61 protein-coding genes and 4 pseudogenes (1 of these 65 running past the window's edge) are annotated in these 55,337 nt (G+C 56.0%); 12 read left to right on the forward strand and 53 right to left on the reverse strand.

Annotated elements, in window-relative coordinates; translation table 11 throughout:
• Positions 1 to 127 precede the first annotated feature (127 nt).
• Positions 128 to 253 (forward strand): annotated as a pseudogene (locus ACK3CV_RS24785) (IS91 family transposase); the annotation flags it as partial.
• A gap of 905 nt (positions 254 to 1,158) precedes the next feature.
• On the opposite strand, the gene ACK3CV_RS24790 reads toward ACK3CV_RS24785, so the two are convergent.
• Complete coding sequence (locus ACK3CV_RS24790) at positions 1,159 to 1,662, reverse strand: reverse transcriptase domain-containing protein (RefSeq protein ID WP_489009912.1); 504 nt, start codon at positions 1,660 to 1,662, stop codon at positions 1,159 to 1,161.
• 868 nt (positions 1,663 to 2,530) lie between these two features.
• Here ACK3CV_RS24790 and ACK3CV_RS24795 point away from each other — a divergent pair.
• From ACK3CV_RS24795 to ACK3CV_RS24820, 6 genes and pseudogenes are all read left to right on the forward strand, one after another.
• On the forward strand, positions 2,531 to 3,754 hold the full coding sequence (locus ACK3CV_RS24795; RefSeq protein ID WP_489009913.1) for an IS91 family transposase: 1,224 nt from the start codon (positions 2,531 to 2,533) through the stop codon (positions 3,752 to 3,754).
• A 159-nt stretch (positions 3,755 to 3,913) separates the two neighbouring features.
• Positions 3,914 to 4,177, forward strand: a complete 264-nt coding sequence (locus ACK3CV_RS24800; protein ID WP_275430308.1) for a helix-turn-helix domain-containing protein — start codon at positions 3,914 to 3,916, stop codon at positions 4,175 to 4,177.
• Positions 4,174 to 5,157 (forward strand): Rpn family recombination-promoting nuclease/putative transposase, encoded by a 984-nt coding sequence (locus tag ACK3CV_RS24805; RefSeq protein WP_164142097.1) that lies wholly within the window; start codon positions 4,174 to 4,176, stop codon positions 5,155 to 5,157. The genes ACK3CV_RS24800 and ACK3CV_RS24805 overlap by 4 nt, the downstream gene beginning before the upstream one ends.
• 28 nt (positions 5,158 to 5,185) lie before the next feature.
• Positions 5,186 to 5,800, forward strand: a complete 615-nt coding sequence (locus tag ACK3CV_RS24810; protein ID WP_164142095.1) for a DUF2913 family protein — start codon at positions 5,186 to 5,188, stop codon at positions 5,798 to 5,800.
• A 258-nt stretch (positions 5,801 to 6,058) separates the two neighbouring features.
• Positions 6,059 to 6,430, forward strand: a pseudogene (locus tag ACK3CV_RS24815) (ATPase domain-containing protein); the annotation flags it as partial.
• A gap of 104 nt (positions 6,431 to 6,534) precedes the next feature.
• On the forward strand, positions 6,535 to 7,095 hold the full coding sequence (locus ACK3CV_RS24820; RefSeq protein WP_164142093.1) for a recombinase family protein: 561 nt from the start codon (positions 6,535 to 6,537) through the stop codon (positions 7,093 to 7,095).
• Positions 7,096 to 7,879: 784 nt separating this feature from the next.
• Here ACK3CV_RS24820 and ACK3CV_RS24825 read toward each other — a convergent pair.
• The 12 genes and pseudogenes from ACK3CV_RS24825 to traI form a co-directional block, all read right to left on the reverse strand.
• A pseudogene (locus ACK3CV_RS24825) lies at positions 7,880 to 8,002 on the reverse strand (helix-turn-helix domain-containing protein); the annotation flags it as partial.
• 964 nt (positions 8,003 to 8,966) lie between these two features.
• Positions 8,967 to 9,470 carry a reverse transcriptase domain-containing protein gene (locus tag ACK3CV_RS24830; RefSeq protein ID WP_489009914.1) on the reverse strand — a complete coding sequence of 168 codons (504 nt, stop codon included), beginning with the start codon at positions 9,468 to 9,470 and terminating at the stop codon, positions 8,967 to 8,969.
• Between the two features lie 576 nt (positions 9,471 to 10,046).
• Positions 10,047 to 10,346 carry a type II toxin-antitoxin system RelE/ParE family toxin gene (locus tag ACK3CV_RS24835; RefSeq protein WP_489009915.1) on the reverse strand — a complete coding sequence of 100 codons (300 nt, stop codon included), beginning with the start codon at positions 10,344 to 10,346 and terminating at the stop codon, positions 10,047 to 10,049.
• Positions 10,339 to 10,626, reverse strand: coding sequence for a damage-inducible protein J (locus ACK3CV_RS24840; RefSeq protein ID WP_164141866.1), 288 nt, complete (start codon positions 10,624 to 10,626; stop codon positions 10,339 to 10,341). The genes ACK3CV_RS24835 and ACK3CV_RS24840 overlap by 8 nt, the downstream gene beginning before the upstream one ends.
• 255 nt (positions 10,627 to 10,881) lie before the next feature.
• Positions 10,882 to 11,016, reverse strand: a complete 135-nt coding sequence (locus tag ACK3CV_RS24845; RefSeq protein WP_489009916.1) for a hypothetical protein — start codon at positions 11,014 to 11,016, stop codon at positions 10,882 to 10,884.
• Positions 10,997 to 11,131: pseudogene (locus ACK3CV_RS24850) on the reverse strand (hypothetical protein); the annotation flags it as partial. The pseudogene ACK3CV_RS24850 and the gene ACK3CV_RS24845, both read right to left, overlap by 20 nt.
• A 450-nt stretch (positions 11,132 to 11,581) precedes the next feature.
• Complete coding sequence (locus tag ACK3CV_RS24855; protein WP_341533679.1) at positions 11,582 to 12,505, reverse strand: Replication protein; 924 nt, start codon at positions 12,503 to 12,505, stop codon at positions 11,582 to 11,584.
• Positions 12,506 to 12,962: 457 nt separating this feature from the next.
• Positions 12,963 to 13,214 carry a replication regulatory protein RepA gene (repA, locus tag ACK3CV_RS24860; protein ID WP_071532852.1) on the reverse strand — a complete coding sequence of 84 codons (252 nt, stop codon included), beginning with the start codon at positions 13,212 to 13,214 and terminating at the stop codon, positions 12,963 to 12,965.
• Between the two features lie 156 nt (positions 13,215 to 13,370).
• A complete protein-coding gene (locus ACK3CV_RS24865) occupies positions 13,371 to 14,162 on the reverse strand; it encodes a TraX family protein (protein WP_164141861.1) in 792 nt (263 codons plus the stop codon).
• A gap of 12 nt (positions 14,163 to 14,174) precedes the next feature.
• Positions 14,175 to 14,729, reverse strand: coding sequence for a phospholipase D family nuclease (locus ACK3CV_RS24870; protein ID WP_204280384.1), 555 nt, complete (start codon positions 14,727 to 14,729; stop codon positions 14,175 to 14,177).
• Positions 14,722 to 14,940, reverse strand: coding sequence for a hypothetical protein (locus tag ACK3CV_RS24875; protein ID WP_164141859.1), 219 nt, complete (start codon positions 14,938 to 14,940; stop codon positions 14,722 to 14,724). The genes ACK3CV_RS24870 and ACK3CV_RS24875 overlap by 8 nt, the downstream gene beginning before the upstream one ends.
• An 80-nt stretch (positions 14,941 to 15,020) precedes the next feature.
• A complete protein-coding gene (traI, locus tag ACK3CV_RS24880) occupies positions 15,021 to 20,297 on the reverse strand; it encodes a conjugative transfer relaxase/helicase TraI (RefSeq protein WP_164141857.1) in 5,277 nt (1,758 codons plus the stop codon).
• 117 nt (positions 20,298 to 20,414) lie between these two features.
• Here traI and vapB point away from each other — a divergent pair, with 117 nt between their 5' ends.
• Both vapB and vapC read left to right on the forward strand, forming a co-directional pair.
• On the forward strand, positions 20,415 to 20,642 hold the full coding sequence (vapB, locus tag ACK3CV_RS24885; protein ID WP_164141855.1) for a toxin-antitoxin system antitoxin VapB: 228 nt from the start codon (positions 20,415 to 20,417) through the stop codon (positions 20,640 to 20,642).
• Positions 20,642 to 21,040 (forward strand): type II toxin-antitoxin system tRNA(fMet)-specific endonuclease VapC, encoded by a 399-nt coding sequence (vapC, locus tag ACK3CV_RS24890; RefSeq protein ID WP_079450609.1) that lies wholly within the window; start codon positions 20,642 to 20,644, stop codon positions 21,038 to 21,040. Before vapB ends, vapC begins: the two co-directional genes overlap by 1 nt.
• Before the next feature lie 58 nt (positions 21,041 to 21,098).
• Here the strand turns inward: vapC and mobF are convergent, their stop codons facing one another.
• From mobF to traA, 27 genes are all read right to left on the reverse strand, one after another.
• Positions 21,099 to 21,779, reverse strand: a complete 681-nt coding sequence (gene mobF, locus ACK3CV_RS24895; RefSeq protein ID WP_147882557.1) for a MobF family relaxase — start codon at positions 21,777 to 21,779, stop codon at positions 21,099 to 21,101.
• Between the two features lie 88 nt (positions 21,780 to 21,867).
• The gene (traD, locus tag ACK3CV_RS24900; RefSeq protein ID WP_164141853.1) at positions 21,868 to 24,066 is read right to left on the reverse strand and encodes a type IV conjugative transfer system coupling protein TraD; all 2,199 of its coding nucleotides are present in this window, start codon (positions 24,064 to 24,066) and stop codon (positions 21,868 to 21,870) included.
• Positions 24,056 to 24,265 (reverse strand): hypothetical protein, encoded by a 210-nt coding sequence (locus ACK3CV_RS24905; RefSeq protein ID WP_033641525.1) that lies wholly within the window; start codon positions 24,263 to 24,265, stop codon positions 24,056 to 24,058. The genes traD and ACK3CV_RS24905 overlap by 11 nt, the downstream gene beginning before the upstream one ends.
• Before the next feature lie 2 nt (positions 24,266 to 24,267).
• Complete coding sequence (locus ACK3CV_RS24910) at positions 24,268 to 24,801, reverse strand: hypothetical protein (RefSeq protein WP_164141851.1); 534 nt, start codon at positions 24,799 to 24,801, stop codon at positions 24,268 to 24,270.
• Positions 24,798 to 27,629 (reverse strand): conjugal transfer mating-pair stabilization protein TraG, encoded by a 2,832-nt coding sequence (gene traG, locus ACK3CV_RS24915; protein WP_164141849.1) that lies wholly within the window; start codon positions 27,627 to 27,629, stop codon positions 24,798 to 24,800. The genes ACK3CV_RS24910 and traG overlap by 4 nt, the downstream gene beginning before the upstream one ends.
• A gap of 1 nt (position 27,630) precedes the next feature.
• Complete coding sequence (traH, locus tag ACK3CV_RS24920) at positions 27,631 to 28,998, reverse strand: conjugal transfer pilus assembly protein TraH (RefSeq protein WP_164141847.1); 1,368 nt, start codon at positions 28,996 to 28,998, stop codon at positions 27,631 to 27,633.
• On the reverse strand, positions 28,995 to 29,531 hold the full coding sequence (trbB, locus tag ACK3CV_RS24925) for a type-F conjugative transfer system pilin assembly thiol-disulfide isomerase TrbB (RefSeq protein WP_164141845.1): 537 nt from the start codon (positions 29,529 to 29,531) through the stop codon (positions 28,995 to 28,997). Before trbB ends, traH begins: the two co-directional genes overlap by 4 nt.
• Positions 29,518 to 29,832, reverse strand: a complete 315-nt coding sequence (locus ACK3CV_RS24930; RefSeq protein ID WP_094141459.1) for a hypothetical protein — start codon at positions 29,830 to 29,832, stop codon at positions 29,518 to 29,520. The genes trbB and ACK3CV_RS24930 overlap by 14 nt, the downstream gene beginning before the upstream one ends.
• Before the next feature lie 11 nt (positions 29,833 to 29,843).
• Positions 29,844 to 30,560, reverse strand: coding sequence for a type-F conjugative transfer system pilin assembly protein TraF (traF, locus tag ACK3CV_RS24935; RefSeq protein ID WP_164141881.1), 717 nt, complete (start codon positions 30,558 to 30,560; stop codon positions 29,844 to 29,846).
• Between the two features lie 74 nt (positions 30,561 to 30,634).
• Positions 30,635 to 32,539: a type-F conjugative transfer system mating-pair stabilization protein TraN gene (gene traN / locus ACK3CV_RS24940; RefSeq protein WP_164141843.1), complete on the reverse strand. Its 1,905-nt coding sequence runs from the start codon at positions 32,537 to 32,539 to the stop codon at positions 30,635 to 30,637.
• Entirely contained in the window at positions 32,536 to 33,210 is a 675-nt protein-coding gene (trbC, locus tag ACK3CV_RS24945; protein WP_239504669.1) for a type-F conjugative transfer system pilin assembly protein TrbC, read from the reverse strand. Before trbC ends, traN begins: the two co-directional genes overlap by 4 nt.
• A 10-nt stretch (positions 33,211 to 33,220) precedes the next feature.
• A complete protein-coding gene (gene traU, locus ACK3CV_RS24950; RefSeq protein ID WP_149571951.1) occupies positions 33,221 to 34,219 on the reverse strand; it encodes a conjugal transfer pilus assembly protein TraU in 999 nt (332 codons plus the stop codon).
• Entirely contained in the window at positions 34,216 to 34,593 is a 378-nt protein-coding gene (locus ACK3CV_RS24955) for a hypothetical protein (protein WP_164141841.1), read from the reverse strand. The genes traU and ACK3CV_RS24955 overlap by 4 nt, the downstream gene beginning before the upstream one ends.
• 11 nt (positions 34,594 to 34,604) lie before the next feature.
• Positions 34,605 to 35,258: a type-F conjugative transfer system protein TraW gene (traW, locus tag ACK3CV_RS24960; protein ID WP_275430304.1), complete on the reverse strand. Its 654-nt coding sequence runs from the start codon at positions 35,256 to 35,258 to the stop codon at positions 34,605 to 34,607.
• A complete protein-coding gene (locus ACK3CV_RS24965; RefSeq protein WP_164141839.1) occupies positions 35,251 to 35,676 on the reverse strand; it encodes an HNH endonuclease in 426 nt (141 codons plus the stop codon). The genes traW and ACK3CV_RS24965 overlap by 8 nt, the downstream gene beginning before the upstream one ends.
• On the reverse strand, positions 35,669 to 36,529 hold the full coding sequence (locus ACK3CV_RS24970) for a DsbA family protein (RefSeq protein ID WP_164141837.1): 861 nt from the start codon (positions 36,527 to 36,529) through the stop codon (positions 35,669 to 35,671). The genes ACK3CV_RS24965 and ACK3CV_RS24970 overlap by 8 nt, the downstream gene beginning before the upstream one ends.
• A complete protein-coding gene (gene trbI, locus ACK3CV_RS24975) occupies positions 36,526 to 36,945 on the reverse strand; it encodes a type-F conjugative transfer system protein TrbI (RefSeq protein ID WP_164141835.1) in 420 nt (139 codons plus the stop codon). The genes ACK3CV_RS24970 and trbI overlap by 4 nt, the downstream gene beginning before the upstream one ends.
• Entirely contained in the window at positions 36,942 to 39,572 is a 2,631-nt protein-coding gene (traC, locus tag ACK3CV_RS24980) for a type IV secretion system protein TraC (protein WP_164141832.1), read from the reverse strand. The genes trbI and traC overlap by 4 nt, the downstream gene beginning before the upstream one ends.
• The gene (locus ACK3CV_RS24985) at positions 39,569 to 39,892 is read right to left on the reverse strand and encodes a hypothetical protein (RefSeq protein ID WP_239504668.1); all 324 of its coding nucleotides are present in this window, start codon (positions 39,890 to 39,892) and stop codon (positions 39,569 to 39,571) included. Before ACK3CV_RS24985 ends, traC begins: the two co-directional genes overlap by 4 nt.
• 9 nt (positions 39,893 to 39,901) lie before the next feature.
• Complete coding sequence (gene traV, locus ACK3CV_RS24990; protein ID WP_164141874.1) at positions 39,902 to 40,438, reverse strand: type IV conjugative transfer system lipoprotein TraV; 537 nt, start codon at positions 40,436 to 40,438, stop codon at positions 39,902 to 39,904.
• A 24-nt stretch (positions 40,439 to 40,462) separates the two neighbouring features.
• The gene (locus ACK3CV_RS24995; protein WP_164141830.1) at positions 40,463 to 40,849 is read right to left on the reverse strand and encodes a hypothetical protein; all 387 of its coding nucleotides are present in this window, start codon (positions 40,847 to 40,849) and stop codon (positions 40,463 to 40,465) included.
• Complete coding sequence (locus tag ACK3CV_RS25000) at positions 40,846 to 41,064, reverse strand: hypothetical protein (protein WP_164141828.1); 219 nt, start codon at positions 41,062 to 41,064, stop codon at positions 40,846 to 40,848. The genes ACK3CV_RS24995 and ACK3CV_RS25000 overlap by 4 nt, the downstream gene beginning before the upstream one ends.
• Before the next feature lie 4 nt (positions 41,065 to 41,068).
• Positions 41,069 to 42,466, reverse strand: a complete 1,398-nt coding sequence (gene traB / locus ACK3CV_RS25005; protein ID WP_164141826.1) for an F-type conjugal transfer pilus assembly protein TraB — start codon at positions 42,464 to 42,466, stop codon at positions 41,069 to 41,071.
• Positions 42,466 to 43,194 carry a type-F conjugative transfer system secretin TraK gene (traK, locus tag ACK3CV_RS25010; protein ID WP_164141824.1) on the reverse strand — a complete coding sequence of 243 codons (729 nt, stop codon included), beginning with the start codon at positions 43,192 to 43,194 and terminating at the stop codon, positions 42,466 to 42,468. The genes traB and traK overlap by 1 nt, the downstream gene beginning before the upstream one ends.
• Complete coding sequence (gene traE / locus ACK3CV_RS25015; RefSeq protein WP_147882578.1) at positions 43,184 to 43,747, reverse strand: type IV conjugative transfer system protein TraE; 564 nt, start codon at positions 43,745 to 43,747, stop codon at positions 43,184 to 43,186. Before traE ends, traK begins: the two co-directional genes overlap by 11 nt.
• A gap of 10 nt (positions 43,748 to 43,757) precedes the next feature.
• Positions 43,758 to 44,063, reverse strand: a complete 306-nt coding sequence (gene traL / locus ACK3CV_RS25020) for a type IV conjugative transfer system protein TraL (protein WP_042785939.1) — start codon at positions 44,061 to 44,063, stop codon at positions 43,758 to 43,760.
• 11 nt (positions 44,064 to 44,074) lie between these two features.
• Entirely contained in the window at positions 44,075 to 44,437 is a 363-nt protein-coding gene (gene traA, locus ACK3CV_RS25025; protein WP_164141822.1) for a type IV conjugative transfer system pilin TraA, read from the reverse strand.
• Between the two features lie 383 nt (positions 44,438 to 44,820).
• Between traA and queC the strand changes: the two genes are divergently transcribed.
• On the forward strand, positions 44,821 to 45,522 hold the full coding sequence (gene queC, locus ACK3CV_RS25030) for a 7-cyano-7-deazaguanine synthase QueC (protein WP_164141820.1): 702 nt from the start codon (positions 44,821 to 44,823) through the stop codon (positions 45,520 to 45,522).
• Between the two features lie 11 nt (positions 45,523 to 45,533).
• Here queC and ACK3CV_RS25035 read toward each other — a convergent pair whose 3' ends face one another.
• Both ACK3CV_RS25035 and ACK3CV_RS25040 read right to left on the reverse strand, forming a co-directional pair.
• Positions 45,534 to 46,391, reverse strand: coding sequence for a queuosine precursor transporter (locus ACK3CV_RS25035; protein WP_489009917.1), 858 nt, complete (start codon positions 46,389 to 46,391; stop codon positions 45,534 to 45,536).
• Positions 46,369 to 46,965, reverse strand: coding sequence for a helix-turn-helix domain-containing protein (locus ACK3CV_RS25040; protein WP_042785942.1), 597 nt, complete (start codon positions 46,963 to 46,965; stop codon positions 46,369 to 46,371). Before ACK3CV_RS25040 ends, ACK3CV_RS25035 begins: the two co-directional genes overlap by 23 nt.
• Positions 46,966 to 47,136: 171 nt before the next feature.
• On the opposite strand from ACK3CV_RS25040, the gene ACK3CV_RS25045 reads away from it, so the two are divergent.
• On the forward strand, positions 47,137 to 47,499 hold the full coding sequence (locus tag ACK3CV_RS25045; RefSeq protein ID WP_051623995.1) for a helix-turn-helix domain-containing protein: 363 nt from the start codon (positions 47,137 to 47,139) through the stop codon (positions 47,497 to 47,499).
• Between the two features lie 66 nt (positions 47,500 to 47,565).
• Here ACK3CV_RS25045 and traM read toward each other — a convergent pair whose 3' ends face one another.
• On the reverse strand, positions 47,566 to 47,964 hold the full coding sequence (traM, locus tag ACK3CV_RS25050; RefSeq protein ID WP_042785944.1) for a conjugal transfer relaxosome DNA-binding protein TraM: 399 nt from the start codon (positions 47,962 to 47,964) through the stop codon (positions 47,566 to 47,568).
• 419 nt (positions 47,965 to 48,383) lie between these two features.
• Between traM and ACK3CV_RS25055 the strand changes: the two genes are divergently transcribed.
• The gene (locus ACK3CV_RS25055) at positions 48,384 to 48,854 is read left to right on the forward strand and encodes a transglycosylase SLT domain-containing protein (protein WP_164141816.1); all 471 of its coding nucleotides are present in this window, start codon (positions 48,384 to 48,386) and stop codon (positions 48,852 to 48,854) included.
• Between the two features lie 285 nt (positions 48,855 to 49,139).
• On the opposite strand, the gene ACK3CV_RS25060 is transcribed toward ACK3CV_RS25055, so the two are convergent.
• The 10 genes from ACK3CV_RS25060 to ACK3CV_RS25105 form a co-directional block, all read right to left on the reverse strand.
• Entirely contained in the window at positions 49,140 to 49,436 is a 297-nt protein-coding gene (locus ACK3CV_RS25060) for a DUF5983 family protein (protein ID WP_164141814.1), read from the reverse strand.
• 101 nt (positions 49,437 to 49,537) lie between these two features.
• Positions 49,538 to 50,365: a DUF932 domain-containing protein gene (locus ACK3CV_RS25065; protein WP_110147657.1), complete on the reverse strand. Its 828-nt coding sequence runs from the start codon at positions 50,363 to 50,365 to the stop codon at positions 49,538 to 49,540.
• A gap of 56 nt (positions 50,366 to 50,421) precedes the next feature.
• The gene (locus ACK3CV_RS25070; protein ID WP_164141812.1) at positions 50,422 to 50,793 is read right to left on the reverse strand and encodes a dehydrogenase; all 372 of its coding nucleotides are present in this window, start codon (positions 50,791 to 50,793) and stop codon (positions 50,422 to 50,424) included.
• A gap of 769 nt (positions 50,794 to 51,562) precedes the next feature.
• A complete protein-coding gene (locus ACK3CV_RS25075) occupies positions 51,563 to 52,198 on the reverse strand; it encodes an N-6 DNA methylase (RefSeq protein ID WP_164141811.1) in 636 nt (211 codons plus the stop codon).
• Positions 52,199 to 52,416: 218 nt separating this feature from the next.
• Complete coding sequence (locus ACK3CV_RS25080; protein ID WP_094887931.1) at positions 52,417 to 52,677, reverse strand: hypothetical protein; 261 nt, start codon at positions 52,675 to 52,677, stop codon at positions 52,417 to 52,419.
• Positions 52,678 to 52,763: 86 nt separating this feature from the next.
• The gene (locus tag ACK3CV_RS25085) at positions 52,764 to 53,111 is read right to left on the reverse strand and encodes a hypothetical protein (RefSeq protein WP_164141809.1); all 348 of its coding nucleotides are present in this window, start codon (positions 53,109 to 53,111) and stop codon (positions 52,764 to 52,766) included.
• Positions 53,112 to 53,163: 52 nt separating this feature from the next.
• Positions 53,164 to 53,541 carry a hypothetical protein gene (locus ACK3CV_RS25090; protein ID WP_164141807.1) on the reverse strand — a complete coding sequence of 126 codons (378 nt, stop codon included), beginning with the start codon at positions 53,539 to 53,541 and terminating at the stop codon, positions 53,164 to 53,166.
• Between the two features lie 561 nt (positions 53,542 to 54,102).
• On the reverse strand, positions 54,103 to 54,828 hold the full coding sequence (locus ACK3CV_RS25095) for a plasmid SOS inhibition protein A (RefSeq protein WP_164141805.1): 726 nt from the start codon (positions 54,826 to 54,828) through the stop codon (positions 54,103 to 54,105).
• Positions 54,825 to 55,265: a conjugation system SOS inhibitor PsiB gene (gene psiB, locus ACK3CV_RS25100; protein ID WP_164141803.1), complete on the reverse strand. Its 441-nt coding sequence runs from the start codon at positions 55,263 to 55,265 to the stop codon at positions 54,825 to 54,827. The genes ACK3CV_RS25095 and psiB overlap by 4 nt, the downstream gene beginning before the upstream one ends.
• A 42-nt stretch (positions 55,266 to 55,307) precedes the next feature.
• Positions 55,308 to 55,337, reverse strand: partial view of a ParB/RepB/Spo0J family partition protein gene (locus tag ACK3CV_RS25105; RefSeq protein WP_239504667.1) — the 3' portion only. It continues 2,025 nt past the right edge of the window; the window shows 30 of its 2,055 coding nt (coding positions 2,026-2,055); its start codon lies beyond the right edge, outside the window; it ends in the stop codon at positions 55,308 to 55,310.

Genomic DNA, 55,337 nt, shown 5'->3' on the forward strand with positions numbered 1-55,337 from the left:
ATTACTTTTCAGTCAATTGACAATCATGCTGTATTTTTATGGTTTACTTACGAAAGAGGGAAATAATAAGCAACCATATAATCAATATTAGAAATTTAATAATGACCGATTGAGATTCCTAACCATCAAGGGCCGGCTGCGTTTTGCCGGCGCGGCGGCAGGCGTGCACGCCACCAAACTGCTCTCTGACCGGCTGCATCGGATGGCGAAAAAACGACGGCTTCAGACCCCGGTGCTGGATAAGTGCGCCTGAAAATCAGGTTTTGGCATAAATACGCAGCAAAGCTGGCGTTTTTACGTATTGTCCCGAATCGGCCCTGCTCTCAGCCCACTTCATCGCCATTGATCATGGTTAGGAGATTTAAAAAAGGTCGATTGATTCTCCTAACCATCAAGGGACTACGATGAGTGCGGTAAATGTTGCACTATAACGCCCTGGCGGCGGGGCCCCCTTGATACCGGCTTGCGAATCTACGGATAGGCGGTAAGTCCCGGTACTTGTGACCACCCCATTGGTTAGGAAGAGCCTTCCCCCACCAGGCAGTCTTTTTATAATGCAGCCGTCAGCGTCGGTAACAATGCATGTCTCTTTCGTCTCTATTGCCGCACCGGTAGAAGTTTTCACGAACAAGTTGTAAAGTCCCTTTTCGCCAGGACGGACATGAAGGAAAGCTTTGTCGACTATAGAGGCCGTAACCCCTGTCCTAGATACTTCGGAGAAGCCTAGCGTCCCGGTGTATGCCCCCTGGCCAAAATCCCAGACGGACTTATCAGGAACGCTAGAGGTACGGCAAGTAACCCTCACATGTATCTCGAATCCGTCGTAGGTGGTCTCGGTATCGGGCCAGGCCTTAACCCACGTTTTGTTATCTATTTCCGGGGCGCTGATTACAGCCCAACCCCAACGCCAATGGTGTCCCTTTGCGTAATGGATGTTCAACACTTCACAGCCCTTCCCCCCTGCTGAGATTTGACCGTAATACGGACGGTCTCGTGAGATGTTGGTAGATGGGCTCCAAAGAGTTGCCGTTACGTCGTACGTGGCCCATGACGACGAGAGTACGGTCATGGTCCAACCGGCCTTAGATTCAAGACATAAAATCAAAATTACAAACACGAAGGGGATACGGTTCATGTGACGCCTATTATGTAATTTGTTTATCGGGCCGCGCGTAACATGCTGTCAGCCCATTGTCGCCATCGTTGCTCGTACGCCTGCACCCGCTGCCGGATATCCCCTGGGGACATCCCACGGCGTCGGGACTGCTCAAAAAGCCGCACGCGTCGTTCATGATGGTTTGCTACTGCCCGCGGGGACAGGGTGGTCCCGTCAGCCCCGAACCATATCCCCAGCCAGTCAAACCCTTTTTCCAGGCGGCCAGTTTGTGTTTTGTCCGGATGACGCTCAAAACCACTGAGGTCAAAAAAATCGGCCAGGCGGGCGATGCCACGCCGCAACTGCCAGCGCGTTCGGGTGAGCAGCAAAAAATCATCCATATATCGGGCATAAAACACCTCGTCCGGGTTCAGAGAGCCGTAGTGGCTGTCTATATGGCGCAGCAGACTGCCGCCGTCACAGGCGCTTTCCGCCTGGCCATGGGGTGTCGGTAGCCCGGTGCTTCCCTGTCCCGATAAATGTTGACATCTTCTCTCCGGCCGCAATTTCCGGGGAATAGCCGGAAGGGATATCCATACAAAGATAGGGTTATATATATCAGACAGACGCTTTATGAATTACCGTGCGTAAATCAGTACAGAGTAGTTTATTATTTTTATATTATTCATCTGCAGTGACATACCCTTTTTGAATAATACGCCGGAGACGAAAGTCGTGAACCCGATGGCCGGAAATTATCCACATGTGCCGCCGGGCGTCAACACCGCCCCGGAGCCGGACGGCCGCAAACAGTGTAAAAAGGCGATGTCAGCGGAGAGTGTTTCCCCTCAGAGAAAAGCACCAGCCTCCGATAAATCAGATAATTAACGATACTCTCAGTCAGTATCATCACAGAACACTCTGACTAGTCAGAAAATAATCTCACAGTCCCGACTGAACAGGCTGTTTAATGAATATTTAAACTCCGGTGCGGTTATTTGACCTCCCGGGGATGAAATACCTGTCACGAGGATGTTATCGGTCTGATGTCATGAATGACGACAATGCCGCCTACTTGATGGTTAGGAGATTCAATCGACCTTTTTTGAATCTCCTAACCATCAAGCAACTACACCTAACTATCAAAACAGTGAAGTTACTCGTCTGGAGGTATGCAATACCCTTAAAATATGAATTTCTTTGTCATCAGAACGTAGCGCCCCTATGGGGCGAGCACGGCTGCTTTGCAGCCTCAACCGTCTTTAAGACCCAGCCTCACATCAACGCCGGTGCTGCCTGACCGCCCGGCGGCTCACACGGTGGCGCATCCCCACCGTCGCGCTGACACCGACATAAAATGAGCACGCCTGCGTCGTGAGCCGGCTGGCGCCGACGCCCTTTTCCTGTTCCCTGCCTCCCTGTAGACTCTGCACCATGTATATTCCCCGACCGGCAAAACTGCTGTTCCAGCATGACGATGGCTGGAGCCAGTACCTGGATAAACACGGCGACACCCTCAGCGACTGGACCAAACTCGCCGTCGAGCGCATGCTCGCCTGCGGCACCTGCGCCATGGGCGTACGCCGCTACTGCTACGCCTCACCGGATTGCACCCATGCCCGCTTCTTCTGCCAGAGCTGCAAGTCCAAGGCCTGCAGCAGTTGTGGCCTCAAGGCCACCGAGCAGTGGATTGCCGAACAGCAGCACATCCTGCCCGACTGCGACTGGCAACACATCACGTTTACCATGCCTCACCTGCTGTGGCCGTTCTTCAACAACAACTGGCCCCTGCTCAACGACCTGTTTCGCTGCGCCACCCGCGCCATGCTCCGCTGGGCGCGCCGGCAGGGTATTGAAGTCGGCATCTTTTGCGCGCTGCACACCTACGGACGCCAGCTCAATCAGCACCCGCATATCCACGTCTCCGTCACCCGCGGCGGCCTCAATATCAAACACGGCACCTGGCGGCAGCTGTTCTTTAAAAAGAAAGAGGTCGAGCAAATCTGGCGCAGCGCCGTGGTTTACCTGCTGCGTGACAACTACGCGCAAATCAACCCCAGTGGCCTTCCGGGCCTCGGTCATATCCGTAATGAAGAGCGGTGGCACCGGTATCTGCATGCCCAATACCGGCGGTGCTGGAAAGTGCATTTTGCCAAAAAGACCCGCGGCGCCTGGCGCAGCGTGAAATATCTGGGCCGTTATCTGAAGCGCCCCCCGGTAGCCGCTTCTCAGCTGCGCCACTACCGCGGCGGTGCCGTGGTGCATCAGTATTACGACCACCGCACACAGCAACACAAACGCCAGAAAATCAGCCAGGAGGAGATGCTGCAGCGCTACGTCAGCCATATTCCGGCGCACCATTTTAAAATGGTGCGCTACTATGGTTTTTTGGCCAACCGCAAGCGGGGTTCGCTGCTGCCGAAGGTCTACGACGCGCTGGAGATGACGGTACGGGAAAAACCGAAGCGGCCCGGCTTTGCGGTGCTGATGAAAGGCTTCCTGGGCACCGATCCGTACCAGTGTATCCTCTGCAAAGGTCGGCTGCGTTTTGCCGGCGCGGTGGCAGGCGAGCACGCCACCAAACTGCTCTCTGACAGACTGCATCGGATGGCGAAAAAACGATGGCTTCAGACCCCGTTGCTGGACAAGTGCGCCTGAAAAATAGGTTTTAGCTTAAAAACGCAGCAAAAATAGCCTTTTTACGCATTATCTCGTAACGGTCCTGACCTCATGCAGCTCTTCCTCGCCACTGTTCATGGTTAGGAGATTCAAAAAAGGTCGATTGAATCTCCTAACCATGAACGGCAACGGGAAGGCATTGCCCGCGCGAAAGCCAGAGGGGCATATAAAGGAAGAAAACCCACCGCTCAGGCGAAAGCGCAGCAGGTGATTGAATTGACGCTGGCCGGACTCACCCGCGAAGCGGTTGCAGACCAACTGGGCATTGGCAGGGCCAGCGTCTACCGAATATTAAAAACCTGGCGGCAGCAACATCCCGACGCTATTCTGCCCGGAGAACGGGTGAAGCCTTCGCTCAGCGATAGTGAGCCGTCGACCGAACATGTTACGATAGCGCCATGAAAAAAAATCCAACGCCCCATGATGCCACTTTCCGGCAATTTCTGACGCAACCCGAAATAGCCCGCGACTTCATGGAGATACATTTGCCGGCCGAACTGCGGGCCATCTGTGACCTCAGCACGCTGAAACTGGAGTCCGGCTCCTTTGTCGAAGATGACCTGCGCCAGTATTTCAGCGACGTGCTCTACAGCCTGAAAACCAACGACGGCGCTGACGGTTACGTGCACGTGCTTATCGAGCACCAGTCCAGCCCGGATAAGCACATGGCGTTTCGCCTCATTCGCTATGCCGTCGCCGCCATGCAGCGTCACCTCGACGCCGGCCACAAAACGCTGCCGCTGGTCATTCCGGTACTGTTCTATACCGGCAAACGGAGCCCATATCCTTACTCGACCAACTGGTTGCAGGAGTTTGATGATCCAACGCTGGCCGGGAAACTGTACACCGGCGATTTTCCGCTGGTTGATGTGACCGTCATTCCCGACGAAGAGATTATGGGTCACCGCAGCATGGCCGCTCTGACCCTACTGCAGAAACATATTCGCCAGCGCGACCTGGCCGAACTGACCGACAGACTGTCCGCCATTCTGCTGGCCGGCTATCTCTCTTCGCCACAGGTGATTTCGCTGATACACTATATTATCCAGGCCGGTGAATCGGCGAATGCAGAGGCATTTGTTCGCGAACTGGCCCAGCGAGTACCGCAACATGAGGACGAACTGATGACCATCGCACAACAGCTTGAACAAAAAGGTATCGAGAAGGGTATCGAGAAGGGTATCGAGCAAGGTATCCAGAAGGGTATCGAACAGGGTATCCAGAAAGGTATCCAGTTGGGTGAACAGCGCGGTATTGAAAAAGGTGAGCGTGAAGCCTCACTGAAAATCGCCCGCACCATGCTGGCCAATGGCCTCGATCGCGACGCGGTGATGAAGATGACCGGGCTGACCGCTGACGACCTGGCCCAAATTCGCCACTAATCTTTCGCGTCGACGGGCAGGGCAGCCATTGTCAGATAAAACCGCATCCGTTTCCCCGGAAAACGCCACCTCCGCGCTCAGCCATCTGGCGTTCTGCGCCCTGGCGGCGCTGGGGCTGGCGCGCCAGGACGGTATCGCCGGCACGCCCTATGCCGAAAACCTGTTCCTGATCCGCTGGCTGGCCACCGCCCAAAAGCAAAAACGCTTCCCCAGGAGCGTCGCGATTGACATCCAGTGGTTACTCGACCGCGGCCGCAAGCACGGCCCGGCCGGCAAACTGCGCCAGCATCTGGAATACCTCTGGCGTTCCTGCAGCGGCAACCTGGCCGCTCAATCCGACCTGTTCCGACTCACCTACGCCTCCGAAACCCTGAAAGACCAGGGCTGGGACAATTATGTGCTGGACGCGAAAGAGTGGAAGTCCGGCGTCGTGCCGACACCGTCACAGCATAACGGGTTCTACGTCGAAAAAACGGCGCTGAATGCCGCTTTTGCCCAGGACGGTCGCCATCTGCACTCCGTCACGTTTCGGGTGGTCGGTGACGCCGACCGGTTTATGCATGTGATGGCCGAGTACGGACTGTGTACGCGCCGGCAGGGCAGCACGTCAGCCTGCCACACCATCGCGCTTGAACCGGCGTAACACCACGACCGACACGGTTCACATATTCCGCCAACGGCGCCGCGCCACTCACAACCAGGACGTTATCCACAAATTTGGGGGATAACCTGTGCGCATCGCCGGTAAAAATATTCACATCAAAATGAGGGGCTTGTGCCCGTCGCGCGGTTGACCTCGCCATCATCCCTTGTCTTTCCTCGTCGGTTTTATATTATACTGGTTATACATACAGTATAATTATAATAACACGTTTCGTTTCCGACCAGAGGAGAACATAAAATGAGCAACGCATCACGCACTCGCACACCGCAGGACACGGCCGGCACGCAGGAAAGTCGCGCCAAAGCGCTGCAAAGTGCCATCACCGCCATCGAGAAAGCGTTCGGCAAGGGCGCCATCATGCGCCTGGGCGACAACCATGGCATGGCTGTCGAGCGTATCCCGACCGGCTCGCTCGGCCTCGACATCGCACTCGGCGGCGGCCTGCCGGTCGGCCGCATCACCGAAATCTACGGCCCCGAGTCGTCCGGCAAGACCACCGTCGCCCTGTCGGTGATTGCCTGCGCCCAGCGCGCCGGGCTGCAGTGCGCCTTTATCGATGCCGAGCACGCGCTCGATCCGCGTTACGCGCAGCAGCTGGGCGTCGATATCGGTGACCCGGTGAGACAGTTTTTCTGTCTCATTAGGGTTGTTTTTCACTCATCCTGGTGTTACGTTTTCATCATCTAGAGTTAAACGAGACAGTTTTCATCATTATGGCACTTTACGGCTACGCCCGTGTTTCAACCAGCGACCAGGATCTGACCCTGCAGACACAAATTCTCCGCGCTGCCGGTTGTGAAATCATTCGTGCAGAAAAAGCCAGCGGAAACAGCCGGTCCGGAAGAAGCGAGTTGCAGCTATTACTGGAGTTCTTGCGCCCCGGAGATACGTTGATGGTGACCCGCGTGGATCGCCTGGCCCGCAGCATTAAGGACCTGCAGGATATCGTGTATGCCCTGAATCAGCAGGGCGTAACGCTCAGGGCAACGGAACAGCCCGTGGACACGCGCTCGGCAGCAGGTAAAGCCTTCCTCGATATGCTGGGTGTTTTCGCTGAGTTTGAAACCAACCTGCGACGTGAACGCCAGATGGAAGGGATTGCCGCGGCAAAAGCGCGGGGCGTATACCGCGGAAGAAAGCCCTCAATAGATCCTGCGGAGGTCTGGCGCCTGTACACCACGGAGAAAATGGGAGCCACGGCCATCGCCCGTCAGCTCGGGATCGGGAGAGCGTCAGTGTACCGGGCGCTGGAAAATTATGAGCAGCCGGCGTAGCACCATCCCGGCTGATTCCCTGTTGCAACTGCGGCAACGGCTCGATCGCCTGCCGCCAAAAAGCCCTGAACGTGCCACCCAGATTGCCACTGCCGCTCAGTTGTATGGTATTTCAGTCACGACGGTCTATCGCGCTCTTCGTCTGGTCCTCAGACCACGCACAGCTCACCGCCGCGATCATGGCCAGCCACGGATACTTCCCCCATCTGAACTGGAACATTACTGTGAACTGATTGCCGCGCTAAAACTGCGAACGACGAATAAATCCGGTCGCCATCTGTCAACCGGGCGGGCAATACAGTTGCTGGAAGAGCACGGTGTGGAGACCGTTCAGGGATTGATTAAAAGTCCTAAAGGCTTGCTTAGTAAGCAGACCGTCAATCGCTGGCTTTCCCGCTGGCGTCTCGACCAGCCCCGCCTGTTACGGGAGCCTCCGGCGGTAAGATTTCAGGCAGAAAGCAGCAATGACTGCTGGCAGTTTGATATGTCACCATCCGATCTCAAACATATTGAACGGCCTGACAGGGTTGACCCTGCCCGGGGCGAACCCACGCTGATGCTGTTCAGCGTGGTGGATGACCGGAGCGGTGTTGCTTACCAGGAATACCGGTGTGTGTACGGTGAGGATGCGGAATCAGCGCTGCGTTTTCTCTTTAACGCCATGGCACCAAAAACCAGGTCTGATTTTCCTTTCCAGGGCCGCCCGAAAATGCTGTACCTCGATAACGGGCCAGTGGCCAAAAGCCATGTATTCCAGAATGTGATGCAGTCCCTGAAAGTTGACTGGCTGACGCAGATACCGTCTGACGGTGCGCTCGGAACAGCCGATTTGGGTGGCAATATCGACAATGTAAGCGCCCTGATGGCGCATTTGCTTTATCATGAAAAAGACCTCTCTGCTCAGCATGTTGATATCCTTTTCGGTGTCGGAACCATCAGGAAACAACATGTTGGGTGGAGCGGACAAATCAAATGGTGATTTAGGGACTTATATCACTGGCGCTGACATTGCCCCGCAACGGCCCTGATCTCAGCCAACTCTTCCTCGCCATTGTCCATGGTTAGTGAGATTTATAAAAGGTCGATTGATTCAGCTAACCATCAACGGACCACGATGATTGCGGTAAACGGGACGATGTAACGGCCTGGCGGCGGGGACCCCTGGATACCGGCGGACGAAGATGTGGATAGGCGGTACGTCCCTGCACTTGTGACCACCCCGTTGTTTAGGAAGATCTTTCCCCCCCCGGGGAGTTCTTTTAGAATGCAGCCGTCAGCGTCGGAACGAATGCATGTCTCTTTCGTCTCAATTGCCGCACCGGGAGAATGTTTTACGGCCAAGGTGTAAAGTGCCCTTCCGCCAGGACGGATATGCAGGCGTGGACTGTCGCGTATAGAGGCCGAAAGCCCCGTCCGAGATACTTCTGTTTGCGCCGAAATAGAGCCTGTCTTTACCCCCCGCCCATAGGACCAGGTGGTCTTATCAGGAACACGATCATTACGGCATAATACCTTGGCGTGTATCTCTATTCCGTCGTAGAGGGTGGGCAGCCCGGACCATGCCACAACCCACGTTTTATCTTTCACAACATGAGCCGGTACACTGGTCCAGGTCCACGTGGGAGCGTGGACGTTTGTGGCGATGATCTCCGCCACTTCACAAGCCTGCCCCCCAGCGGATATTTGGCCTGAAAAGGGATTCTTGTTTGTGAGGGAGATCGGGGGGGATATCATAATATGTGTCCATACGTCGTAAGTGACCGAAGATGTGGAGAGGTTTGCGGCCCAGCCGGACTTAGATTGAAGACATAAAATCAGAATTACAAACACGAATGGGATACGGTTCATGTGACGCCTATTATGTAATTTGTTTATCGGGCCGCGCGTAACATGCTGTCAGCCCATTGTCGCCATCGTTGCTCGTACCCCTGCACCCGCTGCCGGATATCTCCTGGGGACATCCCACGGCGTCGGGACTGCTCAAAAAGCCGCACGCGTCGTTCATGATGGTTTGCTACTGCCCGCGGGGACAGGGTGGTCCCGTCAGCCCCGAACCATAGCCCCAGCCAGTCAAACCCTTTTTCCAGGCGGCCAGTTTGTGTTTTGTCCGGATGACGCTCAAAACCACTGAGGTCAAAAAAATCGGCCAGGCGGGCGATGCCACGCCGCAACTGCCAGCGCGTTCGGGTGAGCAGCAAAAAATCATCCATATATCGGGCATAAAACACCTCGTCCGGGTTCAGAGAGCCGTAGTGGCTGTCTATATGGCGCAGCAGACTGCCGCCGTCACAGGCGCTTTCCGCCTGGCCATGGGGTGTCGGTAGCCCGGTGCTTCCCTGTCCCGATAAATGTTGACATCTTCTCTCCGGCCGCAATTTCCGGGGAATAGCCGGAAGGGATATCCATACAAAGATAGGGTTATATATATCAGACAGACGCTTTATGAATTACCGTGCGTAAATCAGTACAGAGTAGTTTATTATTTTTATATTATTCATCTGCAGTGACATACCCTTTTTGAATAATACGCCGGAGACGAAAGTCGTGAACCCGATGGCCGGAAATTATCCACATGTGCCGCCGGGCGTCAACACCGCCCCGGAGCCGGACGGCCGCAAACAGTGTAAAAAGGCGATGTCAGCGGAGAGTGTTTCCCCTCAGAGAAAAGCACCAGCCTCCGATAAATCAGATAATTAACGATACTCTCAGTCAGTATCATCACAGAACACCCTGACTAGTCAGAAAATAATCTCACAGTCCCGACTGAACAGGCTGTTTAATGAATATTTAAACTCCGGTGCGGTTATTTGACCTCCCGGGGATGAAATACCTGTCACGAGGATGTTATCGGTCTGATGTCATGAATGACGACAATGCCGCCTACTTGATGGTTAGGAGATTCAATCGACCTTTTTTGAATCTCCTAACCATCAAGCAACTACACCTAACTATCAAAACAGTGAAGTTACTCGTCTGGAGGTATGCAATACCCTTAAAATATGAATTTCTTTGTCATCAGAACGGTATAGAAAAATAAAAGGGAACTGTGGCACTATCAGCTTACGATACCGTTCATCAGTGTTGTTGCGTGCTTTCACTCCAACAACTGGGTTCGTCAACAACAGGGACGCCAATTCTTCAAATTTGGCATCAATCCTATCTGCCAATAATAATCCAGCTTGTTCAAAGAAATAGATATAAATCTGCTCCCTGTCTGCCTGAGCTGGAGCATCCCACAAAATTTTATTCACCTGACTCTCCTGAGAGCTTCAGGCGTAATGTTGCAATGCGCTGGCAACTTTCGTCATGGCTGATAAAGGTATTCTGCCTGTTTTCACTACGTGCAATAGCTTTGTCAATTTCTGACTCCAGCCAGAAAGCATGTGTGTTTTTCTGATAATCACGCTCTTCTTCGGCCAACTCCTCAGCTTTCTGTCGCATAAGTTTGGTTAAGTCGGTTTGCTGCCGTTTTGCCGCCTGCATGGCAAGCCGTTTAGTTTCTTCATCAATACGAAAATGGATAGTGTCCATTGATGTCCCCTTGGTAAATTCTGTGTTGCTATTTGTGTTGTCATCATAGCACGGACGACAAAACTTGGTAGCATTTTAATGCCGCAAAACGGCATGGAGGCGCCAGCCGTTACTTAATATGGCTCCTTAGGTCAGTGGCGCCGGTAGCGCGGCGTAGCCGCCCTGCTCTGATAGGTTTTACCTATCACATCCCTCGCCCTGCAAGACTAGCTCCGCTAAATGCGACGTATACCGTTGTGTGCGCCGTCGGAGTGGTCACGACAAGGCGTAAGCCGCAGTCGGGGCGTATCTCCGCGTTAGCGGGCCGTTAGGGCCGCTTACGGGCGTGTACGCAGAACATTCAGCAATGCTTCTGACAGCGATAAAATTGTTAGTTACAACATCCATCATTAAAAGCGACACTGTTCCGGCCCTTTGGGCCGGGGCGGGGCCGCTTTTTAGCGGTGGTGAGGGGGTTTGTGGGACTAAGGTTGGCGAATTTCCTTGGTTGGGTAATTTCGGTGGTTCCGGCCTGGGTGCAGGGCTTTCTGCCTGCAGTTGTGACTGCAGGTGCTACTTCAGGTTTTTGCTAAGAGAGGCTGTGAGTTAAGTAAGGCTCCGTTTTTTGCCCGAACGAAGTGAGGGAGGTACTCAACAGCAACGGCGTGAGCCGGTGCGCTGAGTGACTCCCTTTTTAAAGGGCTTAGTTTGTTCAGAAACAACCTTCGAAATTAAGCATATTACTGAGTGCCTTTTCGAAGTTAATGATACTTACGAAGTTAATGACGAAGTTAAGGGTTTACTCGTTGCCGTTCGATGTCAGCAATGACACGGATCGACGTCGGCGGCCGCCAAAATCATGCCGGCATCTGCCGAAATAGGCCGGCTCAATGGCCAACCCAGCATCAACGTCGGAAAACAAGCAGCACAAGCCCCCCGCGGGTCAGGCAGGGTAAAGCAAGTTATGTTCGGAAAATTAGGTTGGAATGGCGCCGGCCCGCTCCAGCAGCAGCCGGTAGAATGCCTCTGGATCACTGTTCAGCAGTCCGGGCTGTTCACGTTTGAGCGTATTCTCCAGCTGCATCGCCTTCAGCGGCGAGCTGCCCATCGTCCACTGCACCCAGGCCTGATAAAAGCCGTTCTGCTTCTGGCGCCGGGCGGTGGCCAGCTTTTTGATGCCGGCAGCGGTGTCATCCAGCAGCGTATCCAGTCGCTGCTCGCTCTGCTGCCGCCTGGCCAGTTCGTTGCCAATCACCTGCTCCGCGTTGCGCTTGAGGTTCTGCAGGTCAGGACTCACCACCCACCGCCGGATCTTTTTCAGCCGGTTTTTCAGCGAGTGCTTGCGCTCGATGTCGATCCCCAGATGCGCAATGCGCACCAGGTGGCGCTCGTATTTTTGCCTGAGCGTTTCGGTCAGGCCGTTTTTAATCGCCCACAGCCGGTACTGGTTCAGCCACTGGCGAATTTCATCCACCTGGATGCCGCGGCTGGTGAAGAAGTTCTCCGTCAGCCAGATGCGCAGTGGCTTGTTCTGACCAGTGTCGGTATCCTGTCCGCGCGACACGATGAGGTAGTCCAGCTGCTCAAGCACCGACAGCGCATGCAGCGCCACGTCATACGCCTTGCGGCCGCTTTCGTAGACGTGCAGTACTCCCATTGCTTTGGCCACGTCTTCAAACGGCAGCATGATCTCAAATGGGTAGTCGCTGTCCGGGTTGTAGTCGCAGTTTGCACCGAGCACCAGGGAAAGCACCGTCAGCGCTTCACGGCTCTCCGACCGCGCGGCAACGCGCATCGGTTTGGGACGGTAGTCCGGGTTATTACGTTGAGTATAGGGGATATACCCCTGCCGGCGCAGATCGATCAGGTCATCATTACGCCGCCAATCGTGACCGCTCATGCGCGCCACCACCTTGCTCGCCATGCCCTTCGGTACTTGGCAGCACAGGTTGGGGGTGTAACGACGATGAATTTTTTGTTGCCCGCGTCGCAACGCATTAGCCGCGCCGCGCCGGGAGCTACGGGATTCATTGATATTGTGCTCAACATTCGCAAATTGGCTATTCAAGTAGCCCGTCGCTTATGTTGCGCCGAAGGAGTTGACCTTTAAAAGGCATAAAACTATACTCCCCGTATAGAGCAACAGCTTCTATACGGTTTAAGTTAGGGCCCCGTTAATCTTTCCCGTCCGCCAAGATAGAGAAGATTCTCGGGGTTTTTGCTTTTCAGTGTTCTGGTAACAACCTCCAGACCCACTTCCCTGCCACCTTGCGGCGTGGCCAACCAAAAATTCTGCTAAACGATCAGTAATCTAGCACTCACGGCTACAACGATCAAGAATGTGATGTCGTTGCATTTCAAATGTGTCTTGTCGACTCCATTTCAATCAATCGCTCAATCATTTCGGCCTGTGTAATACCTTCTCGTTCACACATGCTTTGAAGTTGATGTTTGAGTGAGTCTCTAACAAAAACACGTACTTCTTTATGTGTGCTTTTCTTCCGTTCCAGAGAGATTTGCTGCCGTTCAGCGGCGCTCAACGGACTCCCCTTACGATAGGAACGTTTCGTTCTCGATGAGGAAGTTACTACGCTTGCGGCTTGTGTCATTTCAGCCTCCCCAAGGATCTAAAAAGGATCATTTAGCAGAGACTACTACAAAAACCTTGGCTTAGCAGCTTCAAAGCGATCTTTTCTATCTAGAACCAATGATATTGGCGGATATTGCCCTACATACTGAGATCTGCATCACCGATTTTTACCGTCTTAACGAACCAACCAGGCGAGCAACGCCAGCATCAACAAGTGACCTACATAGCCGTATAAGAAAAATCCTCGCGGCAATAGGCGCCGGTGATTGCCCTGGACACCAGGAACAGCCAGTGGAAACGCCCCCATAATCAACAGTGCCGGTAACACAAGGCCGGCCAGCATCAGCGAGACAGGTAGATCAGCGTTGAGCATCAACACGCTAAGTGGCCAGGAGATGATGGACAGGCCCCGTACCGGCCAAACAGTCGTTACATACCCCGGAAGAGAAACGCACAGCCCATAACTGGCCAACAACACCAAAACGCCGGCGGTACCGTAAGTACCATCTGTAGCACCATAAACACTCCACAAAGCCAACAGAACGACGCCGACTAACAACGGGTTAGGTGAACCTTTGCTCATTGGTCGTGATGCCAGCACAAGCGCTTGCGTTACCACGGCGAACAAGAAAAGAATATTCGGATCAAAGAAATCACGCCCGTCATGTTGCATAACCAAGGTATACCCCGGCTGAGCAACAACGGCCCACAGCCAGAGTCGAGTCGCCTGTGCCTGCAGGACAGGCCGAGCCGCAAGGTTGTAGCCCCACAGCAACGCAAACAGTGGAAATGCCCCCCGCCCCAGCAGCAACAACACCGGCTCATGCAGCCCCAGCGCCCGGTTGGCGTGGTCGAACACCATCAGCACCAGCGCCAAAAATTTCAGTACGTCCTGCTGCAGCGGGGTGAAGCGCACCACCTCGCGTACCTGCTGCAGTTTTCCGCTGTGCGGATCGAACATCGCCATCCGATTCCCTTATTAGTAAGTTGACTGCCAGTCCTGGCCCTGCGCCCAGCGGGATTGCCAGTGCGCCAGGTACTGTTTGGCCACCTCCGGCATGTCGCGCAGCACCACCACATTTTCCGAGTTGGCGCGGTGTGCAGCCCGACTGAAATTGAAGCTTCCCGTTTCGGTCGTCACGCCATCCACAACGATCACCTTGTCGTGCAAAATTTTATAGCTGTTGACCGTCCTGACGTTCACGCCGGCGTTGGCCAGCAGGTTCAATGCCGCCCGGCCGGCGCCGTTCTGGTTGGCCTTCGCATCGACCACCACCCCGACGGTCACGCCGCGCCGGTGCGCCGCAATCAGCGCCCGCGCCACCTCCGGCGAGGTAAAGGCGTACCCCATCAGGCGAATATCGCGCTGCGCCTCACCGATAACGCTCAGTACCAGCTGCTGCGCCGACCCTTCCGGCGAAAACCCCACCTGTACCGCCGGTGCCGCCAACAGGAGCGATGCCGGCAGCCAGCCGCTGAGCACCAGGGCGGCAACGCCAAACACGCGGGCGGGGAGTCGCGGTGCCTTATTCATGATCGTCCGCCCTGTACAGCCGCGCCTGCAGGTGTTTCAGGCCCATGAAGACCAGCAGCGGCAACGGGACAAGCGCATTGCGCCAATACAGCGGCAGGTCGCTCAGCGTGTCCCACTGCACATATCCCCAGACCGTCGCAGCCCCGGACAGCAAGACCGCAGTGATTAACAAGATGCCCTGCGTCGTTGAAACATTTTGGGTTGTATTCATGCGTTTTTTCCTTTAGGTAATGCCGTGCGAGACTGGGGCTCGTCACCTGTCTCGCGCGGCGTTGGACAAGGCAAGCCGCGTCAGTCGCCGCCCAGGGTTTTTTCTTTGTTCAGCTCTCGCTCTGGATGGGTATCGCGCACCAGATTCTGTTCGTCCTGCTGCAGCCGACTGCGGGTCGATACCGGCTCGCGCGCCACCTGGCGGACAGCGGCATCGCGCAGCAAGGCAGCATCCTGGCCCATCACCTCCTGCATGACCGCCTCCGGCAGACGGTCTTTCACGTCTTCGGCGCGCAGTTCGCCGCGCGCAAGCAGTGCACGCAGCTGTTCGTCATTAAGCCCGGCCAGCCGCTGCGGATCAGGAGCGTTCGGTTCACGGCCCAGTTTGTCGGCCTGCGCCTGCAGTTCACGCTGCAGACGTTCTTCCGGGCTCTCCGGCAATGTGATGGCACTGTCGGACGCGCCGCTCTCTCGGGCAGTGGCCTTGAGCGTCTCGTCATTCACCCACACCCTGCCGCCGGTCATCGCCTGGGGATTGAACGGCACTTCGTCCCCCTGCAGCCGCACCACCACGCCACTGTCGGGATAGCGCGCCGCCAGCCGGATACCGTCCTGCATCGTCCCGGCCAGACGGGTTTCGTTGTTGCGACTCCCCTGCAGCGCCACAAATTGCGCGCTGTCACTGCCCAAAACCCGACCCTGCGTCGGCAGTCCGCCGACGCTTTTCCCCTGGGTGTCCGCCAGTGGCGCCAGCCAGGCGCCGGCGGCTTTGCCGTTGGCGTCATACATCGGCAGCATGGCGTGGGGCTGCGGGTATTTTTTGCCCGGCGACACATAGTGCGCCAGCGTGTCGCCGGTAAGTTGGCTATCGCGCAGCACCGCGCGCCCCAGGGCGTTGTCGGATAAAGAGACCGCCTTGCCGTAGAGGTCGGCGGCCGCTTTCTGGCTGCCCGGCGTCATCCCCATCACCGCATCATGGGCCGTGGTGCGTTCCTTCGCCTTGCCGATGGCTTTCAGCCACCCGGCTTCGTTATCGGTGTACACCTGCACATGCTCCTTGGCGCGCGACAGCGCCACATAGGCCGACGCCCGGTTGACCAGCGGCTCACGCCCGCCTTCCACACCCTCGAGCGTGATGGCAAAACGTTCGCTGGCCCCCTGGGCACCGTGGGCGGTGATGGCATAGGCCAAATCGACGTGCCGGTCTTGTTGCTGCTCGCGGGGATTGACGGTACGGGTCTGTTGTCCATCGGAGAGCGTGACCACGTCACCTTTTATCACCTCGACCGTCCAGGTGCTGTTGGCCACATGCCCGCGCTCGACGTCCGATTTGGAGAAGCGCATGCGGTCGCCCACGCTTACCTCGATGGTGCGCGGGTTGTACAACGTGACGCCTTCGCGCACCGCACTGGCCGGGGAAAACTGCCGGGTATTGCCCTCGTTGTCCTGCAGGCTGACGGTACGGGACTGACTGTCGATGTCGGCCATCCGGTAGTAGGTGTTATCCAGCAGGACGACGGCGTCCCGGTGACGCGCCCAGGTGTCCAGCTTGCGCAGCTCGCCGTCACGGATATTGGCGGTCTCAAGGATGGGCAGATTGACGGACGCCCCCTTCAGCTCGCCCGCCGCTTTACGTTCCTGGTGAATACCGGCATTGATGATGTGCCGGTCGGCATTAAGGTGGGTGATGATCAGCGTATCTCGCCGGGCTGCCTCGGTGCGCCCCAGATAATCGCTGACAATCGCGGCATGAATGTTATCCGGCCCCTTGGCGGGATATTCAACGACCGACTGCGCCGGCACCCAGGCATCGGCTTGTCGGGGCACGTTGGCCGGCGCCACGGCGCGCACCACGTCCAGCGCGCCGGGCACATCGTTATCAATCATCTTGTACACCGCCGGCTTCAGCTCGGGGGTCTGGCGCACAATCTCTTTCATGACCGCCATATCGATGGCGCTGCGCCCCTGCGCCAGCCGGAATGGCGCGCCCGGCGCAATCGCCTCCAGCTGAGCCTCGTCACCGCTCATCACCGCGCGGCCGTTGCCCTCGGCAATCAACGCGTAGGTGCGCGCCATGTCGCTGTTGCCCACCATCGAACTCTCATCCACCACAAACAGCGTGTTGCGGTAGTCCGGTTTCTCGCCGCCGGCGACCTTCAGCCCCTCATCGTGCAGGAACGACGCCAGCGTTTGGGCATCGACGCCGGCCGCCTGCATTTCCCCCACCGCACGGTGCGTTGGCGCCAGCCCCACGACGCGCGGCCGCTCGCTTTCAGGCAACTGCTCTATACCGGCGAGCACCGCCTTGAACTGGGTGGTTTTCCCCACACCGGAATAGCCCTGGATGGCCACAAACCGGTCAGTCGTACCGAGAATGAGGTCAACACTCTCTTTCTGCCCCTGCGTGAGCGAACTTTGACTTGATGCCAGTTGATTTCTCGCCGATTCACTCATCAGCGCCGGCATACTGTCTTTGCCGTCGGCGATCAGCCGGATGATGCTTTTCTCTGCCTCGAAGCTGGCACGCGAGACCAGCAAATCCGCCCCAACGCCGTGCGCGACCTCGACTTTCAGCAGCTCTCCGCGTTTAACCTGCGCATCGATTTCCTTTTGAATAGAATCTATCGACACACCTTCGGCCGCAAAATCGAGACTGCCGGCGAGCAGTTTGGCCTGGCCAAACGCGACGCTATCCCCTTCCAGCGTCGGAATGGCCAAATGAATGGCCTGCTGTGCCGGGGTAAACAGTGATGATTTTTGCCCGGCGATCGCGGCATCAAGCGAATCGATGCCGGCCAGTTGTTTGACCTGCTCGCCTGCCAGACGGTACGCCGGATGCTGAGCGACTTTTTCCTGTGTTTTGCGCGCATCGAGCGCTGAATACAGGGTGATGTGTCCGCCGCTGCGGGCGATGCCACTCAGCGTGGCGCTGTTAAGCTCGTTTTTCTTCACCGCGGCATAGACCACCGCCGTACTGCTCACCGATGCGCCGAGGCTTTCCACATACGCCGGCGCCACCTTGACGGCGCTGAAGACGTCGCTACCGACCGCAAGCGCTCGGTCCGCCGGCTTCTGTGTCGCATCCGGCTCGCCGGCCACGCGCACCTGCAGCCCGCCGGCGCCGGCACGAACAACCGTCAGCGCCGTGCCGGCCTTCAGCGCATCTTTGCCCCGTCCTTCCTGACCTAACACCCGCAGGCGTTCACCGTCGGCAACAGCCATCGTGCCGACCCGGAACAACGACCAGCCCTTGTCCACCTCTTTGACAGCAAGCGTGTGATTTTCACCCTCGGCGTTACGCAACACCAGGTTACGCGTTTGCGTGCCGACCCGGTCGATAACGAACCGCTCGCGCTGCCGGCTCTCCGCATCCCAGCGTTCCATCACCATGCCTTCCCGGTAGGTATCGATGGCGCCCCGATTTTTGCTGTCCAGCCATACCGGTGTCAGCGTCGCAACGGTGGTCTCTTCGCGTCCCAGCAGCCCGGTATTTTTCAGCTCGTCACGTATCATGGCCGTCAATATCCGCTGGTCGGCCGGACCGTTCACCTGCGCAACCGCCTGCCTATCTTCAACAAATGCCTGCACCACGCCTTTGGCCAGTTCGCCGAAACGCTGCGCCTTGTCCGGCTCGCTCACCACCTCTGCCGGCACCGCCTGACGGCCACTGAACTGATAGCGGGGTACACCGGCCTCCTTCATGACGGTGAGGGCATTGCCCGTTCCCTTGCGCTTTTCGGTATCCATCAACACCAGCTGCACGTTGTTACGTACCGCGCCATCCAGCAGCGCCACGGTCTCCTTGAGCGTCAGTTTCTCCGCCTGATCAACGACCAGCGTGCTGTTCGGCGCAAACAGCGCCTCGCTGCCGAGCGCGGCGCGCGTCACCACGCGGCCTTCATCGAGATGGACGCTTTGCTGCAGATACTGCTGTGACTGCCTATCAACGGTCAGCACGGTGGCGTCGCGGCCCTGCTCACGAGCCAATTCCACCACTTCCGCCACACGGGAACGGTTCACCGATGCGCCCCCAATGCCCGACAACACCGCCAGCGCATGTTGCGCCAGCTGCTGCACGGCATCGCTGTAGGTTGGTATGCTGCCGGTGCGCGGGTCAGACTTTGGCGCGCCGATCACCACCGCGCTCTCGTCAAGGTGCGTGCGGCTCAGCTGCGCCACGCTCAGCTCATCGAGCAGATGAATATCGGAGGTAAAGACGCCCTTCTCCTTGTCGAGCGGAATAAGCTGCTCGCGCTCGATGGCGCGGTCGATGCCGTCACGCACCGCGTCCAGCATGCCCGGCTCACCGGAGAGGTAGCTGATGGCCTTGTTGGCCACCTGGTTGTGCGTGAAGTTGACCTGCCGGTCAGACAGCGCCGTAATGGCTTGTCCCACCGCCTGGTCGACAAGCGCGTCGCCCCCCGCTTCCAGCGGCGTTGGGGACGGCGTCACCAGAGAACTTGACTGCGCCTCGGCCATGTAAGCCTGAATATCAAAACCGGTGGCCTTCATTTCCTGCATCAAGACAACAGCAAGTTCCGTCGGGTCGCTGGTCACCTTGGCCTTGCGGGTATCGAGCGTCGCCATATCTCGCGACTTGAGTGACGCATCAGGGCCGGCGGCGGCGTCGATGGCATGGCTGCGCTTGGAGAACACATCAATTACTGAGTCCATATTGTCGGCCTCCCACATACCGTGCGGCCCGACCGTCTTGGTCTTGTACCCCATCGCTTCAACTTCCTGCCGCATGATATGGCGGTATATTTGGCCGAAGGCCACCTGATTGGCATAGACGCTCTCGATAAACCCGGTCTTGCCGACCGTATCGGAGGACAGGGTCTGCCACTTGCCGTCATGCTGCGTGACGTTGGCCACCACCGCATGGGTGTGCAACTGCGGGTCCAGGTCGCGCGACGTATCGTGGTTAAAGAGCGCCACCACCAGGTTACCGGTCAGTTTGGTCTCGGAGACGCCGCCCTCCATCACCCGCGTCGAGGCCAGCTTCTCCACCTCCCGCACCGCGACCTCTACAGCGTGGTTATGCGCGGCGATAAGGCGTTTATCGCCGCCCAGCATAGCCAGAACGGAGATGCTCTTGGGCGCCGAAAACGTCAGATCATAGCCGGGGCGGTGCTTGTTCTCGTTGCCGACCATGCGGGTCAGGTCACTGCCGTCCGGCAACTTGCCTTCCAGCACGGCCACGAAATCTTTGACGTCCACCTTGCCCGTCAGGCCCAGGGCTTCCGCGCCCTGGCCCACCCAACGTTCGTCCATGCTGCCCAGCACGTAGTAGTTGTCCTGATGGGTGTAGTAGTCGCCGGCTTTACTGGCAGGGCCGACCTGGCCAATGCTCATCATATGCGATGCCCTCCCGCAATTCGACGCCACTTGTCGCGAGGTATATCCCATTGACATATCCCGCGAAGGGCTCCACAATGGATATACATTACGTATATCCACGATAGGAGGTGTTTCATGGAAACTACCGTATTTCTCAGCAACCGTAGCCAGGCCGTTCGTCTGCCCAAAGCGGTGGCACTGCCTGACGACGTCAAGCGTGTGGAGGTCATCGCCGTTGGTCGTACCCGCATCATCACGCCCGCCGGCGAGGGCTGGGACAGCTGGTTCGATGGTGAGGATGTCAGCGCCGATTTCATGACGTCACGCAACCAACCAGCAATGCAAGAGCGGGAGGCGTTCTGATGTTGAAGTACCTGCTGGACACCAACACGTGCATCTTCACTATCAAGAATAAACCCGCGCACGTCAGGGAGCGCTTCAGCCTGAATACGTCTCGCCTGTGCATCAGTTCGGTCACGTTGATGGAGCTGATTTACGGTGCAGAAAAGAGCCAGGCACCGGAGCGCAACCTGGCTGTGCTCGAAGGGTTCATCGCGCGCCTCGACGTTCTGAACTACGATGCCGCCGCCGCGGCGCACAGCGGCCAAATTCGGGCCGAATTGAGTCGACAAGGCCTCCCAATTGGCCCATTCGATTTGATGATTGCCGGTCACGCCCGCAGCCAGGGGCTGATTGTGGTCACCAACAACACGCGGGAATTTGCGCGTGTTGACGGGTTGCGTATCGAAGACTGGTGTTAACTGCACAATGCAATATCGACTTTTCACGCTTGGGCCAGCACGGTGAATTTCTATCATTTCATTGGCCCCCCTGGTCTTCGTTAATGTCTTTCGTGCGATACCCCATCAACTCCACGCTATTTTTCAGCACAGTGAAATACATTTCAGATAAAACGGGCAGCAAGGGGTGTACATCATTAAGAAAATCAAGACGATCTGTTGATAAAAATACCGGTTCGTTGTCAAGAAAGCCTATATTGGGTATCACAATGTGAGTGTGTAAATCAGGATCCAACTCTGGTGAGGTGTCATGGTTAATCACAGCACCAATGATAGAAAACTTTCGCTGAATCGAATGGTCAACCGGCGGCTTAACCAAAAGCGCCATCAATTTGGCCATTTCATCTAAAACGCTATCAATCGCATTGTTGTGCGCGTCGAACAAGCGAAAGTCATTCCCAACTAATGCCATGATTGACACGCTCTTAGGTGCGGTGAATGTCAGCTCGTAGCCAAGGATGTACTTTCCTTGTTTAATATCCTCACCGGCCCCTACATCCTCAGAGGTAAATTCACCCTCGAGTATATTGATGAGTTTTTTTTCATCAGCACTCTCGCCCAGATTTAAACCCAGCCAATCAATCTTGCGATTAATCCAAACCCGGCGGCGGACACCCAATAAGTTCAGTACACCATCTTTACTGTCATCAAAATAATGTGCGGCAGCCTCAGCAGCCCGAGTAATAGTCCGAAATTCCATTACAAGCTCTCCTGTTCGTAGCTGATTAACCTATGGATGTTGATGTCACCGGCGTTACCTCCGAAGCCGACCTGGCCAATGCTCAACATCAGAATTCATCTCCTGGTTCGCTGTCCCCACGATGAACTTCAGACAGTTCGCGCCGATGCCTGTCGATATTGATGTTGGTTTCTTCCCGGCGCTGCATGGCTTGCTGCCCCATCGACTGCTGCTGCGCCTGCCAGGCCTCATATTGTGCGATGTCCACCACTTCGCCGTCGCCGCTGATACCGGGGGGCATATCCCCCCGTTCGGCATCAACATCACCGGGCGCAGTTTTCTGTATCAGTTCCGCCTCCTGCCCCCCTGTCACGGTGGCAGCAGCTGACACGACAGGCACATCACTGGCAGGGTTCTCTGTCGGCACCGTACTCACGACAGAGACAGGGGCATCAGCGGTTTCGCTCGCACTGACTACCGGCAGGATAGGGGTAGCAGCGAACAAGGCATCCATATTGCCGGTTTCGGCTTCCCGCATTTCGATCGCCGATACAAGCCGCCCATCGGCAGCGGCATCCATCTTGCGAGGCTCATAGGGGTGCGCGACCTGCCTGACTTTTTTGTATACCATCTGCAGCCTGACGGCCGGGTACGGCCCCGGCAGCGTCACATAGCAGCACAAATCAGGCAGCGTCTGGATGTCGCTGTAGCTCACCAGTTGCATACGCTCCAAATCCTTACCGACGGACACCCCGTCCCTGACGGGGTCGGCCCCGTAGGAAAACTGCTCAGAGGCCTTGCGATACTCTTTTTCACCCACCTCGCCGGCGGCGAACTCGGCACCCACGCGATCCGGTACGCTGAAGAGGAAACGGGTACGCAGCACCCCGAACAGGGTGGCCGCCGCCTTGACGCCATAAATATCTTCAAGCTGAGAGTAGGTCTGGAATCCCAACACAAAGCATCCGCCGAACTTGCGCGCTTCCGGCACGATGGACACCAGATCAGGCAGTTTGTGCAGGGTGGGTAATTCATCGGCAAAAATCCAGACGCGGCGGTCCGGGTTCTCGCCCATTGATAACAAGCTGTGTGAGGCGATAGAGAGCCACATGGAGATCAGCGGTTTGAGCGCCTTGTGGCTGGCTGAATCGGAGGTCAGGAACAACCAGCCGTTTTTGCCGTTGTCCTTCACGCCGCGCATCCAGTCACGGATGGTGAACGGTGCCCCCAGTTTCTCTACGCCCTGCATGTAACGCAGTGCCTTGGCATAGTTGGTCAGCACGCTGCGAATGGAGATGGCGGTCTTCTCGATTTTGCCGTCCACCAGGTTGGCCGCCGGCGTGCCCTCCAGATAAGCACGCAGCCGCGGCAGATCGATGGACAACAGCGTATTGAGCAACTTGGCGTAGCTGCGATCTTCGTCATTGCGCATGCGGTAGGCCGCTTCCACAAAGATGGTGCGGGCCGACCCCTGCCAGAACGGATCTTCGTTGCTGCCCATGGGGATAAGGATATCGGCGACGTTCTCAAAATCCGGCAGTGTCAGACATTCCGACCATAAATCCCAGCCGACGCAGCGTGCATCCTGCGGGTTGAGGATTTTATCGTGCTGCGGATCGTAGTAGTCTTTGACAAAATCACAGGACTTGTCGTAGACAATAACCATGTCACCGCGTTTGCGGGCGTAGTCCATCACCTTGCGATACAGCCGTGACTTCCCCGTACCGACGCTGCCCATGGCGCAGAAGTTTTTGACCTCGCTGTTTTTTAGCAGCGGCAGGCCATCAATAATGATATCGGACGCCATACCATCGCGTTTGAGCATGTTGGCCACCACCGCAGGGTTATCGGTGAGTGTTCGCCCGCCGGTTATTTCATCCTCGCTCTGCTGCTTGCCCTGACGGCCAAGTATCCACACGGTGACCACAAAACCCGTCACACACGCGGCCGCCGCCACGATGCAGGCAAAGATCCCTTCACGCCAAATCAGCTGACCGCAGTAGGAGACGTAACTGTCGAGCAGCACCTGTTTGGCGGTGTAGGTCAACGTCTTGCCGTAATAATCCAGATGGTAGAGGGTCTCTGACGGCGATATGCTCGGCCAGCCTTCCACCATCCAGACCCACCAATAAATCAGGCCGTTCGTGAGGTTCTGGATGGACACGCGCCACAACAGCGTGCAAATCGCCACCAGGAAGAAGGCGATAAACAGGCAGTAGAAAATCAGGTTGCCGATCTGCGTGAACATGCGCAGGCGCATAAAGGCGATCTGCCCGCCCTGCGTCATGTCCTTGGCGTTAAAGCTCATCAACACCTCCCTTTGCTACGGCCAGAATGCAGGCTTCACGTTCACTGTCGGTTAATCGACTGAGGGCCAGCAGGGCACCGCGCATCACATGTGAGGGGCTGTAGAGGGGGTTCTCAGCCACCATACGCTGCAGGCGCCCAAACGTACCGTCATCGAGTCGCAGGGTGGTGGTATGCGTTTTGGCAGAGATCTTAGCCACCGTTACTCACCTCCCTGTTTGCGGGATTTAATAAGCTCCAGAGCGGCGGTAAATGCAGACAGGCGATAACGTCCGATATCGGCAGAGAAGACAAAACCAATAATGCATAATATAAATATATTAGGCACATGATACCCAAGAGTTCCTAGGTTAGCGCGGATAGCGAAAACCATACAGAGCAAATTTAAAATGGCCGCAACCAATATATATGTACGCGCTTTCTTAACTAACAAACCCAGCACTTTGGAAGTATTGCGAAAAGATGCAGGTATCGACAAATAAAAACTTCTCATACTAAAAAGCATCATTGATAGCAAAAATCCAAAAAAGGCATCAAAAATTGAAGAAAATGCCTCATCATCTGATATGCCAGTGGTAACTCCAAAGGCAACCAGAGGAATGCAGACAAGCCATAAAATGAGCGCCAAACAAGGCCATGCACAACTCCAAAAATCAGGAATTTGAACACCCCCCGAATTAAGAATATTTTTTAACTCTGTAGCTTCTTGTTGAACTATTTTATGCGTAACCATCATTTACCACCCCGCTCTTTATTGAATTTATCTTGCATGGCCTTTGCTTGCTCCATCATTTCATCTTTACTACTGGCTCCAGATATACTTTCCTGCTTCTCTTTTTCAAGATTATAATTTTTATTTTGTGCGGTTTGTTCTGATGAATGATTTTGCTGCAGTTCGTTTCTCTGCCCTTCAACATTTTGCTGTTGGCTATGAATATCTGTCTGAGTTTTTTGTTGGGCTGTTTGGTTATTATCAACCATACCATTAACCTGAGTTCCCACATCATTGCGTATGCCGGCCTGCACTGTTCTTTTTTCAACCGCGCTCTGGTGATTGTTATAATCAGCCTGAATATCCTGGCCGGCGCCTCCGCCACCAACAGACCCCATCCCTGCGCCAAGCGAACTGCTGCTGGACTGATATTGCGAATCCACCTGCGGCGCCACCTGTTCACGCACAAAATCACGTGCAAGCGACTGACGCGCGGCAACGGCGTCCTGCGACTGACCGGTCAGAATGTTGCCGGCATCGTTTGGCGCCTTGTCCATCACGTACTGCGCAAACTGCTGGCTCAGGTTCTCGCGCATATCGCCACTGAGACTCTCGGTACGCGAAGCCTGCTGTGACAGCTCCTGGCTGCGGGTATGTGCACTGCTGTATTGTTCGTAGCTGCTCTTGGCGCCCGACAAGGACGAAGAAAGCTGATCAATGCGCGAGTCCGCATTGTTATCCGTATGACTGCCGGACTGGCTGGTGCGCTGGCTGGTCAGGTAGTCCATCCCTTCCTTAAAGTCGGCCGCAGCCTGGGCGCTCTGGTCGTGACGGGCATCATCACTCGCCCGCGTTCCACTCCTCGCAGAATGAGATTCAGAATCAGACCATTTAATTCCGGCGTTGCCTCCACCATATCCTTCTAACGTCGCCCCAGTTCCCAACACTCTTAGCCCCGCAGAACCACGAACGCCAACTCTTGCATCAAATCCCGCTGATTTATCAGTGGCTCTTGCAGCCAGCTCCTGGGTTGCCTGTTCATTACTGACATTGTTGGCCTTGGCATAACTTTCCACCGCGCTCGCCATTTTGTGCGCCGCGATGCTGGACTGGCTGTTTTGCGCCGTATCGGCACCGCGGGTCATGCTGTCGCTGCTGCCACGCTGACCGGTAAACTGCGACAGTTGCGTCCAGGCGCTGCTGATATTGCTGTTGAAGCCCTGCATGGATGTCTGCGCCTGGGTCTCGGCTTCCCGCGCCATTTCCTGCTGCGCGGTCGCAATCTGCTTCGTCACACCGATATCCACCGGCAGTTTGGACATCGCGCCGCTCGCATCCCAGACGCTGCTGCCATCGCCCGTGCGGGTCTGCGTGCCGCCGGTCGGCAGTTGCGCGGTCATCTGGCCGGCACGTACGCTGCTGTTGGTATCCCAGGTGTTACCCTGCACGTTGTCGGTTTGCATGTTGTTGAAGCTGTAGTTGGCATCCGACACGCTCATCGCCGCCGACGCAGCCGAACTCTGGTAGGCACCGGTCATGCTGTGGCTGACGCTCATCAGCCCCTGCCCCAGCCCTTTGGCGATATACCAGGAGATAAACGGGATCATGCCGGAGATATAGCCGGCGGTATTGGCCAGATCGGAGTAGTTCAGCTTCACCGTGGACAGGTTGCTCAGCACCACGGGCGAACCGGCCTTCTGGCCGTAGAACGCCATAGCGCTGTTAAGAATGGCGTACAACAGCGGCCAGCTCATCACCCACAGCCAGCCGAACACGTAGGCTTTGGCCACTTCCTTGCCCTGGTTCACCATACCGATCAACACTAGGATGGGGAACATCCCCATCATCATGCCGATCAGAATGACCTGCAGCATCGGTAAGGAGCGCATCATCACCTGCCCGAGCGTCGCCTGGGACAGTCGCTGCTTCTCGATGGACGACGTGCTGGCGATGTTGAGCATGCCCGCCGTGTCACCGCTGCGCGCCGAGTAGCTCATGATGCCGCTGCGCAGACCGTTCATGACAATGTTCTGCTTGATGATGTCGCTGGCCGTCTTCTGGTTCTGGTAAAAATACTGGTAGCTGTTCCCCAGCAGCTGCCCGAACAGCAGATCGCGGTCTGGACGACCGCCAAGAATGCGCCGCGCATAATAGTTGTAAGTCGGACTGCCGGTTTTCGCTTCCAGGCCCAGCATGTTCTTCAGCGGCATCGCAGCTTCTTCACAGGTCTGGAAACGGCCGTCCTTGTTGAACACACCGCGAAGCGGACTCGGCTGGCGGAAGATCAGCGCATACGGATCTTCGGAATGCATCAGCTCCTCAAAGCTGTACTTGTGATTGAGCAGCATGTCGCCCACCACACAGTTCTGTACATAGTCGGCAAACAGGTTGGCCAGCTCCGGGTTCTGGGCGGTGAAGTCGGTACTTCGGGACACCAGTGAGGAGCCGAACAGCATGCCGGTCTTGCTGTAGGTCACCGCATCCGGCTGACCGAACACCATTTCGTAAGCCAGCACCATGGCGTAACTGATGCGGGTAATGATGGTCGCCGGCAGCACAATGCCCAGCGGCACATTGGCCACTCGCTGAATCGAACGCTGATTGGACAGATCGATGATTTGCACCGGCTGCGCTTTGGTCAGCAATGCCGAGGAGAACACCAGCACAAACACCCAGCCCAGGATATCCATCAGGTCGCGGCGGGCGGTATACCGCGCGGCCAATACCAACACGCTTACAGCCACCGCAAAATTCCGTATCCAGTCCCAGGTATCGGTCTGCATGAAGGCCGCGACCGCGTTTAGGTTTTGCGCCAGCCACTCCGAGCCGGCGGTAACATAGATTTCCGTCATGTTATTGCGCCTCCCCGAACTGATAGTTGTTCTGGTAACGCGTCAGCAGGCGTGCCGACACCTGCTGACGCATGTAACGCATCTGCTGCTCGACAACCAGCAGGGCATCGGTCTGCACCTGAACGCGCGATTGCAGGGAGGCGATAAGCTGCCCGGCCTGCGTGAAGTTGTTGTTGATTTGCTCAACGGTGGCCTCCGGGTAGTTCCCGGTCGCCAGCATGGCGCGCGCGCCGCCCATCAACTCCTGCAAGTACTGCATCAGGATGTCGTACCCCACGTAGTCGGCCAGTTGGTGCACCATCGCGTTGGACACGCCGAGCATCTGCGGGTCGGTCAGGTAAGTCAGCAACGGCACATGCGTGCTGGAAATCAGTCCCTTTTCCGCATCCGTCAGCCGTTCGTCGCTGCGGGCCTTGCTCTCGATGCTGAACAGCATTTTTTTGATTTGCCCTTTCAGCGCATTGTCCGGACTTATCGTCGTGGTGCTGTCGGCCACCACCTTCAGGCACTTATCGCTGTCGTTGCAGTGATAAACGCGTGCGGCGCCCCCTTCCATCAGTGCCTTGATGATGCTCTGATCGGTAGTGCGTGGCGGTAGCGGCGTGATTTCGCCGTTGGGGCCGAACACCAGCGAGCCGGTCAGCGTCATCACGAACTCCTTCAGCTCCTTGTTGCCGTCGAACATCCGGTTTTTGGATAACGCATCCCACATGATGTTAATATTCTTTGAGATACGCTCCTTATCCTTCTCTCCTGCCCGGTCACGCACCGAGTCCCCTTTGCCACCCACCGTGCAGCCCTGCCGCGAGGCAGCCCAGTCTGCGAAGATGTTGGATTCGCCGGCAATGTCCTGGCAGACCTTCTGCTGAGAGACCTGCGTGCGCGGGAACAGCCCGCCGACAATGCCCTGCGCCGCCTGACAGCTGCTCATGTTCATGCTGTTGATGTCGCTGGCCATTTTCTGGATGAAGTCTTTGGCGTCTTTCAGCTCCGGCACCGTGGTCTGCAAAGCCAGATCGAAGAAGTAGCCTGCAGCGTTGGACATGATCTGTTTGGTGAAGCGCTGCAGCTGCTCGCCGTTGATAAAGCTGAATGCCCCCAGGTACGCATCGATGCCGCCGCAGCCGGCATTAATATCCGGCAACGACATCGAAATCAGCTGGATTTGTTTGACGCCGGTGCGGGCGTAAATCGATCCGCCCGAGATATACCCGGCCGCCTGCCCCTGCCAAACCGCCGGTGCCGTGGTGTTGGACGCAAACCCCAGCTTGTCAAAAAACTGGTTCATATCGCTGTTCATGTCGGCGACAGCCGGCGCCGTCAAAAGCAGCCCCAGCGCGATGCCCCCAAACCGAGTGCGTAAAGTCATTGTTGACCTCTCCTCATCAGCGCTTCCTGTAACACGGTATCCAGCCGCGCCATAAAGCCGCGCTCATCACTGGCCCCCTGGATCATCGGGTAAGTCGCCAGCGTATTGACGTTCACCAAAAACGTTGTCGGCGACGCCACCGGCAAGCCGGGGAAGAAGGTACGCATTACCTCCGGCGGCGCCGGGATGGCCTCCGGAAACGTGGCATCACCCTGGCCGTCGAAGGTGTAGGCGAACACGGAAAAGCCGACCCGCTCCGACAGCGATTTCAACAGCGGATCAAACTGATGGCAGTACGGACAGTGCCCCTGCATAAACAACACCACCTTCCAGTCATTGAGGTTGACGCGCGCGCCGTTGCTGAGCGTAAACCAGCGTGGCGCTGCAGCCGGCCGCGGAGCGGGGACGGACGTCGCTGATTGCGCCCGATTGACGCCGGCGTTTTTCTGCAGCGCCGCTATCTCATCAATCGTGGAGCCATGTGCCAGCCCGGTTAACAGCAGCGCCAGCCAGGCGATGTTAACGATCCGCATTCTGCACCTCCCCGGCCCCGTGCTGTTCGTCTGTGCTCGCCGGCGACGGCGCCTGTTCACGATGTGCCGCGATATAGGCCTGCTTTTCCGCCTCCTCACGCTGCCGTTTGGGGACGCGCGCCAGCTCATCGAGGATTTTGTAGCCGCCGCACACCGTCAGGGTGAGCGCGATAAACTCGGCCAGCGTCACCGCCATGTCCGGCGCCCGGTGCACCAGGCCGGCCACAATATGGAACCAGATCCCGAAGGCCGCGACCCAACCGCCGGTCGCGTCGATGTCAGGGAATTTAAATTTACGCATTCAACGCTCCGTTAATAATTGGGTTTGAAGTCGGTAAAGACGTTCAGGAACTGTTTGGCCAGATCGTCCTGGCTGATAAAGCCATAGGCCAGCGGCTTGACCGCGCCGCTGCGCGGGTCAACCAGCACCAGTGCCGGGAAGTGGCTGATGCCCAGCCGCTGTGACTGCCCCACATCGCGCCGGCTCTCCGGCATCGCAGGGTTGACCACCCCGTCCACGGTCACCGGCACCACCGACAGCCCGTAGCTGTCCCGAAAGCCCTTCACCACGCTCACCAGCTGACCGTCGATCGGCTCCGCGCCGCGATAGAACAGCATCAGCCCGTACTGCTGCGCCATTTGGCCGATGGCCTCGCGCTGCGCGGCAAAGTCGGCGGCCAGCTGGCTTTTCACCGTGCCGTTGTAGTGGCTGTGCTTCAGGTTGTAATCCAGCTCCGGGTGCGCTAAAAACGCCCGCTGCGCAGAGCGCTCAAACAGCCCCGCCTGCTGGGTAAAGTAGTTCTGCATCTGGAAAAACTTCACAAAGTTCTCCGTGCTGGGGTACAGGATGGCGTCTGCCAGCCGCTCCTTGAGCGACTGCTGCAGCAACTGCAGCTTTTGCAGTGCCCCGGCCGGTGCGACAGGGGCTGCAGCCGGCGGTGGCATATCGTCGTCAGCAGGTTTGGCCTCCCATTCATACCACTGCCAGCCGCCGGCCTGCGCGGTGAACGCCGCGCCCAGCAGGCTCATGCCCAACAGCGCTGCCGCCCTGCGGTTGGCCAACCCACGTGCCGCCAAATTGACATTTGAAGTCCCGCGCGTTTTCACTTGGCTGCCTCCTTCATGCGCTCCGCAATTTGCTGCTTAACCTTCTCCAGCAGTGCCGCGTCTTCGGGCACCTTCTGGTTCTTCATCAGGTCTTCATAGAAATTGGCAAAGTCCAGCTGGTCGAAGTTGATGCGCTGCAGCTCGTCTACGGTAATGCCCCGGCAGTCGGGGGATTTTGCGTCGCCAAAGCCGATACCCAGCTGCCACGCGCGCCCCTGCTGCTGAACAATCTGCGCGAGCTTGCTGTCAAACTGGCAGTAGCTGCGCTTCTTCTGCAGGCAGACACCCAGCACTTTCTTGCTGCAGTATTCGCCGACGCTGACGGTCAATTTGCTCTCTTTCGCCTTGCCCAGTGCCTTCTCTTCGCTGTCGCAGTGCGCCAGCCCGACGCTGTTACCCCACCCGGAGTCCTTGCAGCAGTCGCTGAAACCGGCAAACGCCTTGCGGCAGGACTGTCCCTTACCGGTGAAGGCGCGCACATCGATACCGTTCAGCGCCGCCACGTCCTTGCCGGCGGCCGCCACCGCGGCCAACTCGGAAACGGCGTGCGCAAAATCGTTCCCCTGGGTGCCCTTCTGTGCCTTGTCGCACTCCCCGTCGAGGCAGTACATCTGGCCGCCGCACAACATCACATTCCCGGTGGTGCGGGTTTCGCAGGAGTAGGTCACGTTCTCGTGCAGGCACTGGCCATACTCATCGGAGAAGGCACAGCCGTGTGTAGCGATAGTGCAGGCCGGATTGTTGGCATAGGCTTCGCAGCTGCCCTGGCCGGCCTCCTGCAGCCGATAGGTGTCGGTAAAGCGCCAGCAGCTGGCCCACACCGGGTAGGTCTGGCCGTTGACCGTAACTGTTCGCTCGCCGCCTGGCTCACTGCAGACGGTATTGACCTTCACCGCCCCGGCCTCCTGCGCCAGTGGACAGTCGGCCGGCGTCGACGTGGTCGGTACCCAGACCTGCACCGACGAGCTGCCGTCGAACTTCACGTAGAACACCATCGGCGAGCCGCCCCCGCCGCCACTCAGCTGCCTGACCATCGCATCCAGAAAGGTATCCAGGTGGCCACCGGGGTCCATCGTGATGAAAATATCAACCTGCTGGCCTTGCGTGAGCGTGACGTTACCGACGTTCAACGGCCGACTGCCCCAATCCTGACGGCCATAGCGCACCTCATTCCCAAGCAGTGAAAAGGCCAGCGGCACGCCATAGCTGTGCAGATCATCCTGCAGCTCGAGGTATATCGACCCCGTAGTGAGCTTGCCGGTAAACGGTGCGGTGAAGGTGCCGTGAATGCGGTTGCCCTCTTTCCACCAACGGATCATCGATTTATCGATGTGCGCGCTACGGTCTTCATAGCGGGTCTCATAGTGGCCCCCAATTTCAGTGGCACGCTCGCAGGTACGCATTACCGCCGTATCGCGCTCGCACACATGGCGGGTGAACTCACTGCGCGTCACCTGCTCGGCCTTGCAGTCCGGGCCGGTCTTGCCGACGATGCTCTCGGCCTTACCCTCAATCTCCTTCCCGGCCTGGATAAAGGGCGCATCGTGCGAAATCGGCTCCTTGGGGTTCTTGAGCACCGAATCGGTCACCGCCTGCCCGACCTCGGTCTGGCTCCAGGCCGAACCGCCATCGGTTTTGAGGTTATTGGCATCCCCGGCCGTCACGCCGCCGTAATAGCCTTTTTCTTTTGGGTTGTCGGTGTAGTTCGGCAGCACATTGGCCGGGTTGGTGTTCTGCAGCGTATCGCTGCCTTGACCCGCAACCTGTTTGGCAAACTCGCTGCCGGTCTGGAACACGTCATCCCCTTCCGCCCGGCAATCGCCGGTGGCGAAGATAAACGTCCCCAGCACCAGGGCATGTGTTGCCAGCAGTCCGGGCAGAGACTTCACCAGGTGGGTCATTTTCCGCTCTCCTTGTCCAGCAGAGCCTGAGCCGTAGCCGCGCAGTCGCCGTCTTTGGCGACCTTCTTCAGCGCCTGCGCCATCAGCAGGTTGCCGCGCACCACATCAAAGCCGGCCGCGCAGCGCACGACCAACGCCGGCACGGCGGTAATGCCGTACTGTGTGTAGGGCTGCGGATCGATTTGCACGCCGTCGATGCCGCCGGCTTCCACCAGTTTTTGCACCCGCTGCACCGTTTCGCGCATGTCGCCATTCACCATGCCGCGCAACGTAGCTGGGATGCCGAAGCGACGCGCTTCCTGCAGCATGCGACGCATCCCCTCTTCGGGAATAGCGAAGGAGACGAAGTACAGCGCCCCCTCGGCCGGTTGCTCGGCGGCATCCTGACGCTGCTTCGCTGCCAGCTGGTCGATAAAGGACTGGTCGTCCTGCGCCAGCGAACGTGGCGGCTGATTACGTAAAAACTCCGGCACCGAAGTGTTTTGGTGCAGATCGGCCGAACGTTTTTCTTGCTCGCGCAGCCATGCCCGGTTGCTGTCCACCTGGACGGCCGCCTGTTGCTGTGCGGTAGCAACAGGATCTGCCGCCGTTTGCCCGACAGCGATCATCGGTACGGTTGCCCCCGTCAGGAGCACTGTCAGCAGCCCTATCACCTTGCTGTATGTCGTCATGACCTTCTCCTTATAAAAAGACGCAGTTGCGCTTGCGCCACATGACGTAGCCGAAGTTCTTCTTGCTGGCCGGCGAGTTGTGGCCCACCTCCCAGCGCATCACGCTGCGCCCCATCGGATGACAGCGGGCGCTGTCCGGGTACATGTTCACCATCTGATAACGCCACCGTTCTTTCGGCATGATCGGCGACGGATACTCGAAGCAGACCGCCCGGTCTTTGCCGATGGACTCCATGATTTGCCCCTGGCGATGCAGCTTGAACGCCATCTTCTCCGAGACCAGCACGGACGACTGCAGCGGGCTGATTTCCTTGGCCACCCAGCCGTTGAACGGGTACATCGAACCCTGACTGCCGGCGCACCAGAACAATGCGTCGATCGGCAGATGGAAGCCGCTGGCAATGGCGTCGGCCGCGCAGGCGCCCTGCGCCAGCGGATTGGCAAAGACCACGGCTTCCGGGTTGAGAATGGTGGTCAGGCTGCTGTCCACCCAGGTCGGATCGATTTCCGACAAGTAGGCGATGTCCATATCCCCACCCTGCAGGCAGCCCGCGGAGGTGATGATGTTCAGCCAGTAGGTCAACGGGTACTTGTACCAATGGACGTGATAGAACGCGGTGGTCACGTCCCCCTTGCCACTGCTGCCGCCGGTGCCGGTGCCAATCTTGCCGAGGTTGATACTGAAGCCCCCCAGATTGACCATGCAGCCCGGCGAACGGGTCACGTCAGTCATGGCCATCGGCTCCCAGTACCCCATCGCCATCCCGATACGCTGAAAAATCGGGGGCGGCATGGGGCAGAACTGGATAGGGCTGCCCGGGTTGCTGGTATCCGGCAAATCCCCTTTCCCGACCGGAATGCTCCCGATCGAGAGCGGGAAGATGCAGCGCCAGCAGATATCGGTGATCGGGTTGACAAAGCGCCCCTGGCAGGCCGCATCCGCCGCCTGAGACGGTGCCGAAAACAGGCCTGCCACAACCAGTAACGCCGAGAGCCAGCACCGGATCATGCGCGACGCTCCTGGCAATGTGTCGCCCACTGCGTTCCCCGGTAAATCTCTTGCACATCACCGGCAGTAACGATCCGGGCGGTGGGTCGAGCCTCATCCTGCGGCGGTAATAACGCTGCCAGGGTGCTCAGCAAACTGTCGATAAGCGCCAGCTTGTCGAACAAATAAAGGCTGTGACCGTCCTGATCGGCAGGCAGCTGCTCACGCAGTTCATGAGCTACCTCACGGCACTCAAGAATGCATTTGTAGATCCCCCCCTTTGCCGACGCTGCCTGGCGGATGGCCATCAACTCGCCGTGGCGCGCGGCCAGCAATTGGCGACAGCTCTGCAGCTGATTCTCGGTCGCAATAAAACGTTTACGTGTCACAAACATGCTTACCCCCTTCAGTTCGCGCTACCGGCGGCAGGAAAGGATTCGATACGCAGGCGCAAGCCGCTCGGCGCCGCCGTGATGCGTGCCGGCACCGTCGTCAGCCCGAACCGGCGCGACAGCGCCCCGCCCTGATCGAAGTAGATACGGCTGTCCAGCGCGGCAGAGGTCTTGGGAATGTCGCCGTTGACCAGAATGACCTTCACCATCAGGGTCTCCGGCTGCTGCGCCTTCATCCAGGCAACCTGCTGCGGATCGTCGCCGTCGATGAAATACAGCGTCTGCGCGAACGGCACGGTGGCCAGCGGGTTGATAACGTCGCCCTTGCGGGCAAAGACTCGCCCCTTGTCGTCTTTCAGGTCAGAAGAGAGCTCCACGCTCGGGTCGAAGAAGCGTTCGGCATAGCGTTCGGTCTTGCCGATGCCGGCGACCGGCTCAGGCCGCTGGCTGTGCTTCACGGTGCGCTCTTTGAACGCCGTCATTTCCTCGTCCCAACGGCCGCTGCGCTGCAATTCGGTCAGCCGTTCGTGAATGGTCTGCAGCATGTCCGGCTCGGCCACCGGATACAGGTCGCCCCAGGTGCCGAAGTCTTTGGCCGTCGCCATGCTCGTAAGCTGTGAAAGTCCGAGCACCGCTATCAACAGGCTTTTACGTAAAGGCTTAGCCACGCTCTGCCTCCCGATACCGTTCGAACCAAAACACGACGGGCGCGGGTTTGACCTCAATCAACCCGAAGCGCTCGGCAGTGCGGAAATTGACGCTGTAAGCCCGCGCTCGCTCAGCTTGCGCCGCTATCTGCTCGCGGAACGTCTCGAGGCTGAAAGTCGTTTTGAACAGGTTGCAGGGGGCGCACGCCGGGTTGAGGTTCTCGATTGCATCGCGGCTTTCATGCAAAACCTTGCCGGTCGCTTTCAGTTTGAACAGACCTTTTTCGGCGGCAGCCATGTCCTGCTCGGATTCTCGCATCACCGGCTCGAGGTGATCGGCATGCCAGCCTTTCTCTGGCAGTTCACAACCGCAGTAGGCGCAACGTCCTCCAAACTTCTCGCGCAATACCGCGCGTTGTGCTTTGGTCAATTTAGCCATGCGGCACCGCCTGTGAGGGAATATCCGCTTGTTTTGCCTGCGCAACAGCGGCCTGCAGTGCCTTCACATCCACGGCGCCGTACAGCGGCGTCACCTGATCCGCCCGCGCATCGCGGGTCGGCATAACGATAAAGGCGGGGGTGCCGCTGATGTTCAGTTGCTGGGCCAGCTCGCGTGTGGCCAACAGTACTTTCTCCGTCTCGGGCAGTACGGTCATCAGCGCGGCGCCAGCCGCGTGGAGTGCCGCGTTGATTGTCGGTTGCGACAACCGACCTTCGTTCTCACCGGAGGCAAAGACCGCATTGTGGTACGCCAGATAGGCGTCACCGCCCTTGAGTTGCCACAGCGTCAGGCCGGTGCGTGCCGCCTGCACCGACATCGGCCAGCGACTGCCAAAAATGGGGAATTCCTTGAACACAAAGCGCACATCGGGATTGTCCCGCACAAAGTCGGCCACCACCGGCGCCATACGCGCGCACCAGATGCACTGATAGTCGAAGAACTGCACCACGGTCACGCCGCCATCAGGATGCACAACTGGCGTCGCCGGATCGTGCAATAACGTCGCCGGCAGTTCCGGCTGCGTGGTCAACGCGGTTTGCACCGTGCGATTGGCCGCGGTCTGTTGCTGCTGCTCCTTCAGTTTCTCGCTCATTTGCAGCAGGATGTCCGGGTGCGCCAGCAGGTAATCACGCGCAATAACGCCAATAGCATCGCGTTGAGGCTGGGTGAATGCCATATCACCGGGCTGTTTGTCGGAATGTGATGACGTCTTGTCTTGTACGTTACTCAGTAAAAGTGAGCCAATGAGCAAGAGTCCCGCTGTAATAACCAGGGTCAGTGTTCTTTTCATGGCTGAGTACCCTTATTAACACTTGCGGTATTGCCCCGCTGCATTCGGGCAGCAATATCCCGCTGCAGCTCGCGAGTGACGTCCTTTGCCCCTCCCACCACCGCCGGCGAGACAAGGATGATCACGTTGTTGCGCTGCTGGTATTGCGCGATGCTGGTTTGCAGCGCGCCGGTAAACCGTTCGGCCAGCAGCTTGCTGCGCTCCGGCGGCAGGGATTGTTTCGCGGCGCTCTCGTAGAACGCCTCCATGGTCTGTTTCATGTCGAAGGTGACGATCGCCGGCTGACGCTGCAGCAGCCACAGCGTGGCCCCCACACTGAGCAGAACGGCAATCAGCACGCAGACCGTACCCCACAGCACAATGGCGCGTTTCTGTGCCGGGCTGTTTGGCGTCTTGATAATGGCAGGCAGTGTCATGCGGCCGCCCTCCCTGTGTAGTTTTCTTCCACCCAGCGCTCGATGCGCGCCATCTCCTCGCCAAAGTTGCGGTGCGCCAGCTCATACACGGCGTCATGCACCGATACCCCCTGTTCGCGCCGGGCCTGCATGAACTCGAAGTCCTGGCCCTGGGAGGAGTACATGGCGCGGCTCAGCGGATCGACAAACAGGCGGTGCCAGCTGACCTTGCCGGAGACCATCAGCATGAAGGAGCTGAACCACTGGTCTTTGGCCGACTCGAACTTCCCGATCATGTCCTGCTGCAGCTGGGTGAAGTTGTCCGGGTTTTTCTGCAGATAGGTTTTGAACTCGGAGGCGTCCTGCATCAGGATGATCTTGTAGGAGGAGTTGCCCCAGGCGGCTTTCGCGGCCGAGCTGGCGGTATCAGAGTCAAAGTCCTTGATGTTCTGGGTAATGGTGATGTACGCCCCGCGGTGACGGCGCGCAGTACGGTAACCTTCTTCGATAAACTCGCCCGCCTTGGCGTTCTTGAAGTTGAGCAGCTTCCAGCCTTCGTCGATAACGCACAGCTTTTTGCTCTGACGCGATGTCTGATACATCCGCCCCTCGATGTAGATCATCAGCGAGAACATCACCGCAACCAGCAGATCAGGGCGATTTTTCAGGCCGCCCATCTCCAGTACCACCATGTTGACGTCATCGCGCAGCGACGGTTCGTCGGAGTTGAAGAACTCACCATAAGTGCCGTCGGAGCAGTATTTATCCAACAGGATGGTCATTTCATGCAGGCGATTGCGGATGGTCGGCGAATCGCGGTAAACCTCCTCATCCATTGCGTCGCGCAGAAAGTCACGCACATCATCGATACGGGCATTCTTTTGCTTGCTCAGCCAGGCAGCCTTGACCGCCATCTCCAGCAGGCTCTCATGAACTTCGTCCAGGTTGCCGTCGGGGCTGGCCATCACCGAAATCAGGTTGGCGATCTGCGTCGCCGACAGGTTGATGTCCTTCACGTTGGCGAACGGGTTGAACTTCAGCGTCTGGGCGTCGATGTAAACCCCGCCCATGTTTTCGCACAGGCTCTTGTAACCATCGCCCATATCGAACACCCAGGCGGCGCCACCGGTATCCAGCACGCTGCGCAGCATCGGCTGAATAAGACCGGTTTTACCGGCGCCTGACGTACCGGCCACCGCCATGTTGTAGTTGGTGTTGCGCATCACCTCGGAGTAGATGTCGATGAACGCCAGCTGGTTGCGGTAGGTCGGCGCCAGCAGACCGGAGGGGGCCAGACGGTTGTCGGCGACGATCGGCATCAGGTTGACCACGTTCAGGGTCTTGGCGCGGTGCACCGCGCCATGCATCGCCAAGTCCTGGAAGACGCCGTGTTCGGCCATAAACGGCAGACAGGCCAGGAAATTCCAGTGCTGCTTGAAGCGCGGGGATATCAGGTCAAAACCGTTCTTGCGGTAGCTGTTGATGACGTCCTGCTCGCAGCGCAGCGCCACGCTGTCATTGTCTTCGCAAAACACCGTCACGTTATAGAAGAAGGAAACGATCGCCGTCTGGTTGGACGCTAGACTCTGGCGCAGATCGCCCCACTCCTTCATCTCCTCCAGCGTGCCGGGGAAGAATTTGGCGTAGGAGGTGCGGGATTTTTTCTCCAGATCGATGTACTTGCGGTTCGCCTCGAAAGAGGTCTTGGTCTGTTCTTCAACGACCAGCGTCAGCGTAATAATGAACGGCGTGGCGATCGACAGCTCGGGATACAGCAGGTTGCCGTAGTTGTCGGCGGTGTTCCACAGAAAGGCCATCTCCGGGTTCTGCTCGAGCTGGAAGTTCATCACCCGCGCCACGCTGCCTTTCTTGCTGCCGGCATCACGCAGGTTTATTTTGACGCAATCGGGATACACGTCCATGCCAAACCCGTTGTCGATGCACTGGAAGTTCAGGTCTTTCAGCGGGTCGAGTTTGCGACGCTTGTTGTATAGCTGGCTCGGATCGTGGTTGATGATTTCGCCCACAACGTTGATAAAGTCTTCGTCATTAAGCGACTCTGTCGGAATTTTCGCCCCCATCAGCGACGCACGCAGCACCTTGACCAGGTTCTCCAGCTCGGTGATGAGCGCCTTGTTGCGGCGCTTGCTCTTGACGCAGTAGGAGATGAACACCCGGTAATTACGCAGCGTCAGCGGCATATCCACGCCCGGCGGCAGGGAAAAGCGACCTTCTGCCGCCATCAGGTAGAAGGCTCGCGTGATAGCGTTGAATTTGTCCGCGTCCTTGCCCGACCAGGAGAAGTCACGCAACCCGGACTCCACCAGATCGCCGACGCGCTTGCTGGCCATCAGGTGAACGGACAACGCGATCCCGCGCGGCAACTTGGTGCGCAGCAGACTTTCGAGCGTCAGAACCACCTGTTCGTTGGCGCCGGCCAACGGCAGCGCTTCCAGCACAAAGCCGATGGAGCCGGCATTGATGAACAGCCCGCTCTCTTCGTCGTAGTCCCGGTAGGGCAACACACTGCTCAGCTGGGGAAAGTTCATGTCACCCAACACCTTGTTGGCGGCGGAGGCTTCATCCGGCATTTTCAGTGCCGACAGCAGGCTGTTGGCGGTATGGGTGACTTTATCGATCAGATTCATGCGTCAACCTCGCGAGTGGCCACCCTAAACCACAAGCACATAGGCCCGTCCTCGTTGTCATAAATGGAGCCGATGAACCAGCCCTCCCCCGGCGGAGAAGAAGGGTTCCAGCCACGGGCATCCGGACAGTCCTCATCAAACCCCGCAAGAAAGGCCTCAGGGTCTTCATCCCGCATAAACATCACCCAGCATTCCAGGCCGTGCGACCGCAGCCAATAGGTCATCTCTGCCGATGTCTCAAGGTTTGCCTGCAGCATCGCCGGATGGGTCCAGAATCCCTGCGCGTCACGCTCAACCGGTACAGCACATATTCCCTGCATCACACTCTCCTAAAAGACGGACTGGGGCTTGCCCCAGACGGCTGGTTTAACCACGAACAGTACCTTGCCCGGCTGGTGATAGACGTCCTGACTGTCAATCCAGGGCGCGATCCACAGCTGCGCGGTCTGCTCGGCCTGGCGGGCCGGTCGGGTGCTGCCAACACCGGCACAGCGCGGCAACGTGCAGGTACTGACGGTCGTCACGATGGCGGACGGCGCCGCAATCGCCGGAGACGCCGGCACTGCCGGCACCGGGGATGCGGCCCCCTGACGAGGCAACAAACGGGACGTGCTGCCGGCTGAGACAGGGCCGGGGCCGGTATCTCGCCCCACTGCCGCAAAGTCGCCGTCAGCCAGGCGAGGCAATGCGGCCGCAGCCGGCTTTGCTTCGCTGCCCTCTTCCAGCGACTTGGCTTTCTCGTTGGCCTGCTCCATCGTCATACAGCTGTCAGAGGTGGTGGCGTTACAGCCGAACTCGCTGCTGACGCCGGCACAACCGGCCAGCAGCACGCCACCCAAGGCGGGGAGTAAAAGCAGTGATTTCATGATGTGCGTTTTCATTGAGTCTCCTTAAAACCTGGCCGAGAAAAAAGTCATTAACGGTACAACGAGGGTCATTACCCATCCGGCGCACGTATGCATCATCAAAAACATCGGGACATCAAATTCCCAGTGAATAAAAGAACTCCCGGCAACGATTGCGACCGAGATGGGCACTATCAGTGCCAGGCATACCGACAGTGCGTAAGCAGAGGATTTTTTGTTGGGACCCGTCATTAAGAAAAATAAAGAGAGCGCCCCCGACCCCGCACACCAGAGAATGTCACGCCGAAAACCGGCCCACTTGTCGGCATCGGTCAGCAGGTGCTCAATGCGCCACATATCGAGCGCCAGCCAGCCGCCCCACCAGGCCAGCAATAAAAAGACATATAGCCCTGTCATTTTTCTTTCAGTCATGATTTGGCCTCATCCTCAGAAGGCGGTGTCGGTGCAATAGAAATGCCCTGCCGCACGGCATCCACGCTGTATTTATCCACGGTGGACTGCATCAGCGTCGTTTTCCCCGCCCCGGTTCGGCCACAGTCGATGATGTTCCCCACTCGAGCGAAATCGCTGCCAGTAAAGGGAAAGTCATCGAAATGCCGGATAGTGGGTTTGTCGTTGTTATTCATGGTGTCACCGCTCTCCTGTTGTTGATGTGCCGAGACCGAACTGAGCCGGATCAAGCTTGCCGAGGTGGTTCAGCATCTGATCGGTGTTGAACCCGTTCAGGCTTTGCCCGGATTTGGGCTGATCGCCCCCTTCGGTCTGCCCCTGCTGACGGCTCTCTTTTTCCACCGCCACTTCCTCGATGGTTTTCATCTGGAAGCCTTCCTGGAACACCACCGTGACTTCGTTACCGGCGCCGATCGGAATAACCGGGTGATACTGCTCGGCTCGCTTGATGTAGTAGTCGCTGAGCGTCGAGGCGGCTTTACTGGCCCCCCCGCCGATGGCCGATTTGGCAATATCGCCGGCGCCCATGCTGGCCGTTGCCCCAAGACCAACGGTCGGCTGCGCCGCCCGGCCGGCCCCCTCGCCCAACCCGTCAAGGAACCCGGCTCCCCAGGCAAAGCCGAGGATCTTGCCGTTGCGCATCACCACCTCGCCCTTGACGCCGTTCTTGCCCATAAAGGAGACGTGGCCGTCGATGTCCTGATCGATAATGTCGTCACCGCGAATGCAGCTGATTTTGCGGGTGCGCACGATGGCACGTTCGCTGGAGACGTCGCCGTAGGCCTCCATGCTGATAAAACAGCCGGTCGCGTCATAGGTCTTGCTGTTCGGCATCTCGATCCGGCCGGTCACCCGTACCTGCATCGGCACCGTGGCCGTGTTCCCGGTCACCGAGGCATTGGCATCCGCCCCCTCAATCAGGATGGATTTGGCGAAGCTGCCGGTCGGGATATAGGGGTACTTCTTTTTCCTGGGGCCGGTCTCCGGCGGCACCAGTGACTTGCGATAGAGACGGCCGGGCACCGGGATAGGCTTGTAGTCAACGTTCGGTGGCGGTGTGACGCCTTTGCCCGGATAGAACGCCGTCGGCGGCGGAACCGCGCCGCCCGGTGCCGGCGGGAACTGCGTCGGCATCGGCTCGCCCTCGGGCGTCACGCCGTTAACCAGCGGCGGTAAGGGGGCGGAACCGGGGGCCGGGTTCCCTGGTGTTGCTTGACTCCCCGGTCCGCCAAACTGTTTCAGGTTCTTGTTTTCGTCTTCCAGCACCTGCATGCGTTTCTGATCTTCCAGGCGCGATTTGTTCAGCAGGTCGATTTCCTGACGCAGGGCGGTAAACTGCTTGTTGATCTCGGCCTGCGCGGCCTGAGTCTGGGTGATGGCATGCTGCTGCACGCGATCGTCAAAGGTATTGTCAACCACCCCGGTCAGATCGGGGGCCGGTTCTGCAGGGTGCTGTGTCTCCAGCTCCGCATCCTGCGAGAAGTAATAACCGCCGCCGATGGCCGCGGCGACCGCCAGCGCGACCGCGCCCAGCCAGAGATATTGCTTGCGCTTGACCAGCACATTGATGTTCGCCATCAGCGACCTCCCTCGGACAAGGTGATCCACACGCTCATGCGACCGCCGCCGATAATCTGCCGGGTAGGTGTATCGAACATCACCGCCCGCACACCCCGTTGCCAGAAGTCGTGCTCATTGACCCACTGGCTGGCGCTGCCGGGATTGCTGACCTCAAAACGAATCACCTTCAGGTGATGCCCTGTCCAGACCTGCTGCGCCTGTGCCCGCAAACCGTAAGGCGCGGCCAGCGCTTCCCGCGTGACCGGCATCTGCCCATAGCCGGCCGGCAACCGGCCCTCCATCAATGACTTGTTGAGCGAGACCAGCATGGACTCGTAGGGCTGCCCCTCTTCCCAGCCTTTGGCAGCCACAGAAACACCCTGGCTCTCACCCACCAGTGAGAACGTGCGGCCGACACCGGCACGCGGGACGGCGCGAATGGAATAGTTCATGCCCCGCTCGGTTTCGATCACAAAACTGAACGGCTTTTTATTGAGCGTACTCAGTACCAGCCCGCCGTTGGCCGCCGGCTCATAATTGACCAGGCTTTCATCCACGCCGCTGACGAACGTCACGCGATCGCCGGGAACGTTGAACAGATTGGGTTCGCTGTTGCTGAGTGAAACATGCGCCTGACTGCCGTTCTGCAATGGGATAGTGACCGGCGCATTAACCGTACCGGCCTGTGCGCCGGCGCAGGCCATCAGACCGACAACCATCAGCGCATAGCGTCGTTTAGTTTTCATCGTTTACCTCAACGAACTTGGCCAGCCAGGTCACGCCCTCGCTGCGATCGATATAAAGGGAGTAGTGCTTGAGCGCTTTTTCCGGCGCGCTGTCACCGATCCAGGTACGTAGCTCGCCGCGAATATCAACACGTCCCTGGGCGGGATAGACTTTCACGCTGGTCTGGAAGAAAGCCGCATTGACGTTGCTGGCCCTAATACGATTGGCCTCCTCGGCCAGGACAATCTTGAGAGCGTTTTGCGCCGCCGGCTTGACCATCATGAGCAGGGTGGAATGTGAGGCGTTGACCGTCTCAGGGGTCACATTGAGACGTAACGCGACAAAGGAGAGCGCCATTTGCTCGAGATATGATGCATCAGCGCTGTTTTGAGAGACGCCGAACGGCGCCTTGAACAACATGGGGACTGCCACCACCTGTTTTTCGTTCTGCAGGCGATAGTTGTTGATAGCCATGATAATGACGGCCACCGTCAGCGCAGCAATCAACAGCGCCATGACAATAAAGCCGATGGCAATAATACGGTTTGAGTTGAGACGTGCTGAGTGTTCCATTATCGCCTGCCTATTTTATCCATTTCCGAAAACACGATTCAGGGACCACCTTGTAGACGCCTTTGCCGAGCGAGGTCGGTAAATACCAATATGCAAGGTCACGCAGCCAGCTACTGCCCTTCCCCTTTTTGGCTTTGTGAATGGCCCAGAACACCAGCGCCGCCAAAATAATCCCCGTGATATATTTCTGCTGCCAGATAAACCAGCCGCCAGTAATAGCCACGGGGATTAATTCATCAAGACAAAACCCAAACCAGCGGTCTTGTGTTCTCAGTGTTTTCGGGAAACGGTATTTATTCAGATCGTTTCCCGACATACCGCCCCCGATTAATACCCGGCGACTTTCATACCCACCGCGATCAGGACAGAGACCACGATGAAGCCGGAGAGGTATTTGAGGTTCTTGGTGGCCATATACATCACGGCACCAACCAGCACTTCGACCAGGACGATCCATTTGACCATGGTTGAGCCGGAGCCTGCCGTTGCCTTCACATCGGCATCGCCGGATTGCAGCATGTCCTTACCGCCGGCGGCGAGAGCCACTTCCGGGAAGAACGAAGCCAGTACGGTAAACGGCAGGATCACCTTGAGGAAATTCACGACGCGTTGCCGAGAAAACAGCTTACGAAGTGAAAATCCCTGACGTTGGGCAACAGAAGAGCCCTGAGCGCTTAATGAAGCATTCATTTAAATTATCCTTGAATGAAGTAAATCTTTGGATGCAATAGAGAAACATCCTTGGCTTAGTATGAAATGAGATTATTTGAACAGTTAGCAGCACCCCCTTACATTATGAAAATTAAAGATATTTTGATAAAAAATAAGCTGTTTTTGATGTAACCACTTGAAGTCAAATCACAAAAAAAACAATAAAAATCATTCAATTAAAATTTAATCTCGTGGTATGAGTGTGATGAATTTTCTCTACGAGATGACCATCTACAGCTACCAATGGTTTGACTGATTGAACTAAAACAATGAAACTGTAGAATACATTCAACAACAAAGCAACACAAAACGCACCATATGATGCTTTTTAATTTCATCAATTTGAATAATAAGGAGTTTATATGTCAGGAAAAACAGCAGTAGTTGTATTCAGTGGAGGTCAAGATTCAACTACGTGCTTAGTGAAGGCTCTCGCTGAGTATGACTCCGTGCACTGTTTAACCTTCGACTACGGCCAGCGCCACAGTGAAGAAATTAAAATAGCGGAGCAACTTGCAAAGAAGCTAAACGTAAGCTCACATAAAATTTTAGACGTTAATGTAATCAATGAGTTAGCAATAAGTAGTTTGACTAGAAATGAGATTGAAGTGCCCGAACACAAAAATGCTGATTCGGATGGAATACCATCAACGTTTGTTCCTGGCAGAAACATCGTATTCCTTACCCTTGCCGCCATCTATGCATTTCAAGTAAATGCGGAAGATGTAATAACAGGTGTTTGTGAGACTGATTTTTCAGGATACCCGGACTGCCGTGATGTTTTTGTGAAAGCGTTAAACCACGCAGTAAGTTTAGGAATAGGAAGAGATATCAGGTTTGTAACGCCACTAATGTCATTAAACAAAGCTGAAACATGGGCATTAGCAGACAATATCGGATGTTTGGAACTCATCAGAGATGAAACTTTAACTTGTTACAATGGAGTTAAAAGTTTTGGGTGTGGGAAATGTGACGCATGTTTTCTACGATCGAGGGGGTTTAATGAATACGTACAAAATAAAGAAAAAATAAAAAAAAGCCTGCAAAAAAAACAGGCCATATGACCAATTAAATATTATTCTTGAGTGAGGTATTTATTAAATAGATACCTTGCTCCATACGCAGGAAAAACATTAACAATTGCATACACCAACTTAATTATTACTTGAACAGCGATAATTCCTATTATTTGTTCGTTTGTCATCAAACCACTGAAAGCTATGAAACAAAAGACAATACTATCTATAACAGAGGCCACAAATATACTGGACAGAATCCTTATATATAAGTAGCGAGAATTCGTCAGCTCCTTGATTTTACAAAGCACATATGAATTAGCCAGCTCGGAGGTAAGAAAAGCTATAGTTGATGCAAGAAATGTTGATTGTATTTGATTAATAAGGCTATTATATGGGCCATTGAATATCCATTCAGGTATAACAGGTAACTTCAGAGAAATATAAAGCAACCCTAATATTGCCGCATTAGCAACAACACACATATAAATGGCTTTTCTTGCCAGCCTAAATCCATAAAATTCATTCAGTAAATCTACTACTAAGAATGTAAACGGATAAACAAAAGTACCAGGCGTAATGATAAGATCAAAGTATTGTATATGAACTGGTTTGACTGCAGCTATATTACTAAATATATAACAAACACTAATAACCAAACAAAAAGCGACATAAGTTAACCACTGTTTTTCATTTCTATCTTTAAACTCATATTCAGTTTTAACACTTTCACCAGAGCTATATATTTTTCGACAAACCGCCGACACTTCTCTAGCGTTGAAATCATCAATCACCTCTGAAGATAGTAGTCTTTCGTATGGCATTGACATAACCCGCCCAGTATTCAACACCATAACGTTAGCTTTTCCATTGAGGATATCAAATCCAATTAGCTTATATTTTATATTCGCTTCCATACCTTTCCTCGATTATTGTACCAACAACATCCTCAGCAACTAAATGAGCCGAACTACCATCAATCACCTTCAAACTTTTGCTTGAAGTAACCACAAGAACATTTGCCTCATGAATGATAGCCTCACGACGAACGATGATCACATCACCTTTATTATAGTATCCTTTTATCTCTTTTGTTAGAAGTATTCCAACTACATTAGGACCTTCACCGAAGAAATAAGTTATAGGTGACGACATAACTAACCGTCCAATTTTTGCATTTACTGCAGAGAGTATAGTTGTATCTTTAATAATCGGAACCGCCAACGGGTTCATGTTACCATCGATGGTTACTAACTTATTAGATAACTCCTTTTCTTGTAAATCAACAGATTGAATTTCTTTAAATGAAACACCAAAGAATCCGGCTACTTTTCGAAGAGTATTTTCCTGAACGCGCTCTACCCTACCTTCAAGGATCTTATATATAGTAGTTCGATTAACACCGGCACCATCACTCAAAGAAACTTGTGTCTCCTTTCTCGAAGAAAGAAGGTAATTTATATTCTTTTTTATTATCTCGGTATTATTCATGGCATACTCATGATCAAATAATAGTGATGGTTAGTCAAAAGATGATACATGAAAGACATCAGATGATGAAATAAACATAGCACAGCATGAACTACACATTATCAACAGTTCTTGATTATGTGGATTTTTCACCTCCTAACACTATGTAAAATCATAATAAAGGAGGGGGCCATGATACCAAAAAGACTAAAAGACGCCAGAATATCAAATGGTTATACACAGGAGCAGTTGGCTGAACTTGTAGGTATACAAGGGGCCAATTCAAGCTCAAGACTGTCAAGTTACGAAGTCGGCAGAACAGAACCACCTTTCAGCTTAGTAGTAAAAATAGCCAACTTATTGGATTACCCAGAGTATTACTTCTATACGATAGATGATGATTTAGCGTCAGATCTTCTTGAAATGCATAGAAACAGAACAAATCCCTCCAAAAATGAATTCTACAGTTCAGTAATAGAAGAGAAAAAATTAGCTAAAAAAGTTGAAGATGCCAAAAGATTAGCAATTGAAATAATTGACTGCCTAAACAAATAGAAATCAGCAAGCATAATTACCTCACTCCAAAAAGCGGCATGAGGTAATTAATTTATTGATGATAGCTCATTCGTTAGCACTATCTGAATCAACACCAATAAAAAAACGCTCTAACTTGTCATTAACAGATTCATTTATTTCTGAAATAATTTGCTGGTAGTTATTGAGTTTTGGTTTATCTGCAACGTGTGGAGCTAGAGTACTTGCACCAAGAACCTTTGCCATTGCAAGTTGAGTTTTCAATACGTTTTCCAAAAGAGTTTTGTTAAACTCCGTCTGATTAAAAGGATCATCTTTTCTTTCCATCTGCGCCTCATAGACTCTGAGACCGAGCTCAAGAAGCATGGAAATAACACTAGATGTACTTACTTCAGTTTCAGCCGCCCCTTCTTGGCGACGCTGTTCAACAATAGCATGAATCTTTTCAACCGCCTCCTTGCTGACATATGCTTGAATTCTTGCCATATAATTTTTACTCCATGATATTATTAGCTGACAGATAATCTGTATGTATTTTGAGTTGGCATGCACAAATCAAATCCGACTCTAATTGCGAGTCTAATGATAGCTATAAAAGCAAAAACACACAACTCGCCTCTAGGGTCGAGTCTGTTTATCTATATGAAATTTAGTGATAACTCTATATAGAGTTGTGTATAAACTCGAATAACGACTCTAGTTAGAGTCCTTTTCGACTCTAATCCATCACCATGTAAAAGTATAACAATAATTTAAAACGTTTAACCAACTGTTTTAAATGAACAATTCTGCAAAATACAGTTTTGCGTGGGGTGTGATGTAGTTACCCCAAAGAGCGCGAATTTGTTGACTCGAGATCCCGAAAAGGCTAGATTTTCACCAGGGCTAGGGATTTTAAGGAAAACATGAAGACACTCATCGCCGCGTTAATGCTGTTCAGTTCAACGGCCGCTATGGCTGATTGTTTTGACATGGCGGGTCGTGATTATCACATCGACCCGGATCTGCTACGTGCTATTTCATGGAACGAGTCACGTTTTAATCCCGTGGCTATCGGCCCAAATCCTACAACAGGGTACGGTGTGGGGTTAATGCAAATTGACTCCCAGCACTTTAACTCGCTTTCGTTGATAGGGGTGTCAGAACGGCACCTGAAACAAGATCCGTGCATGAATATCTACACTGGTGCTTATTATCTCGCGATTGCCTTTAAGAAGTGGGGAGCGACCTGGCAGGCAGTGGGTGCTTATAATGCAGGGTTTAAAGACTCACCAAAGCAGGCGCAACGACGTTACAAGTATGCAAGTAAAATCGAGAAAACCTACCGGGCGATAAAAGTCAGCAAGCAGCAACCCCTCCTCGTTCAGAACCCGTAGTTTATCCACATATGCACATAAGACAAAGCCAGTGAAGTTTCCCATCAGCCTAATGGGAAACGAACGGGAGCGGTTATTTCACCGGATCAAGGTGAAATAACGTCGATTGTGTAGATGTGGGTAAGCGGATCGCAGAGTTAACGGACAGCACCAAAAAACGGTCACGTTTTTTGGTGGTAACCTGGGCGCCCCTTTGGGGCAGCGGGAGCGGGAAATGTATTTCCCGCTGGGCGGGCGGGGAGAATAAGAGCCGCCCCCTCGATGGGGACGGCTCTTATCAGCGCGCTACCACTCAAAAACCTCATGGCCGGGGAGAATGGGCGCATCACAATCAAAATGGATGTAGCCTATACGATGATATTTTATCTGGTGAATTAAAAACCGCCGCAGCGCCTTTGACGCTCCTTGCGACTTTAATACCCGCATCCGCCAACGATAATCCGTCAGCACCAGAATATAACCGTACCGGATGTTAACCACCCAGGAACGAAAAGCCGCCTGCCCTGCCATTGTCGCTAACAGCTCGTTATCTTCCGATGTAAAATGTGCCGTACTGCATACCCGTAAATTTTCCGTTTGCATCTTTCACCCCGTTATTTCATACTGTCCGCGCTGTGTTAACTGTACGTTCTGTAGCAGTGTTCGGCCCCGGTATTGATGGGCGTCATTACCGGGGCACCCTGTTACTTCATTCGGTTTTTGAATTCATCCGCAATCAGCCATAACGCACGGTTCAATTTAATATCGCCATCGATACCGTTGACCGCCCGAGTCCGGGTATTTTTCCCGGTCGCGCTTTTACCGGGTAATCCGCCTTTAATCATGTTTTCCTGAACGCGCTGGAATGTCGTCCATAAATCATTGCCGTAATCTTCTCGCCGACGCGGACGCAAAACTTGCGACGGCGTGATTGGGGATTTATCTTCATACTCGTAGCGATAACTTAACGCCGCCCGCGCAAATAATTCCTGATCGCGCTCGGTCAGTGAAATGCATTTCATGGTATCGAGGTCATTATCGACGCGGTCAAATATGCCAAGCACTTCATAGGCACCTTCAATCACCTGCCCGACCACGTCGCCTTTATGCGGGACACGAACATCACCGAACGATTGACCAAATACCATTCCGTTGGCACAGACATAGCGGAACATGCCGGGGATCATTTGGTAGCTGCTGCTCCCGTCGTGGCTGTTCAATAATACGATTTCGGGCACTTCCTTATTGCCGGAGACAATCATATTTTCCCGACGCAGCCGCAGCATGTGTTTGGTATGGCCGCGTTTGCTTTCATCCCGAACGCGCGTCTGGCAGGCATAAAATGGCTGAAAACCTTCCTCGCGTAATTTATCCAGCAGCGTAATGGTGGGAATATACGTATAACGGTCACTGCGCGAATCGTGTTTATCTTCCGAAAACACGCTCGGCACCACGTTCATTAATTCGTCGTTGGTTAACGGGCGGTCTTTACGGATGGCGTTATAACGGCCAAAACGGGAAGTCAGACGCATGATATTCTCCTTTCTCTTTGAGTAATGCCGGAAAAATTTTTTAGACCGGCGATGAATTAACGGTATGAGTGATTGATAGCCAGCTGAAGGTGCAGCCGATAACGCGCATGTTCCCAGGCAACGACGCCGGTCTCGCCAAAATAGGCACCGGCCAGACGCTGCGCCTGAATCCAATGTTGCGCGACGGCATACGCAATTTTCGGTTTATCGGACGGCGAGTTATCGACGCCGTTAAACACCACCCGATCCGTCATCGTGTTAAAAATTTCATACAGCGATTGCGCCAGTTCGTCAGGGGACAAATACACGCCGTGTAATTCCTCCATAAATGCCAGTTGACGGATCATGATGCTTTCCGCGTCGGGGTATTTTCCCGCCCATCGTTTGGAAGATTCTTTGGTGGCGGTGTTGACGTTTTGCGTGTTCATCCTGCTCTTGCTCCTCTCTGGTGGTTATTCCATCGTTCGGTGAGTTCCCTGGCGGCAAAGGGCGACGGAGCAACGGCGTAAGGAGACACGCAAGGGGCGAGACGAAAAGTTTTTACCTGGAAAAAGTTTTCGGTGAAGTGCATTTAACCCCTTGCGGGGTGACGCGCCGGTGCTACGAACAGCCCTCCGCCGGGGAACGGCCGTCCGATGGCGCACCGGAAACGCAGCGAGGAGGAACACGGCCGACACGGCGACAAGCCGGGTCGCCCTTAGCGTTCCTCGCCTGGGCGAGAAACAGTGAAAAGCGGCGCCGGCATCGCCGGCTGCAAGCGTGCCCATCGCGTGACGGATGGAAGCCCGTCAGGGGGGAGACGGCGTGCCGGCTACCTGCGCAGCACGACAGCCGGGCCCGAAGGGCACGCCCTGGCATCATGCGGAAACCCGGTTCACCGCAGAAATACCGGCAGCCGGCAAGGGAGAGGTAGAAAAACCGCCACCAGGTCTTTGTGACAGCATACGAGAAGGGAAAGAATGGCCGGTGCCGCAGGCGCCGGCCTTTCGTTCTGTTCGTCTTTTACCGCGCGGTGCTGGCCGGAGTCACCGCCACCGGAAAAAGGGCGGCGTGCCCTCCTCCGTTTCCAGGTAGCACACAGCGTCGTCATCAAACGCCCAGCACTCCCTGCCCCGATCGGTAAATTCGCCCGGTAACGGCAGCGTGTCGTTTTCAGTCATGCGTTATCGGGCAGGATCGCCCTGCCCGCCTCGGGTGTTATCGGTACATCGGCCAGCGCGTGGACGTCACGCGATACCAAAACGGCGTATACATCTCGCGCTGATACTTCAGTGTCAGGCTGTTGCCGATCACCACGCGCGCCGGGATACCCAACAGCGACAGCTGGATGTAACACATCCGCGCCGCCACCGGATCGATGTCCACGCAGTCGGCGCGCAGCTGCGTTTGCGGGTTATACCCCCGCGCCAGCATCACTTTTGCAAACGCGATCACCATCCCGCCCGCGCCGCAGGTCGGTTCGGACAGCGTGATATACGGCTCTTTATCCAACGCCGCCAGCCGATCACCGGCCACCAGTCCCGCCATCAGCTCGGAGAGATGAAACGGCGTGAAAAACTGGCCGATGTTGCCGCTGCCCAGCTCCAGCTCCATAAACAGCGATCCGAGAAAATCCCCCATGCCCTGATCCAGCCCGATGACCAGCCACGAAAGCAGCTGCGCCATACGCTGCTGGTCGGCTTTTTCATAGCGCTGGATGGTGGCCATATACTCCGCCTCGATGTCCGGCGACTTTAACAGCAGATTTTCCAGCGCACAGGCCGTCAGTTTCACAAAATCGCTGAAAACTTCGTAGCGATGGTGATAACGCGCCGTTTCACGAAAGGTACTCAAAAAGCCTTGCGCGGATCATCGCCGGTGATTGTCCGTTTCCGTCTCGGTACAGGGTCGGCGGATTTTGACGGTTCGACCGCATCAGCCCTGACGTTCTTTTCCGTCGGGGGCAATGCATCTACGGGCACGGAAAACAGGGCATCAAAAGAGAGTTGAGACACTATATTTACCTCCGGGTCAGTGAATAGCCGCCCCGAAAAACGGGGCGGCTCGCGTTATCAGGCCATCGCCCGCGTTAACTCCAGCGCACGCAGAACGTGCCCCCATTCACTGCCCCGCATCGACGGCACCCGCACCGATTTGCCCTTGCGGACACACCCGGCGATATGACGCCCGAACGACCGCAGATCCGGATCGACGTCGGCGGCGGCTATATCGCCGCGCGCGATCCGCCGTTGGCGCTTCACCTGCTCGCACTCTGCCTGCAGGCGCTTTACATACTCGTCGGTTACTGTCATGATGCTTACATTCGATTTCATGGTTGATCTCCATGCTGATTGATGAATGCCGGTTTCACTTTCCACGGGTCAACCGGCACGAGAGAGCAGGCGAAAGCCTGCTTTTTTCATTTACGGGCTTGCGTCTCCCGGCTTAACACCTCCTTATTGATCCGCGCCAGAATGGCGCTGTGCGGTAACGTCACCACGTCGCGGAACTTAAAATAGCGATCGCCAACTTTGGCAAAAATGTAGGCAACGTCCCCGCAGTACATTTCGGCCAGCTTGAAAGTTTCGCTATGTGCGTCGCCCGCCCAGTCTTTCGGGTACATCACCGCGATGGCATCCATAAACGCCGCCAGCGTGATTTCTTCCACGTCGCTGCGTGCCTGCTGCTCGCGCCGTTGCCAGTACGCGGCCTCGGTGCTCGCATCCCACGCCATGCGGTTTTCGGTGCTGATTTCGGTCTGATACATCGTTTTCTCCTCCTGGGTAATGCCGGGCGGCGATAGCACCGCCCGACGAAAATCAGTAATCGGCCGACAGTTCATCCATCAGGGAAAAGAACGAATCGTAGGCGCGGTCTGCCTCGGCCTCCGTCAGCATATAACCCCGCTTGGACGCCGCGCCCATAAAGACCGGCCGGTCTTTCAATGGCAATGCACACAGATAATTCATCGCCATCTCTAACAGCCGTGATTCAAAGATTTCGTAATGCAGACCACATGACTGCCCGGCCTGCTTCTCCATCCGGGCCAGCACGACATCAGCGCGGATCACATCAAAGGCATTTGAAGAGTTCAGATTGCGGACAAAACCGTCAGTACGGAGCGCATTGTGTTTTTCCCCATATCTTTCAGAGCGTTCCTGAGCGGCGGTTTTGACGTTGACGTTTTGTGTGTTCATGCTGGCATCCCTCTTCGGTGGTTGATTTATCTCTCGTCGGAACCTTTCGCGGCAAAAAAGCTGACGTAGCGACGGCGAACGAGGGAACGCAAGGGCGCCGCTTGCGGCGTGCATTTCACCCTTGCGGGCTACCGGGCGACGGTGCTACAAAAGCGGCCGCGTAAGGGCCGATGAGAGATAACCACCGGTGAGATGAGCAGGAACACACCCGACACGGCGACAAGCCGGGGCGACCTTAGCGTTCCTCGCCTGGGCGAGGAACAGTGAGAAGCGGCGCCGGCATCGCCGGCTGCAAGCGTGCCTTTCGCGTCAGCGATGGACGCCCGCAGGGGGGGCGACGGCTCGCCGGCGCCATGCGCAGCACGACAGCGCGCCCGGACGCCCACCGATGCATCGTCTCGCCAGGCAAGTCGTTCAGAAGCAGCATATCCATGCCCGACTGTCGCCGTAGCACCGTCAACAGCCGCAGCGCCTCCTGTCAAAAGAATGTGTATATCTGGCACAGGAATGAGAGAGCAACAAGCCGCAGTGGCGTAGCCACTGCAGCCTGTTGTCCAGGGTTTAGCGGCCTACCAGGCTATTCGGCAGCCGCGCCGCGTTATCGATATGCGCTTCAGCAGATAACTCAGCACTGATCAGACTGACCTGAAGACGCGCCTCCCAGAATGGCATGACCGACCAGAGGTAACTATCCAGTTCGTCCAGACAGGGAAACCGCGCCGTCCACGCCAGCACCAGCCCGCTCAGGTCATCCTCGGCCAGTCCCTGCTGCTGCGCACGCCGCACCCAGCGGTCAAGCTCGCCCGGCGTGATGAACGCCAGCTCGATTTCCGCCCGCGCCAGCCGCACCTGGTAACGTCGCCGCTTGTGCCGCCGGAGTGTGGCATCGATGCGCGCCTGACGGGTGTGTTTCATCGTCAGCCGGTGTTCGAAGCGCTGACGACGGCGGCGGTTCACTTCCAGGAACAGCGTATCGCGAGTGTCGCCCGGCAACGGGGAATAACAGTGCTCGCCCCGGCTGGCAATCAGCGTGTCGAGCGCGTCGATATAGTCTTCCTTGCGCGTGGCGCGGCGACGATCGCCGGGCCGGTAGGTCACGTCTATCATGCGGATGTCCTTGGCTGAAATTGTGAGCCGCCCGGTTAACTGGCGGAAAAACGCCGTGGCATAGGGGTAAACGGGTAACCGCCTGCCTGCTTCACGCCGGGCTTCGACCTGTGCGATGGCCTGCCAGACGGCCTGCCGGTACGGGTGCCACGGCACCAGAGCGAGATGATTCGGGATCACAGGCAGTGCCCTCCCATCCGCAGCGCAACCGCCAGCTTTTCCGGCCGCCAGAACCCCAACCGGTAATAGCCCGCCACGGTATGCAGCACCCGGTTGACCGTGGCCGGGGTGTAATGCTCATCCAGGTACAGCCACGCCAGCGACTGACCGTCGTCAAACGGCAGCGTCATTGACCAGTTCGGCACATCCGCGCCCGCACTGCACAAGTAGAGCGCTGTCGCCTCATCCCCTGCCGGGCTTATCCGGCATACCACCGGCACGCGCCCGCAGAACTCGCAGCCCTCTTCCGCCACCACGCGCCAGCCTTCCGGCAGCGCCAGTTGCCCCAGCACCGCGCAGTTGAGCATCACCCGATACTCTCTGCCCCGGTCGCGGTACTCCTCCAGTTCGTCGGCGCTCATCGCCGTCAGTGTTTCGAGATTGAATGCATTTTTCATCGCTGTTTTCTGCCGCCCCTCAGGGCGGCAGCTCCCTGTCGGTTAGGTGCCGGCGCTGTTGTCAGCGTCCTG

The organism is Serratia sp. TSO36 (assembly GCF_057808395.1).

What these genes read in the sequence shown, in the direction of transcription:
- ACK3CV_RS24795 (WP_489009913.1), top strand. Translation starts at nt 2,531, where the DNA reads ATGTATATTCCCCGACCGGCAAAACTGCTGTTCCAGCATGACGATGGC.
- ACK3CV_RS24805 (WP_164142097.1), top strand. Translation starts at nt 4,174, where the DNA reads ATGAAAAAAAATCCAACGCCCCATGATGCCACTTTCCGGCAATTTCTG.
- ACK3CV_RS24820 (WP_164142093.1), top strand. Translation starts at nt 6,535, where the DNA reads ATGGCACTTTACGGCTACGCCCGTGTTTCAACCAGCGACCAGGATCTG.
- ACK3CV_RS24840 (WP_164141866.1), bottom strand. Translation starts at nt 10,626, where the DNA reads ATGGACACTATCCATTTTCGTATTGATGAAGAAACTAAACGGCTTGCC.
- ACK3CV_RS24845 (WP_489009916.1), bottom strand. Translation starts at nt 11,016, where the DNA reads ATGATGGATGTTGTAACTAACAATTTTATCGCTGTCAGAAGCATTGCT.
- ACK3CV_RS24855 (WP_341533679.1), bottom strand. Translation starts at nt 12,505, where the DNA reads ATGAGCGGTCACGATTGGCGGCGTAATGATGACCTGATCGATCTGCGC.
- repA (WP_071532852.1), bottom strand. Translation starts at nt 13,214, where the DNA reads ATGACACAAGCCGCAAGCGTAGTAACTTCCTCATCGAGAACGAAACGT.
- ACK3CV_RS24865 (WP_164141861.1), bottom strand. Translation starts at nt 14,162, where the DNA reads ATGGCGATGTTCGATCCGCACAGCGGAAAACTGCAGCAGGTACGCGAG.
- ACK3CV_RS24870 (WP_204280384.1), bottom strand. Translation starts at nt 14,729, where the DNA reads ATGAATAAGGCACCGCGACTCCCCGCCCGCGTGTTTGGCGTTGCCGCC.
- ACK3CV_RS24875 (WP_164141859.1), bottom strand. Translation starts at nt 14,940, where the DNA reads ATGAATACAACCCAAAATGTTTCAACGACGCAGGGCATCTTGTTAATC.
- traI (WP_164141857.1), bottom strand. Translation starts at nt 20,297, where the DNA reads ATGATGAGCATTGGCCAGGTCGGCCCTGCCAGTAAAGCCGGCGACTAC.
- vapB (WP_164141855.1), top strand. Translation starts at nt 20,415, where the DNA reads ATGGAAACTACCGTATTTCTCAGCAACCGTAGCCAGGCCGTTCGTCTG.
- vapC (WP_079450609.1), top strand. Translation starts at nt 20,642, where the DNA reads ATGTTGAAGTACCTGCTGGACACCAACACGTGCATCTTCACTATCAAG.
- mobF (WP_147882557.1), bottom strand. Translation starts at nt 21,779, where the DNA reads ATGGAATTTCGGACTATTACTCGGGCTGCTGAGGCTGCCGCACATTAT.
- traD (WP_164141853.1), bottom strand. Translation starts at nt 24,066, where the DNA reads ATGAGCTTTAACGCCAAGGACATGACGCAGGGCGGGCAGATCGCCTTT.
- ACK3CV_RS24910 (WP_164141851.1), bottom strand. Translation starts at nt 24,801, where the DNA reads ATGATGGTTACGCATAAAATAGTTCAACAAGAAGCTACAGAGTTAAAA.
- traG (WP_164141849.1), bottom strand. Translation starts at nt 27,629, where the DNA reads ATGACGGAAATCTATGTTACCGCCGGCTCGGAGTGGCTGGCGCAAAAC.
- traH (WP_164141847.1), bottom strand. Translation starts at nt 28,998, where the DNA reads ATGACTTTACGCACTCGGTTTGGGGGCATCGCGCTGGGGCTGCTTTTG.
- trbB (WP_164141845.1), bottom strand. Translation starts at nt 29,531, where the DNA reads ATGCGGATCGTTAACATCGCCTGGCTGGCGCTGCTGTTAACCGGGCTG.
- ACK3CV_RS24930 (WP_094141459.1), bottom strand. Translation starts at nt 29,832, where the DNA reads ATGCGTAAATTTAAATTCCCTGACATCGACGCGACCGGCGGTTGGGTC.
- traF (WP_164141881.1), bottom strand. Translation starts at nt 30,560, where the DNA reads ATGAGCCTGCTGGGCGCGGCGTTCACCGCGCAGGCCGGCGGCTGGCAG.
- traN (WP_164141843.1), bottom strand. Translation starts at nt 32,539, where the DNA reads ATGACCCACCTGGTGAAGTCTCTGCCCGGACTGCTGGCAACACATGCC.
- trbC (WP_239504669.1), bottom strand. Translation starts at nt 33,210, where the DNA reads ATGACGACATACAGCAAGGTGATAGGGCTGCTGACAGTGCTCCTGACG.
- traU (WP_149571951.1), bottom strand. Translation starts at nt 34,219, where the DNA reads ATGATCCGGTGCTGGCTCTCGGCGTTACTGGTTGTGGCAGGCCTGTTT.
- ACK3CV_RS24955 (WP_164141841.1), bottom strand. Translation starts at nt 34,593, where the DNA reads ATGTTTGTGACACGTAAACGTTTTATTGCGACCGAGAATCAGCTGCAG.
- ACK3CV_RS24965 (WP_164141839.1), bottom strand. Translation starts at nt 35,676, where the DNA reads ATGGCTAAATTGACCAAAGCACAACGCGCGGTATTGCGCGAGAAGTTT.
- ACK3CV_RS24970 (WP_164141837.1), bottom strand. Translation starts at nt 36,529, where the DNA reads ATGAAAAGAACACTGACCCTGGTTATTACAGCGGGACTCTTGCTCATT.
- trbI (WP_164141835.1), bottom strand. Translation starts at nt 36,945, where the DNA reads ATGACACTGCCTGCCATTATCAAGACGCCAAACAGCCCGGCACAGAAA.
- traC (WP_164141832.1), bottom strand. Translation starts at nt 39,572, where the DNA reads ATGAATCTGATCGATAAAGTCACCCATACCGCCAACAGCCTGCTGTCG.
- ACK3CV_RS24985 (WP_239504668.1), bottom strand. Translation starts at nt 39,892, where the DNA reads ATGCAGGGAATATGTGCTGTACCGGTTGAGCGTGACGCGCAGGGATTC.
- traV (WP_164141874.1), bottom strand. Translation starts at nt 40,438, where the DNA reads ATGAAATCACTGCTTTTACTCCCCGCCTTGGGTGGCGTGCTGCTGGCC.
- ACK3CV_RS24995 (WP_164141830.1), bottom strand. Translation starts at nt 40,849, where the DNA reads ATGACTGAAAGAAAAATGACAGGGCTATATGTCTTTTTATTGCTGGCC.
- ACK3CV_RS25000 (WP_164141828.1), bottom strand. Translation starts at nt 41,064, where the DNA reads ATGAATAACAACGACAAACCCACTATCCGGCATTTCGATGACTTTCCC.
- traB (WP_164141826.1), bottom strand. Translation starts at nt 42,466, where the DNA reads ATGGCGAACATCAATGTGCTGGTCAAGCGCAAGCAATATCTCTGGCTG.
- traK (WP_164141824.1), bottom strand. Translation starts at nt 43,194, where the DNA reads ATGAAAACTAAACGACGCTATGCGCTGATGGTTGTCGGTCTGATGGCC.
- traE (WP_147882578.1), bottom strand. Translation starts at nt 43,747, where the DNA reads ATGGAACACTCAGCACGTCTCAACTCAAACCGTATTATTGCCATCGGC.
- traL (WP_042785939.1), bottom strand. Translation starts at nt 44,063, where the DNA reads ATGTCGGGAAACGATCTGAATAAATACCGTTTCCCGAAAACACTGAGA.
- traA (WP_164141822.1), bottom strand. Translation starts at nt 44,437, where the DNA reads ATGAATGCTTCATTAAGCGCTCAGGGCTCTTCTGTTGCCCAACGTCAG.
- queC (WP_164141820.1), top strand. Translation starts at nt 44,821, where the DNA reads ATGTCAGGAAAAACAGCAGTAGTTGTATTCAGTGGAGGTCAAGATTCA.
- ACK3CV_RS25035 (WP_489009917.1), bottom strand. Translation starts at nt 46,391, where the DNA reads ATGGAAGCGAATATAAAATATAAGCTAATTGGATTTGATATCCTCAAT.
- ACK3CV_RS25040 (WP_042785942.1), bottom strand. Translation starts at nt 46,965, where the DNA reads ATGAATAATACCGAGATAATAAAAAAGAATATAAATTACCTTCTTTCT.
- ACK3CV_RS25045 (WP_051623995.1), top strand. Translation starts at nt 47,137, where the DNA reads ATGATACCAAAAAGACTAAAAGACGCCAGAATATCAAATGGTTATACA.
- traM (WP_042785944.1), bottom strand. Translation starts at nt 47,964, where the DNA reads ATGGCAAGAATTCAAGCATATGTCAGCAAGGAGGCGGTTGAAAAGATT.
- ACK3CV_RS25055 (WP_164141816.1), top strand. Translation starts at nt 48,384, where the DNA reads ATGAAGACACTCATCGCCGCGTTAATGCTGTTCAGTTCAACGGCCGCT.
- ACK3CV_RS25060 (WP_164141814.1), bottom strand. Translation starts at nt 49,436, where the DNA reads ATGCAAACGGAAAATTTACGGGTATGCAGTACGGCACATTTTACATCG.
- ACK3CV_RS25065 (WP_110147657.1), bottom strand. Translation starts at nt 50,365, where the DNA reads ATGCGTCTGACTTCCCGTTTTGGCCGTTATAACGCCATCCGTAAAGAC.
- ACK3CV_RS25070 (WP_164141812.1), bottom strand. Translation starts at nt 50,793, where the DNA reads ATGAACACGCAAAACGTCAACACCGCCACCAAAGAATCTTCCAAACGA.
- ACK3CV_RS25080 (WP_094887931.1), bottom strand. Translation starts at nt 52,677, where the DNA reads ATGAAATCGAATGTAAGCATCATGACAGTAACCGACGAGTATGTAAAG.
- ACK3CV_RS25085 (WP_164141809.1), bottom strand. Translation starts at nt 53,111, where the DNA reads ATGTATCAGACCGAAATCAGCACCGAAAACCGCATGGCGTGGGATGCG.
- ACK3CV_RS25090 (WP_164141807.1), bottom strand. Translation starts at nt 53,541, where the DNA reads ATGAACACACAAAACGTCAACGTCAAAACCGCCGCTCAGGAACGCTCT.
- psiB (WP_164141803.1), bottom strand. Translation starts at nt 55,265, where the DNA reads ATGAAAAATGCATTCAATCTCGAAACACTGACGGCGATGAGCGCCGAC.